Below are 56,874 nucleotides of genomic sequence, written 5' to 3'. Positions count from 1 at the left end.
AGGGTAAACAGTTCCGGGCGCACCAGCCAGGCAATGGCACACAGATCGTGCATTCGCAGCCCCGTATTCATACTGCCGCTACGGTAATGGCTAAATAGCGCGTGCAGCATTTTTCCCGTCTGGTTAAGCTGGGGGAGCGTCGCCAGATAGTCCGGGGCGAGCATGGCCTGGTTAGTGACATCCAGCCCACACATCACAATATCCAGCCCGCTCTGGAAGACTTTCGCGGCAGCCTCGGGATCGATAGCAATATTAAACTCGGCGTTGGGTGTGAAGTTCCCGCGCCCGGCAGAGCCGCCCATAATCACCAGACGGTGAATGTTGAATACGCATTCAGGATAATGGGTCAGCAGCAGCGCAATGTTGGTCAGCGGGCCAATTGCCACCAGCGTCACGGGCTGCGGGGCATGCATCAGCGCATCGCGAATCGCCTGGAAGGCGGGTTTTGCCATCGCCTGGCGGTCGTGTTCGACAAATTCATACCCTTCCATACCGGACTCACCATGCACGGAAGCGGCATCACGCAGCGGCCGCACCAGCGGCATCGATGCTCCCTGCGCCAGTGGAACATCCGCATTCCAGAAGTGCAGCAGTTGCAACGCATTACGGGTGGTTTTTTCCACCGACACATTGCCTGCTACCGTGGTCATCAGTTGCAGATCCAGCTCAGGGGCAAACAGCGCGGCGGCAATGGCGGCGGCATCATCAATGCCGGGATCGGTATCAAGAATGATCGGTAAGCGCATGGTTTCTCCATAAAAAAATGCCAGACGTTAAGTCTGGCATCTTCTCATAATCGTAACCGGAAAGACTTACTCTACTTCACGAACATCCACACGCAGCTCTTTCGGCACTTCGAAAACGATGTTCTCTTCGCGGCCTTCCAGCGGAATAGCTTCCCCACCGCCAAGTTCCTGCAGGCGAGCAATCACGTTTTGCACCAGGATATCCGGCGCCGAGGCTCCGGCCGTCACACCTACGCACTTCGCCTCTTTCACCCACGCTTCCTGGATGTCGGTCGCATCGTCAATCAAATACGCCGCTTTCCCCATTCGCTGTGCCAGTTCAGCCAGACGGTTGGAGTTAGAGGAGTTCTTCGAGCCGACCACCAGCACAACATCAGCCTGTTCCGCCAGCGCGCGAACCGCTTCCTGACGGTTGGTGGTGGCATAACAGATATCGTCTTTGCGCGGTCCGACAATTTTCGGGAAGCGTTGACGCAGAGCATCAATAACGTCAGAAGTGTCGTCAACGGAGAGCGTGGTCTGCGTCATGAAGGATAATTTGCCTTCATTTTTCACATTCAGTTTCAGCACATCTTCCGGTGATTCAACCAGGTACATTCCCCCTTGCGGGTTGCTGTACTGGCCCATCGTGCCTTCGACTTCCGGGTGACCGGCGTGACCAATCAGAATGGATTCTTCGCCACGACGGCTGGCGCGGGCAACTTCCATATGCACTTTCGTGACTAGCGGACAGGTTGCATCAAAAACCGTGAGGTCGCGGCCTTTGGCTTCGTTACGCACAGCCTGAGACACGCCATGAGCGGAGAAAATCAGGATCGCACCATCCGGCACTTCGCTGATCTGCTCGATAAAAATAGCGCCGCGCTCACGCAGGCTATCCACCACATAACGGTTATGTACCACTTCATGACGGACATAAATCGGCGCGCCGTAAATAGCCAGCGCGTTTTCCACAATGCTGATAGCGCGGTCTACGCCAGCGCAAAAACCGCGCGGGTTGGCCAACAGGATCTGCATTTTACGCCTCCAGTGCCGGTTCGACTTCCAGCACTTCAATATCAAAATGAACGGTATGCCCGGCCAGCGGATGGTTGAAATCAACCGTGATCGAGTCACCGTTGATTTCGCGGATCACACCTGGCATCTCACTGCCGTCCATTGCGGTAAAGAGCATGATAGCGCCAATTTCTGGCTCGCCCGCGTCCATAAATTCCCGACGCGAGAAATACTGAATTAAGTCCGGACTTGATACGCCAAAGGCGGCATCCGGCTCCAGAGCAAAGGTGGTTTTATCGCCTTCTTTTAGCCCCAGCAGGTGTTGCTCCAGTCCTTCAGACAGAGAACCGTCGCCCAGGCGAAACAGCGCAGGCTTGCCGTTATTGCGGGTTGACTCTGCGGTGGAGCCATCGTCGAGCTTAAGGGTGAAGTGCACCAGCACCGCACTGTTACTCTGTACTGATTTAGACATGCAGGTTGCTCTTTAAAATTGCTGCCGCCTGTCTGCCCGGTGGCGCTACGCTTACCGGGCCTACAAGGATCGCAGTAAATTGTAGGCCGGATTAGCATAGCGCCATCCGGCATTTTTTTATGCGGCTTTTTTCTCTTTCGACGGCAGGAAGCCTTCGAGAACAATCAATGCCGCCCCGATACAGATAGCTGTATCGGCCAGATTGAAGGTCGCGAAATGCCAGTCGCCGACGTAAAAGTCAATCATATCAACTACGAAGCCGTGCCACAGGCGATCGAACAGGTTGCCCAGCGCACCGCCAATGATTAACGCATACGCGATGTTATTCAGCTTCTGCGTCGCCTTCGAGCGATACATCATCACCATCAGGATGACGCAAATACCGATGGCAATACCGGCAAAGAACCAACGTTGCCAGCCACCGCTGTCGGCTAAGAAGCTAAACGCCGCGCCATAATTACGCGCATAGTGCAGATTAAGCGACGGGAACAGCGACACCGTATCCCCCAGAGCAAAGTTCTGGAGGATCAGGTATTTGCTGCCTAAGTCGATAATCAGCACGGCTACCACCAGCCACAGCCAGCGTAGTCCTGTTGAACAGAGAGGCTTACTCATCAGGCAAACTTACGTTGTTCGCCATCACCGGCGATGTTGCTGACACAGCGTCCGCAGATATCTGCATGTTCCGCCACCTGGCCGACGTCGGTAGTGTAATGCCAGCAGCGCGGGCATTTCTCACCTTCGGCTTTGCTCAGTACGATTTTCAGACCTTTGAGCAGTTCGCTCTGCTGAGCATCAGCTGGAGCCGCTGCAAAATCCGCAACCGTCGCACCAGAGGTCAGCAGTACAAAACGCAACTCTTCACCCAGCGCGGTCAGTTTCGCCGCCAGCTCAGGTTCAGCGTACAGGGTCACTGCCGCTTCCAGAGAACCGCCGACTTTCTTATCCGCACGCGCCTGCTCGATAACCTTGTTCACTTCGCCGCGCACTTTCAGCAGCTCGTCCCAGTAGGCATCGTTCATCGCTTCGGTTTCGCCTAAGCCAAACAGACCTTCGTACCATTCACCGGTAAAGACGTACTTCTCACGATCGCCCGGCAGGTAACCCCAGATTTCATCTGCGGTAAAGGACATGATCGGCGCCATCCAACGAACCAGCGCTTCTGCAATATGGAACAGCGCAGTCTGGCAGCTACGACGCGCCACACTGTCCGCTTTCGCGGTGTACTGACGGTCTTTGATGATGTCGAGATAGAACGAACCCATTTCTACGGAGCAGAAGCGCATCAGGCGCTGTACCACTTCGTGGAAGTCATAAGCTTCATAGGCTTTCAGGATTTCGTCCTGCGCCGCTTGCGCACAACCTACCGCCCACCTGTCCAGCACCACCATATCTTCCGGTTTCACCATGTCTTTAACCGGATCGAACCCGTTCAGGTTCGCCAGCAGGAAGCGCGCGGTGTTACGGATACGACGATAGCTGTCGGCAGCACGTTTCAGGATTTCGTCAGAAACGGCCATTTCACCGGTGTAGTCGGTAGAAGCAACCCACAGACGCAGAATATCCGCGCCCAGTTTGTTCATCACGTCCTGCGGAGAAACGGTGTTACCGATAGATTTGGACATCTTACGGCCCTGACCATCAACGGTGAAACCGTGGGTCAGTACCTGGCGATAAGGTGCTTTGCCTTTCATGGCGGTGGAGATCATCAAAGAAGACATGAACCAGCCACGGTGCTGGTCAGAACCTTCCAGATACATATCTGCCGCATGGCCCGCAAACTCAGGACGCACGTCTACAACGGATGAGTGGGTTGAACCGGAGTCGAACCACACGTCCAGCGTATCCGGAACTTTGACATACTGGTCAGCTTCGTCGCCGAGGATATCTTTCGGATCGAGATCCCACCACGCCTGGATGCCGTCAACTTCAACGCGTTTAGCCACTTCTTCCATCAGTTCGATAGCGCGCGGATGCAGCTCTTCGGTGTCTTTGTGAACAAACAGAGACATCGGCACACCCCACGTACGCTGACGGGAGATACACCAGTCAGGACGGTTGGCAACCATCGATTCAATACGCGCCTGGCCCCAGTCCGGGATCCACTGTACGCCTTTGATCTCTTTCAGCGACTGCGCGCGCAGGCCTTTCTGATCCATGCTGACGAACCACTGCGGGGTCGCACGGAAGATGATCGGTGACTTGTGACGCCAGCAGCATGGGTAGCTGTGCTGCATCTTCTCAACGTGCAGCAGCGCGCCTTTTTCGCTCAGCAGCGCAACGATTTTGTCGTTGGCTTTAAAGACGTTCACACCGTCCAGATCCGGATAGGTACCCGCCAGGTATGCGCCGTCCGGGCCAACCGGGTTAGCGATTTCCAGACCGTATTTCTGGCTGATGACGTAGTCATCCGGACCGTGACCGCCAGCGGTATGGACCGCACCGGTACCCGCATCCAGTGTAACGTGATCGCCAAGGATAGCCGGCACGTCAAAGCCCATAAACGGATGGGTAAAGCGCAGCAGTTCCAGCTCAGCGCCTTTCACGGTGCCGAGAATGGTGTATTCAGCCGCGCCAATACGCTGCATGACGCTTTCAACCAGATCTTTAGCCAGAATCACAGCCTGGCCGTCAATCTGCACCAGCGCATAGTCAAAATCAGGTGCCAGAGAGATTGCGCGGTTCGCCGGTAACGTCCACGGGGTAGTGGTCCAGATAACCAGCGAGATCGGGCCGTTGACGTCAGAAACGCCAAATTTCGCTTTCACCGCATCCTGATCGGCAGCGTGGAACGCCACGTCGATGGACGGAGAGGTTTTGTCATAATACTCAACTTCCGCTTCCGCCAGCGCGGAACGGCAGTCAACGCACCAGTGCACCGGCTTCGCACCTTTGTGCAGGTGACCGTTGCCGATGATTTTACCCAGCGCACGAATGATGTTGGCTTCAGTTTTGAAGTCCATGGTCAGGTACGGATGCGACCAGTCGCCCAGTACGCCAAGACGGATAAAGTCTTTACGCTGACCATCTACCTGGGTCGCTGCGTATTCACGGCACTTAGCGCGGAACTCAGCAGCGGTGAACTTCTCGCCCGGCTTGCCGTATTCCTGCTCAACTTTCAGCTCGATCGGCAGACCGTGGCAGTCCCAGCCCGGAACGTACGGCGAGTCATAGCCCGTGAGTCCTTTGGACTTCACGATAATGTCTTTCAGAATCTTGTTAACCGAGTGACCAATATGAATGCTGCCATTCGCATAAGGAGGGCCATCATGCAGAATGAAGGTTTTTTTGCCTTTTTTGGCCGCACGAATGATGCCGTACAGGTCATCATCAGTCCAACGCGCCAGCATTCCCGGTTCGCGCTTGGCGAGATCGCCGCGCATCGGGAACCCTGTTTCCGGCAAATTCAGGGTTGATTTATAGTCACTCATCAGATTCTCGGTTCCGTATTTAAAACTCGTATAGGCATTAAGCCGGTTTTGTTAGCCCAAAAAATTCACGGGCAGTCAACTCATCACGCGCAATCTGCGCTTTTAGTTCATCCAGCGAGGCAAATCGCTGTTCGCTGCGTATTTTTTTACGCAGTACTACATCTATATGGCGACCATACAGGTCCATTACAACGTCCAATAGATGCACTTCCAACTGCTGGCGTACGCCTGCTACCGTCGGGCGGGTGCCGATGTTGGCGACGCCGGGCAACGGTTTGTCACCCAGTCCCATCACTTCAACCGCATAAACACCTTTCACCGGAGAAACCTGACGACGAAGCGGTAAGTTTGCCGTCGGAAAACCGATGGTGCGCCCTAACTCATCACCGTGAACGACGCGTCCTGAGATAGTAAAAGGATGCCCAAGCAGGCTTTCGGCCAGTTGCAGGTTATCTTCGGCCAGCGCCTGACGTACTGCGGTGCTGCTGATACGCACACCGCCTTCACAGAAGGTTTGGGTACTGGTGATATCAAAACCATACTCAGCGCCCGCTTCCTGTAATAACAAGAAATCACCCGCACGGCTAGCGCCAAAGCGGAAATCATCGCCAACGGCAAGAAATTGTACACCAAGGCGCTTAACCAGCAGATCGCTGATAAAAGTCTGCGCCGTTAATGCGGCAAAACGTCGGTCAAAACGCACGCACAGTACGTAGTCCACACCGCATTCGGCCAGATAACGCAGTTTTTCCCGCAGGCGGGTAAGGCGCGCAGGTGACTTGTCCGTCGCAAACAGTTCCAGCGGCTGCGGCTCAAAAATCATCACCATTACTGGTAAATTGCGTTTGCGCCCTTCTTCCCGTAAGCCCTGCAGCAACGCACGGTGACCACGGTGCACGCCGTCGAAATTACCAATAGTCAGCACACACCCATGCGGGGCCTGACTGAGATTATGTATGCCTCGTATCAGCTTCATGTCTGGCTCAAAACAGTGAAAATCGTGAAAGTATACCCTGTACCGCGGTCAACGTTAACCGGCGATTGTTTCTACGAAACAGAAAGAGGATGGTTTTCATTGTTATGAAACAAATTGACGCCCTTCACCGGCACGCCAATGCAATTTTTCTCGTCGAAAAGCTGTATTCACGCCACGCAAGCTGGTAGAATCCTGTGCCATCACTACGCAACGAGTGCTGGAATTTAAACGGCGCTTATTTGCACAAATCCATTGACAAAAGAAGGCTAAAAGGGCATATTCCTCGGCCTTTGAATTGTCCATATAGAACACATTTGGGAGTTGGACCTTGGCTAATATCAAATCAGCTAAGAAGCGCGCCGTTCAGTCTGAAAAGGCCCGCAAGCACAACGCTAGCCGTCGCTCTATGATGCGTACTTTCATCAAGAAAGTATACGCAGCTATCGAAGCTGGCGACAAAGCTACTGCACTGAAAGCATTTAACGAAATGCAACCAATCGTGGACCGTCAGGCTGCTAAAGGTCTGATCCACAAAAACAAAGCTGCGCGTCATAAAGCAAACCTGACTGCACAGATCAACAAACTGGCTTAATCGCCTGTCTGTTGTCGCTTTGTGAAAAAACCCGCGCAAGCGGGTTTTTTTATGCCTGTCGTTTGTACAACCAGCTTCGAAGGCAACCGTCATCCACTGACCTTGTTCGTACTCCTCTGGGCCGCTTCTCTTTTCAGCCAGCCGCCTTACCGGGCACATGAAAGTCATTTTCTTTCACTGTTTAATTTTTTTAATTTCATTGCTAATCAAATTGTGACCGTCATAGCAAATGACATAATTACTCCCCCAAAAACGAATAAACGCAATCCTGATGTAAGATTTGATAATTGATCACAATGCCCGTGTTAACTATTTTTCACCAAACCAATTAACCACTATTTCTCTCCAAAGGTTTAATTTTTTAGATAAAAAATAACAACTACCCTACTGCTTAGAAAGTAAAAGCTGTTTTTCTGGGCGTATCGCACCAATATCGGAGTTATTATTATGAGTTCTGTTATTGAGGATACCCAGTCTTGCGGGTCAGCATCATTATCTTTACTACAGCGTATTAGCTACGGCTCTTTGGATGTGGCAGGTAATCTGCTGTACTGTTTCGGTTCAACCTACATCTTATATTTCTACACTGACGTTGCGGGTATAAGTCTCGCCGTAGCAGGTGTCATCCTGCTACTGGCGCGTATCGTAGATGGTATAGATGCCCCAATCTGGGGGATCATTATCGATAAAACACGTTCACGTTACGGTAAATGTCGTCCCTGGTTTTTATGGCTGCCGCTGCCTTTTGGTGTATTCAGCGCGCTGTCATTTTGGTCTCCAGATATCAGCATGACAGGAAAAGCCATATATGCAGCAATATCCTATATGATTGCCAGCATTTTATTTACCGGACTTAATACACCGCTCAGTGCAATATTACCTCTGATGACCCTGTCCCCTAAGGAACGGCTGGTATTAAATTCCTGGAGAATGACCGGAGGACAAATCGGGGTTTTATTAATGAATGCCACAGCATTACCCCTGGTTGCATTTTTAGGTAACGGAAATGATCATGCCGGATTTATTTATACGGCGATTCTGTTTGCTGCGATATCCTGTTCGCTAACGCTTTTCGCCTTTAAAAATATCCGCGAAATGGATGCGGATAAAATACAGCAAGAACCCAAACTGCCGATGAAAAAAAGTTTCACGGCGATGAAAGGTAACTGGCCATGGATCCTGATGGTGCTGGCCAATCTGATCTTCTGGATTGCCCTGCAACAGCGGTCCACCACCATTGTTTATTATCTGACCTACAACCTCGATCGCAAAGATCTGGTTCCGCTGATTAACAGTCTGGCGACGATTCAGATCCTGTTTATCATCGCCATCCCTTTCTTTAGCAAATACCTGGCTAAAACCTGGATATGGGTAGGCGGCTTGCTGGTCGCCACGTTCGGCGGCGTCTTGATGTGGCTGGCGGCGGACAACATACCTTTCCTCATCGCGGCCTGGGTGCTCGGCAATATCGGTAGCGGAATCGCCTGCTCAATGCCGTTTGCCATGTTGGGCTTTGCCGTCGACTTCGGTGCCTGGAAAATGGGCATCAAGGCCACCGGCATTCTTATCGCCTTCGGCAGTACTTTCTGCATCAAGATGGGCAGTGGTCTGGGTACCGCTTTCGCCGCCTGGATCATGAACAGTTTTGGCTATGTCCCGAACCATGCCCAAAGCGCTGCGGGTCTGGAAGGCATTACCTGGGCCTTTATCTGGGCGCCCGCCCTGCTCTTCGCACTCGCGGCGATCCCGCTACTTTTCTTCCGTAAGTACGAAGCAATGGAAGAGAGGATTCGCCACGATCTGGAAACCATCACCCAATAACTTTCTTAATCTTTACCCTCAAAATATGGGAGGCACCACCATGCCATTTGTGCAACATGACCCGCGTCGTCTGGTCTGGCAGCAAAACGATCGCTATTTGTGGATTGAACCCTGGGGCGAGAACAGCCTGCGCGTTCGCAGTGGCCGTCATCTTCCGGTTATGCGAAATGAGAACTGGGCGCTCACGGAGCCAGTCACAGAAAGCGCCTGCCACATCGTTTATGACCACAAGCAGGCGACGCTAACCAACGGAAAAATTAGCGCAATCGTCAATCAAAAAGGGCAAATCGCTTTTTATCGCCATCCGCATAAGTGCCTGTTGCAGGAGTTCTGGCGTCTGCGGGGCGAAATCGGCGAGGACGAATCTTCCCACGGCCAGTATGTCAGCGCACTCAACCTTGAGGGACGCGAATTCCGCCCTATTCAGGGCGGGAAATATTCACTTAAAGCCCGCTTCGAAGCTGCCGAAGGGGAAAAAATTTACGGCATGGGCCAATATCAGCAGGCCAATCTGGATCTCAAAGGATGCGTGCTCGAACTGGCCCAGCGTAACTCTCAGGCCTCGGTGCCCTTTATGCTCTCAAGCCTGGGCTACGGATTTTTATGGAACAACCCGGCGGTCGGCCGCGTGACGTTCGCCCATAACGTGACCGAGTGGGAAGCTCAGGTCAGCGAACAGTTGGACTACTGGATCACCGCTGGCGATACCCCGGCAGAAATTAGCCAGGCGTATGCGCTCGCCACGGGCACGCCGCCGATGATGCCGGATTACGCCATGGGCTTCTGGCAGTGCAAGTTACGCTATCGCACCCAGGAGGAGTTGCTCGCCGTCGCCCGCGAGTACAAACGGCGCAATCTCCCCATCTCGGTAATCGTTATCGATTTCTTCCACTGGCCAAATCAGGGGGACTGGATGTTCGACTCGCGCGACTGGCCCGATCCCGATGCCATGATCGCCGAGTTAAAATCGCTGGGTATTGAGCTGATGGTCTCCGTCTGGCCGACGGTGGACAATCGCACCGAGAGCTATCGGGAGATGCGCGAAAACGGCTGGCTGGTACAAACGGAGCGCGGATTGCCAATTAATATGGATTTTCTCGGCAATACCACTTTCTTTGATGCCACCCATCCCGGCGCTCGCGACTACGTCTGGAGTAAAGCAAAACGCAACTATTACGATAAAGGCGTGAAGCTCTTCTGGCTAGATGAAGCCGAGCCGGAGTTCAGCGTTTACGACTACGATAACTATCGCTACCACGCCGGACCGGTGCTGGAAGTGGGCAATATCTACCCGCGAATGTACGCCAAAACCTTTTTTGACGGCATGAAAGCCAATGGCGAAGACCAGGTTATCAACCTGCTGCGCTGCGCCTGGGCTGGAAGTCAGAAATACGGCGCGCTGGTGTGGTCAGGTGATATCCACTCATCGTTTCGTTCTCTGCGCAATCAGTTTGCCGCCGGGATGAATATGGGGATTGCAGGTATCCCATGGTGGACAACAGATATTGGCGGCTTTCATGGCGGCAATATTCACGACCCACGCTTTCATGAGCTACTGATTCGCTGGTTCCAGTGGGGCGTATTTAGCCCGGTGATGCGCCTGCACGGCAACCGCGATCCGCAGATTTTACCGCAGCAGCCTTATCGGGACGGGATTGCCCAGTGCCCTACCGGCGCGCCCAACGAGATCTGGAGCTACGGTGAGGATGTGTGTGATGTGCTAACGGGTTGCCTGACACTGCGTGAGAAGCTCAAGCCCTACATCAAAGCGTTAATGACAGAAACGCATAACTACAATACACCGGTGATGCGTACCCTGTTTTTTGAGTTCCCCGATCAGCTAAAAAGCTGGGAAATCACCGACCAGTACTGTTTCGGCCCCGATCTGTTGGTTGCGCCCGTTATGCATGAAGGTATGCGCGAACGCGACGTTTGGTTGCCAGAAGGGGAAACATGGACGGATTTTGCGACCGGCGAGAGCTATCAGGGAGGACAAACGCTGCGCTATGACGCTCCCCTGAACAGAATTCCGGTATTTATCCGCGAAGGCGGGCAGTATCGTAATATATTGAAACTGTAATTATAGCCCGGCTGCGGTTAGTACACCGCAGCCGGCAACATAAAGGCGTTTAGACCTGTGGCGGCTTGAACAGTGCTGAATAGTTGGCATTGCAAATACGCTGCACCGCCGGATGCTGGATCATCCTCTCCGCGAATATGGCGTGATACTCCTCCATCACATTCTCAACGCGTCCAATTTCAACAATAGAATCATCAGCATAGAAATTGTGTGAATACAGCGTAGGGGCAACGAATATCGCGTTATGCGTTGCGCCAAACGCTTTCATCAGCGCGGCGTCATCAAACTCGCCAAGGATTTCAACGTTCAGTCCTTGTGAGTTAATCCAGTTCAACAGCTTACGTCCAAGCATCGAACGACGACCTGGGATCAGCAATCGACGCTCTTCCAGACAGGCCGGAAACGGTTTCTCAGGCAGCGGCCTGGTGCACCAAAAGCTCACGCTGCATTCGCCAATCCGCACCGAGAACAGCCCTTCCTGCTGCGTTGAGTCGATCGGGCAATCGGAGATAATCATATCCAGCTTATGCTGGCTGAGCTGCTCCAGCAGCATCTCGTGTGTTGATTCAAAACAACGCAGATGGATTTGCTCGTTCTCAACCACAGCAGCATCCAGCACGCTGCTAACCAGTTGCTTCGATAATGCATCCGCCACGCCGACATCAAACAGCAAATTCGACTCTTTGCGATAGTTCACGATATCCAGCATTTCCTGGCTTAAGGTGAACATTTTATCCGCATAACGGAAAACTAATTCGCCTAACTCGCTGGGTTCCAGCCCTCGCCCCTTACGCTTAAACAACTTCCCTTGTAAGCGTTCCTCAAGCGCTTTGATCTGCCCGGTAATAGTTTGCGGTGTCAGATAAAGCGCTTCTGCGGCACCCACCACCGATCCTTCTTTATACACATGCCAGAAGTAATACAGGTGGTTGTAATTTATATGAGACATACTCTCTCCCTGAAATTGTCACCAAAGAGTTATCTGCTCAGGCTGACGTATTCAACCGGGTACGCAGCCAGCTATAACCAATAACTGCCGACAACAGTGAACCAATCAGGATCCCCAGTTTTGCCCAGTTAATCAGCTCCGGATCAACGTTACCAAACGCCAGACTGGCGATGAAAATCGACATTGTAAAGCCGATGCCGCACAGAATACCGACCGCCATAATTTGCTGGAAACTCGTGCCTTCAGGCAGTTGCGCCACCTTGAGACGTAATGCCAGCCAGCAGAACAGACTGATCCCCAGTGGCTTACCGATAAGCAGGCCGGCGATAATTCCCAGCGGCAGGATAGAGGTCAATCCATTCAGCGTCACGCCCTGCAGCGAAACACCTGCGTTAGCGAAGGCAAACAGCGGCAGGATCAGATAAGCCACCCACGGATGCAGGACATGCTCCAGACGCTTTGCCGGTGAGCGCCCATGTTTTTCCTTTAACGGAATGAAGAAACCAACGATCACGCCTGCCAGAGTGGCATGCACGCCGGACTTCAGCACTGCCGTCCATAGCACGACGCCAACCAGAATATAAATACCGGTGCGTCTCACACCGCACAGATTCAATGCCGCCAGGACGAGAATTGCGCACGCGGCGACGCCCAGAGACAACAACGAGAGATCGCTGGTGTAGAACAACGCGATGATCACAATCGCGCCGAGGTCATCGATAATCGCCAGCGCCATCAGGAAGATTTTCAGTGCCAGCGGAACACGACTACCCAACAGTGCCAGTACACCGAGCGCAAAAGCGATATCCGTTGCTGCCGGAATTGCCCATCCTTCACGAGTGATAGGGTCGGCATAGTTGAATGCCAGATACAGCAACGCCGGGACAATCATGCCGCCAATCGCGGCAATAATTGGAAACGCCGCCTGACGCAGGCTGGCAAGCGAGCCCTGCATTAACTCACGCTTCACTTCCAGACCAATCAACAGGAAGAATACCGCCATCAACGCGTCGTTGATCCACAGCAGCATATTTTTGTTGATTTCAAGCGCGCCAACCCGCAGTTGGACAGGTGTTTCCAGAAAGGCGTGGTACCATCCACTGGTAACCCCGATATTTGCCATCAGCATAGCGACTGCGGCTGCGATGATCAGGATGATGCCTCCCGAGGCGTCGCTACTAAAAAAACGATGCAGATGTTTCACTTTTATTCTCTCTATTGGGTGAATACTTCGTAATTACTATCTTACACCCGCAAAAAGCTCGTTAAAATTAGATTATTCATGATGAATGAATCGGCTTTTCCGAGCATTGTCTAATGAGAAAACACAGGATTAGTTAGTCTGCATCTGAGTGATGCCTCGCATTAAACGCGTATCTGAGATGGTCCAGCGTTGCCGTCACATTTGCCGGAGACATACGGTTGAGGTGTGCCAGAAAAGGATGTGTATCGATAAAATGGATAAAACGGGTCGCACTCACAAGCGTGGCGCTGCGTTGCATACTCGTTTTTCGGTTCTCTGTTAAGTTGCATACTGCCAGCGCGTAGTCACGCGTGGTGAATGTTCGCCAAACGTTATTACGGATGCCGCCCCCCATAAACAACCTTGGCGGAATATCTTTTTGCGGCGCTGATTCTCCACGTTCTCTCACAAAAGCAATGTGGCAACGCCCTTGCTGAACATGCTGTATATTCGCCATCATACATCCTCCCAGGATAAAGCATTCCTGATCGAGGTAATGCTGAATATTGAGAGAACGTTCATCCGTGAGCATTTTAACCAACTCGAAATGGCGATAAGCTGGCAAAACGGGTTTAACTAACATCCCCGGATCATTTTTGTGCAATATTGCAGGACCGTAATCCACATCAAAAAGCGTCTCCCGCCGCATCGTTATCACTTCTTTACGTTGCACAATATGCGCCAACGTACCGGGAGGCAGGCGTTCTTCATAGTCAGAATGATACTGATACTCAGCCTCTACGGGATGAGCTGAGTAATTTGTCGTAACGGCAACAATTCGACCGGTATTCTCTTCTGCAGTGACCAACACATACAGAAAACTATCACTACCGTTAAATTTGATCCGAAAAGCGCGCGTGCTCATGGCGATATCAAACGTAGGAAAAGTAAATTCGCGTTCCGCCAGATTTGCATTGCGAGAGAGTTTCTGTAACTCCCGATTCAACCCGGTGCTATCCAGCACGAGTGCGGTGCGAATATCCGCCAGTGTCGCACCTTCCTGAATCAGCGTGGCGAGATAATCCTGACGCGCATCTGTTTTCTGCCTGACAGGAGAAATAAATGTTTTATGACAACGCTGACAGTAAATACGCGGTTCTCCTTGCGCAGAAAAACCGTACTTTTTGAGTGAAATTCCCCCGCAGTGGGGGCAGGATTTTATCAGTCCTTTCCATGCCTGATTAACCGACTGACGAAAGCGGTTGAGTGATCGTTCCGAAATAATGGGGAAGAGAAAACCGCAGGCCCGGCATAGTATATTTTTCCCTTGGTTTTGGTAATCCGGGCTGTTCAACATACCCATATTTTTGCAGCCGGGCGTTTTACAACTATCGACATTAATCCAGGAAAACATATTCACTCCCTGCGAATACGATACGTTCAAGCAAATACTGATTTTATCTCTACAGGTGAAAAACCATTTTCGTAGAGTGTTTTCATGGCACTCATCGTCATTGCGGTATGAGAGAAAAACGACTTATATCCCGCGCACAAATAGTTGTGATTTCTTTTACCTGATATTGACGGCAAAAAACGATGCTTAGGACAACCGCCATAACAGGCAAACTGCCATGAGCAGGAGTCACATTCTTGTGCCATTGTGCGTCGCTTATCCTCGCCAAACTGCCGGTTTTTTTCGCTATTGTTCATCGCGCGCAGCGTCGAATCCTGAATATTCCCCAACTTGTACTGCGGATACACAAAATGATCGCAGTTATACACATCGCCGTTCATTTCCATGGCGAATGCGCTACCGCAGGTTGGCGCAAACACGCATACCTGCGGTGGTAACCCGCACCACGCCGCGAGCGTCTGCTCAAACATCTGTATGCCGATATCACCAATATCGTTACGGACCCAGACATCAAAAATAGCGTTGAGAAAATGGCCAAATTGCAGTGAATCAACCGACCACGGCATCATTCTTGTTTGTCCGCCTTCAGGATGTGCCAGACCAATACCGCCCTCTTCAGCGCTTCTTTCGATGAGCGGAATAAACTGCATATAGCGACTGCCAATGCTTTTCAGATAGTTATAGACTCGCACCGGGTGATGCATATTCGTGTGATTCACCACCGTCAGCGTATTAAATTCTACACCGTGGCGTACCAGACATTTAACGGCCTGTTCAACTTTCCCATGCGTCGGTTTACCTGAACGAGTAACCCGCCATTCATCATGTAACGCGGCATCACCATCAATAGAAACGCCCACCAGGAAGGCGTGTTGCTTAAAAAAAATAGCCCATTCGTCGTCAATCAATATACCGTTAGTCTGGAAGGTATTTATAATCGTTTTACCGCCAGAATAACGCTGCTGCAATGCCAGCGCTCGCCGATAAAATGCCAACCCCATCAGCGTAGGTTCCCCCCCCTGCCACGCAAAAATCACGTCATTCACATCCTGCGCGGCAATATGCTGTTTGATGAATAACTCGAGCATGTCATCTGACATTCTGTAATTCGCTTTTCTATCCGGATAAAGCATCTCCTTTTCCAGATAAAAACAGTATTTACAGTCCAGATTACATACCGAGCCTGTCGGTTTAATCATGACCTGACAACTTTTTGTCTGCATTGTGATAGCTCCATAAATAAAAGAACCTGGCTCAGCACAAAAGCGTTGAACCAGGCGGGCATAGCCCTAAGTGGCATACCTTATGTTTCTTATAATTATTCTGTTAGCCCCAGGTGACTGGCGTTGGCTTGTCACCGCGAGCTTTCATCAGCGAATCGTTGTCAATGTCCTGTTTGTATTTCAGGAACTTGCCATACAGTTGTTTCTCGATTTCAGGTTGTTTCCCAATCTGATTAAGCGTTTCAAAGCGATCTTTTTTCAGGTTGTAGAGGTATTTGGGTTTATTTTCACGATCGATAATCATCTTCCAGTCGCCATCACGGATCGCCCATTCGTCAGTAGGATCATCCTGGAACGGCATATCAATGCCAAAGATGAGTGGTTTCTGACGTGCTAACGTTTTCTGTTCAAGTAATGGAACCAGAGACTGCCCATCGTAGGTACGATCTGTTGGCAGTTTAAAATTCATCATGTTTGCTAACGTCGGCACCCAGTCAAGACCATAAACTGGCGTATCCGTTACCATCCCCTGCGGAATATGTTTACCGTACTTGATGATTGCCGGAACACGGATACCGCCTTCCCAAAGGTTATCTTTACGGCCGCGAAGCCCATCCGTTTCACCCGCCAGGTTCAGTTCATATACTTTGCGAGCCTCGCGGGTCACTGGGCCGTTATCACTGGTGAAAATGACAATGGTGTTATCTTCTTCACCCATTGCCTTGATCTTATCCATTACTTTACCGACCTGAGCATCCATATAGCTGATGTTCGCGTAGTATTCGCCTGTTCCTCGCCACGGCTTATCCGCCCAGTCGCCATAAAACAGATCCGGATGCTGTTTCTGGTAAGCGCTCATATATTGCGAATACATGTCGAGGTAATTTTTCGGTGAGGCCAGCGGACTGTGAACTTCCGTGAACGCGACATATAAGAAGAACGGTTTGTCGTCTTTCTTGTTATCCAGCCAGTTGACGACTTCAGAACTGACAAGCTCGCCGCTCATGGTGTCCGCACGACCAATATGCTGTCCATTACGGATCCAGCCAGTGGGATGCACCATGCCATAGCGGGGACGTTCTTTTGCGTTATCAAGCGTAGCATCCGTGACGAATCCCGCCGGGTTTACCAGGGTGTAGTCAAACCCCATGTCCTTCGCCTGCGGTTGATCGGTGCGATCGCCCCCGGCATTTAGGTGCAATTTCCCCATCATCGCCGTGTCATACCCCTGTTGCTTTAACAGGTTGGCAATCGTCAGTTCATTCCGTCCCAACGCGACATCTTTGCCTTCAGGGATCCAGGAACGGATCCCTGTACGGAATGGCATACGTCCCGTTAATAAACCCGCACGAGAAGGAGAGCACAGCGGCGCGGGCGCATAGTAGTCGGTAAATTTCACCCCTTCCTGTGCCAGCTTGTCGATATTAGGCGTTTTGACGATTTGATGGCCATAAGTCGCGAGATCGCCATAGCCCAAATCATCAGCCATAATAATCACTAAATTAGGCTGTTTCGCTGAAGCTGCATATGTTGTTTGTAATGCGCTCCCGGCACATAATGCCAGCCCAACCAAACTCGCCACGACTGTTTTTTTCATTTCCGATCCTTTGGTTTTATTTAAAATGAATACCCAATCATATAAATCATCTGATCCCCGTAACCGTCATAACCCAGTTTGTTTTCAAAATAGCGATAAGTCACTGTAGCTTTCCATCGTGGATAAAATTTCCACGCCAGTGTTAATCCGCCATTTAATCCATTCCGGCCAAATTGCTGTTCCGCATAAGCATCATTTCTATCAAGCTCAATTTCATTCCAGTCAGATAAAACAAATTTCTCACCAAATAAAGTAAAATTGTAAGCCGCAGTCCAGCCAATAACGTAGCCATTCCAGCCGCTGGTTTGTCCGTATCGTTGTGATACATAATCACCAGATTGGTTATGCAAACCTATATAGGGTTTTAAAAACCCCCAATCTCCGCTCCAGCCGAGATAACCCAGACCATAAAACATATCCAGATCGTCGCCCCAGGAGTTATCCCACTGGCCATAAATCTTGCCAAAGAAGGTATAATCAGAATCAAAGAGACGCACATGGGTCATCGCCGACACCGTATGATTTCGACCGGCTACAGCATGATTTAACACATTACTTTCAATAAATGAGTAAAATTCGGCTTCTCGAAAATTGACACCAAAATCCGCTGTTGCTTTCCAAACCTCGCCACGATGTACATTGACAAATCCGCTATTCCAGTCGGCATAACCGGCATTAATAGACCCAAAAGAATTTTTATACTCCAGAGCTTGTGCTGCATGGCTAAAAAGAGAAGGCACTATAAGTATAAGACAAGCTAATAGTCCATTTTTTATCCGAGGCATTGAATGTATTCCCCATAATTATAATTAATCCATCAATAAATATTGTGTTACCGCGGTGACAAATAATAATGAAATAGAATGACAGGATAGTGATGTAAATCTCACATCAAGGAAGGTGAATCGTTATTACTGGTAGTGTGTCAGAATATGTTGTTTGAGAGGAGATAAGTAATTATTTCGCCAGAAATATGACTGTAGTTGCCTTTTAAATTAGGTTGGCCGTGATTATTTATTGATGTTAAAACAATCACATCAACCTGGTATGCGGCTGTGAATAGCCAAAAAAGATGTTAGTTCTAAAACCGTAGCACTGCTCCACACATCATACTATTCCAACAAAGTTGGATAATATATCCGATGCCGGTAAGGGTCTGGATATCCATCTGCCAGGTAAAAAAAAGGCCATCTCATCGCTGAAATGGCCTTTTCTCTACTTTTATTTTAGCGCGTCAAATCGTCAAAGAATTTCTTCACGCCGTCGAAGAAGCTTTTGGAACGCGGGCTGTTTTGTTCACCCGTCGGGCCACCAAAGCTATCCTGCAAATCTTTCAGCAGTTGCTTCTGCTTGTCATTCAGGCCAACCGGAGTTTCCACTACCACGCGGCACAGCAGGTCTCCCTGAGCGCCACCGCGTACAGACTTGACGCCCTTTCCACGCATGCGGAAAAGTTTGCCAGTTTGCGTTTCGCCCGGAATTTTTAGCTTCACGCGACCATCCAGCGTCGGGACTTCAATCTCGCCACCCAGGGCTGCCATTGCAAAGTTAATCGGCACTTCGCAGTACAGGTTATTGCCTTCACGCTCGAAGATTGGGTGCTGTTTAACCTGCACCTGCACGTACAGATCACCTGCTGGCGCGCCATGCTCACCGGCTTCGCCTTCACCAGACAAACGGATACGGTCGCCGGTATCAACCCCTGCCGGGATTTTAACGGACAGCGTTTTGCTCTTCTCAACGCGACCATGCCCGTGGCATTTGTTGCACGGATCTTTGATCAACGTACCGCGGCCCTGACAGTGCGGACAGGTCTGCTGTACGGCAAAAAAGCCCTGACGCATCTGTACCTGACCAGAACCGTGACAGGTTGGACAGGTTTGCGGCTGAGTGCCTGCCTTCGCGCCGCTGCCGTGGCAAACGTCACACTCTTCCAGAGTCGGAATACGGATCTCTTTGGTGACGCCACGCACGGCTTCTTCCAGAGTGAGATCCATGTTGTAACGTAAATCAGCACCACGTGAGGCGCGCTGACGACCACGACCGCCGCCAAAGATATCGCCAAACACGTCACCAAAGATATCGCTGAAGTCAGCCCCGCCGCCAAAACCGCCGCCGCCGCCCATGCCGCCTTGCTCAAACGCAGCATGACCGTACTGATCGTAGGCCGCACGTTTTTGCGCATCGGTCAGGATCTCGTACGCTTCTTTGATCTCTTTAAACTTGGCTTCGGCCTCTTTATCACCCTGGTTGCGATCCGGGTGATATTTCATGGCCAGGCGCTTGTAGGCCTTTTTGATTTCACGCTCTTCCGCTGATTTGGAAACGCCTAAAATCTCGTAATAGTCTTGCTTAGCCATCTCTTTTTATCTGCCCCTAACATGCGTGCACGGGCGGAGAGGAAACCTCTTCGCCCGTGCCAGTAATTACCCGTTCAAAGGGCGATTATTTTTTGTCTTTCACTTCTTCAAACTCGGCGTCGACAACGTCGTCATCTTTCGCGTTATTTGCAGAAGCATCAGCGCCTGCTGCACCAGCCTGTTGCTGTGCGTGCTGCTGCTGAGCGATTTCCATCAGTTTCTGGGAAACCTGTGCCAGCGCCTGCATTTTCGCTTCGATATCCGCTTTGTCTTCACCTTTCAGAGACGTTTCCAGCGCGGTCAGTGCAGACTCGATGGCTGTTTTGTCGTCAGCCGGCAGTTTGTCGCCTGCCTCTTCAACCTGCTTGCGAGTGCTGTGCAGCAGATGGTCACCCTGGTTACGGGTCTGAACCAGCTCTTCAAACTTACGGTCAGATTCTGCGTTCGCTTCTGCTTCGCGAACCATTTTCTGAATCTCTTCTTCGTTCAGACCAGAAGAAGCCTTGATGGTGATCTTCTGCTCTTTACCGCTGTTTTTGTCTTTCGCGGAAACGTGCAGGATACCGTCGGCATCGATGTCAAAAGTAACTTCGATCTGCGGCATACCGCGCGGAGCCGGGCTGATGCCATCCAGGTTAAACTGACCCAGATCTTTGTTATCAGCAGCACGTTTACGTTCACCCTGCAGCACGTGGATGGTTACCGCAGACTGGTTGTCTTCAGCGGTAGAGAACACCTGGCTGTGCTTGGTCGGGATAGTGGTGTTTTTCGCGATCAGCGGAGTCATTACGCCACCCATGGTTTCGATACCCAGAGACAGCGGGGTAACGTCCAGCAGCAGCACGTCTTTAACATCACCGGTCAATACACCACCCTGAACAGCAGCACCGATTGCTACGGCTTCGTCCGGGTTAACGTCTTTACGCGGTTCTTTACCGAAGAACTCAGCGACTTTCTTCTGCACCATCGGCATACGCGTCTGACCACCAACGAGGATAACGTCGTTGATATCAGATACGGACAGGCCAGCATCCTGCAGAGCAACTTTCAGCGGCTCGATAGAACGGTTAACCAGGTCTTCAACCAGGCTTTCCAGTTTCGCACGGGTCACTTTGATGTTCATGTGTTTCGGACCGGTCGCGTCTGCAGTGATGTACGGCAGGTTCACGTCGGTCTGCTGAGCGGAAGACAGCTCAATCTTCGCTTTCTCAGCGGCTTCTTTCAGACGCTGCATCGCCAGCGGGTCATTACGCAGGTCGATACCCTGATCTTTCTTAAACTCGTCAACCAGGTAGTTGATCATACGGCTGTCGAAGTCTTCACCACCCAGGTGGGTATCACCGTTGGTTGCCAGAACTTCGAAGGTTTTTTCGCCGTCAACTTCGTCGATTTCGATAATAGAGATATCGAAAGTACCACCACCGAGGTCATATACCGCGATAGTACGGTTGCCGACTTCTTTATCCAGACCGTAAGCCAGCGCAGCTGCGGTTGGTTCGTTGATGATACGTTTTACTTCCAGACCTGCGATACGACCGGCGTCTTTAGTTGCCTGACGCTGAGCATCGTTAAAGTATGCAGGTACGGTGATAACTGCTTCAGTTACCGGCTCACCCAGGTAATCTTCAGCCGTTTTCTTCATTTTTTTCAGCACTTCAGCAGAAATCTGCGGCGGTGCCAGTTTCTGACCTTTTACGTCAATCCATGCATCACCGTTGTCAGCACCGATGATTTTGTACGGCATGATGGCTTCATCACGCTGTACTTCTTCGTCCTGGAAGCGGCGGCCAATCAGGCGTTTAATCGCAAACAGGGTGTTTTGCGGGTTTGTCACTGCCTGACGTTTAGCCGGCTGACCAACCAGAGTTTCACCATCCTGGGTATAAGCAATGATAGAAGGCGTGGTGCGATCGCCCTCGGCGTTCTCCAGCACACGTGCAGTAGTGCCATCCATAATCGCTACACAAGAGTTGGTAGTACCCAGGTCGATACCAATAATTTTACCCATCTAAACGTCTCCACTAAAAATTCGGTCATCATGTGGTTGTGAATCTGTAATAAGGGCGAAACGTGCGGTTTCAACTACCCTGAATCGTTTTTTTTCAGACTCACCACTGCGGTTGCTTACAAGATGGGGTCGTAACCCACGTCATCAAGGGGGGCATGAAAATTTTTTTTTAGCGCAGTGGCGATAAAATCGTAGAGAAAAGGCAGAAAGCTGAAAAAATGAATAGTCGCCAATTAAAATTAATTCATAAAACCAATGAAAATCGTAAAGTTATTCACGAAAAAATTGTAATAAAAAGAAAAGATTACGAGCATGAATCATGATTCTGACAGCGGTAAGATGGTCTGAAACGACACACTTTTACAGCCGTCAAAGAGAAATTCCATGAAATCCGTATTAACCCTTTCCGCCAGCCTGCTTATGGGCCTGCTACTGAGCAGCGCCGCACACGCTAATGATCATAAAGTCCTCGGCGTGATCGCCATGCCCCGTAATGAAACCAACGATCTGACGCTGAAACTTCCCGTTTGCCGCGTGGTGAAACGCATTCAACTTACGGCCGATCATGGTGATTTACAGCTCAGTGGTGCATCGGTTTATTTCAAGGCTGCCCGCATGTCCAGCCAGAGTCTGAACGTGCCTTCCTCCATCAAAGAAGGGCAAACGACCAATTGGATCAACATCAATAGCGACAACGACAATAAGCGCTGCGTGAAAAAAATTACCTTTTCCGGTCATACGGTGAACTCTTCTGATATGGCGACGCTGAAAATCATCGGCGACGACTAATCCCTTCTGCACAAGTAGAATTCAGTATGAATGTCACCTATTTGAATGACGACGATCTCGACTTTCTTCAGCATTGCAGCGAGGAGCAGCTCGCCAATATTACCCGCCTGCTTACGCATAATGAAAAGGGGAAAGCCCGTCTGTCGAGCGTACTCAACCACAACGATTTATTTAAATCGATGGAAGGACATCCGGAACAGCACCGCCGCAACTGGCAACTAATCGCAGGCGAGCTTCAACATTACGGCGGTGACAGTATTGCCAACAAATTGCGCGGACACGGGAAATTATACCGGGCGATTTTGCTGGATGTCTCAAAGCGGCTAAAGCTCAAAGCAGATAAAGAGATGTCTACGTTCGAAATTGAACAATATCTGCTGGAACATTTTTTACGCAACGCCTGGCAAAAAATGGATGCTGAGCACAAGCAAGAATTTCTTCAGGCGGTCGATGCAAAAGTCTCTGAGCTGGAAGAACTGTTGCCGCTATTAATGAAAGACCGCAATCTGGCAAAAGGGGTGTCTCACCTGCTCTCCGGCCAGTTAACCAAAATTCTGCGAACCCACGCCGCTGTCAGCGTAATCGGGCACGGATTACTGCGCGGAGCCGGACTTGGCGGCCCGGTAGGTGCGGCCTTAAACGGGGTTAAAGCGGTGAGCGGCAGCGCCTATCGCGTGACGATCCCAGCGGTACTCCACATCGCCTGCCTGCGCAGAATGCTCAACCACACATAAGCGTGATGCCCATCACAGGGAAAATAATTCATTTTCCCTTCGTGAGATCATAGACAGTGCCCTCTCCCCTGATTATTATGCCGCGCCCCGAAGACAGTGATCGTTATTTGGGGAAACTATTTCACCATTCAATCAATGATGATTTTGAGGAATTATGGGCAACACTAAGTTGGCTAATCCGGCACCGCTGGGCCTGATGGGCTTTGGCATGACCACCATTCTGCTTAACCTGCACAACGCGGGTTTCTTCGCTTTAGACGTTATTATTCTGGCGATGGGCATTTTCTACGGCGGTATCGCGCAAATTTTTGCCGGTCTTCTGGAATATAAAAAAGGCAACACCTTCGGTTTAACCGCCTTTACCTCCTACGGTTCGTTCTGGCTGACGCTGGTTGCGATTCTGCTGATGCCGAAAATGGGCCTCGCGGATGCAACCAATGGTCAGTTCCTGGGCGCTTACCTGGGTCTGTGGGGCGTGTTCACTCTGTTCATGTTCTTCGGTACGCTGAAAGCCGCGCGCATGCTGCAGTTCGTGTTCCTGAGCCTGACCGTGCTGTTCGCCCTGCTGGCCGTTGGCAACATTGCAGGTAACGAAGCAATCATTCACGTAGCGGGTTGGGTTGGCTTAGTGTGTGGCGCAAGCGCCATTTACCTGGCGATGGGTGAAGTGCTGAACGAACAGTTTGGCCGTACCATCCTGCCGATTGGTGAAGCACACTAATCTGACAATATCCCCCCTTACGGGGGGATATTCCTTACAAACGCTGTAACTCTCCCTGTACGCTCGTATCGCGATGATAAATATCCTGTCGCAGCCAAATCCCCAGACCTAACCCCACCAGCGATAACGCCAGCACATACCAGGCTGGAGCCATTGGCGACACGCTCATTAACATCGTCACGGCGATTGGCGTCAGACCACCAAAAATGGCATATGAGACGTTATAGGAAAAGGAAATACCGGTAAAACGGACTTCCGCCGGAAACGCCCGCACCATAACATAAGGCACTGCGCCGACCACGCCAACGCATAATCCCACCAGCCCGTATAACAGGAACAAGTGCTGAGGATGGCTGCCGGTCAGGTGATAGAAAAACCAGCTCGAACAGGCCAGCAGCAGGCTGCCGACAGTAAAGGTTTTGCTGGCGCCGACCCGGTCGACAATAAACCCGGCCAGCAGACAGCCGACGCACAGCATAATGGTAGCGACACTGTTGGCCTGTAACGTTAGCGCGGGAGCGAAGCCATACTGCTTTTGCAACCAGACGGGCGACATCAGGATCACCACCACAATCCCGGCCGATAACAGCCAGGTCAGCAGCATTGAAATAACCACCGCTTTTTTATGCTTACTCACCACCGACTTCACCGGTAGCTCTTGCGCAAGTGCTTTTCGCTGCTGCATTTCGAGGAAGATGGGCGTTTCCTGCAGCCAGCGGCGCAGGTACATCGCCACCAGCCCAAAAACGCCCCCCAGCAGGAACGGGATACGCCAGCCGTAGTCATGCACCGCCTGTTGCGTAAAACTGGTGTTCACCAGCGTCGCCACCACCGATCCCAGCAGAATTCCCACCGTTAGCCCGGCGGTCAGCGTGCCACAGGCAATGCCGATGCGGCGCTCCGGTACGTGCTCCGCCACGAACACCCACGCGCCCGGCACTTCTCCGCCGATGGCAGCGCCTTGCAAAATGCGCATCAGCAGTAACAGCAGCGGTGCGAGGATCCCCATTGAGGCGTAGGTAGGCAAAAGACCAATCGCCAGCGTCGGTATCGCCATCAGCAAAATGCTCAGGGTGAACATTTTCTTACGCCCGACCAGATCGCCAAAGTGCGCCATGATGATGCCACCCAGCGGACGCGCCAGATATCCGGCGGCAAAGATGCCGAAGGTTTGCACCTGACGTAGCCACTCAGGAATGTCTGCCGGAAAGAAGAGTTCACCAACAACAGCGGCAAAGAAGACGAAGATAATGAAATCATAAAACTCAAGCGCACCGCCGAGGGCAGCAAGCGTAAGAGTTTTATAATCCTGGCGATTCAGCGGTCGAGTGTGTTGTGACATAGCAAACCATCAGTCAGTGGAGTTATTGAATCTGTCTGTCGACATATGTAAAGCAAAAATTACTATATCGTAAACAATTCAATACTCCACTGTGATTGGCACTTATGTCATGATCGGGCTACTTTCAGGCGTTTGTATCGCGAATTGCGCTTTTAGGACGAAAAGATGCTACAACAGCCGGTGCAGTTTCCACATACGGCCCATCCAGCAACTGTATACAATACGGTACACTTGCAAAAATACCCGGTACGATAACCTTACCGTCGGCATCTTTCACGCCTTCCAGCGTTTCTTTGATTGATTTCGGTTGCCCCGGCAGATTCAGGATCAGCGCCTGTTTACGAATCACGCCGACCTGACGAGAGAGGATCGCCGTTGGCACAAAGTGCAGACTTATCTGGCGCATCTGTTCGCCAAAGCCTGGCATCTGGCGGTCGGCTACGGCAAACGTGGCATCAGGCGTCACGTCGCGACGGGCCGGCCCCGTTCCGCCGGTAGTCAGCACCAGATGACAGCTCATTTCATCCACCAGCTCGCATAAGGTCTGTTCGATGATCGCCTGTTCATCCGGGATCAGTCGCGTTTGCAGCTCAAAAGGGGTGGTAAGGGCAGATGCCAGCCACTCTTCCAGGGCCGGGATACCTTTATCCTGGTAAACGCCGCTGGAAGCACGGTCAGAAATGGAAACCAGGCCAATGCGTAAAGTATTCATAATTATTCCGTTTAAACAGTCTCGTTAAACAGAATGATACACTGCGAAAGGAAGGACAGACAGGTTTCAGAAGAGGTAGCGTGACCCATATCAGGGCCACGCCGAAATGATTACAGCAGATCGCCGATCATTTTTTCCAGTTTGCCCTGGTCTACAGCAAACTTACGGATACCGTCCGCCAGTTTGTCTACAGCCATCGGATCCTGGTTGTGCTGCCACAGGAACTCAGCTTCGGTGATGCGTGCAGGACGCGCTTTCACTTCGCCAGAGAAGGACAGTTTACGTTCGATAGCGCCTTCGCTTTCCGCCAGCTCTTTCAGCAGTGCCGGAGCAATCGTAAGACGATCGCAGCCTGCCAGCTCAATGATTTCGCCGATGTTACGGAAGCTCGCGCCCATGACTACGGTTTCGTAACCGTGCTGTTTGTAGTACTCGTAGATTTCCGTTACGGAAACCACACCCGGATCTTCTGCCGGTGCGTACTCTTTCTTGTCAGTATTGGCTTTGTACCAGTCAAGAATACGGCCAACGAACGGAGAAATCAGGTATACGCCAGCTTCAGCACATGCACGCGCCTGCGCGAAGGAGAACAGCAGGGTCAGGTTACAGTTGATACCTTCTTTTTCCAGCTGCTCAGCGGCACGGATACCCTGCCAGGTAGAAGCCAGTTTGATCAGAATACGATCGTTGCTGATGCCAGCATCGTTGTACAGTTTGATCAGACGTTTTGCTTTCGCGATAGACGCGTCGGTGTCGTAGGACAGGCGAGCATCAACTTCAGTAGAGATACGACCCGGGACCAGTTTCAGGATCTCCAGACCGATATTGACGGCCAGTTTGTCGGTCGCGTCGACGACCTGTTGAGCGCGGTCGTTGCTCTGCTGCTTAGCCCAGGCTACAGCGTCATCAATCAGCTTGCGGTATTCTGGGATCTGCGCTGCGTTAAGAATGAGAGAAGGGTTAGTTGTGGCATCCTGAGGCTGATACAGCTTCATTGCCGCGATGTCTCCGGTGTCGGCCACTACTGTGGTGAACTGACGAAGGGAGGTCAATTTGTCCGTCATGATAGCGATTCTCTTTAAACAGCTTGTTAGGGGGATGTAACCGATCTTCCCTGATGATAGCACGACGCACTCTCAGCGCAACCGCCGGGATTGTCCGACCAGCCGCTCAGCCCTGATTACGCATCTTAAAGCCCCTGATGCGCAATTAAGGGTTATCCCCATTGTTATGGTAAACTCCCGCAATCACTCTCCTGACAAGGTATATACTGTTCGATAATTGGTAGCGCTTACATGGGAATATTCGCGCGTACCGGCATCAACAAGAGGGATGTTAATGCCTGATTTTTTCTTGTTTATTAATGAAATACTCTGGGGTTCGGTGATGATCTACCTCCTGCTTGGTGCAGGATGTTGGTTCACCTGGCGTACCGGGTTCGTGCAGTTCCGCTACATTCGCCAGTTTGGCACAAGTCTTAAAAACAGCATTAGCCCGCAGCCGGGTGGCTTAACCTCGTTTCAGGCATTGTGCACCAGTCTTGCCGCACGTATTGGTAGCGGGAACCTGGCCGGCGTAGCGTTGGCGATCGCCGCTGGCGGCACAGGGGCCGTCTTCTGGATGTGGGTCTCAGCGATCATTGGCATGGCAACGTCATTCGCCGAGTGCTCACTCGCGCAACTGTATAAAGAACGCGATAGCAAAGGACAGTTCCGCGGTGGCCCTGCGTGGTATATGGCACGTGGGCTGGGCATGCGCTGGATGGGCGTACTCTTTGCCATCTTTTTACTTATTGCCTATGGACTGATTTTTAACAGCGTTCAGGCAAACTCTGTCTCCCGCGCATTGGCATTTGCGTTCGACATCCCTCCCCTCGCTTCCGGCATCGCTTTGGCGATACTGTCATTCCTGGTGATCATTGGCGGTATTAATGGTGTTGCCCGTCTGATGCAATGGTTTGTGCCGATCATGGCGCTGCTGTGGGTTGGATGTAGCATCATCATCTGCCTGTGGCATATCGGGCAGCTTCCCGACATTATCGTCACCATTATAAAAAGCGCCTTTGGCTGGCAGGAAGCCGCGGCGGGTGCGGCCGGATATACGCTAAGCCAGGCTATTGCCAACGGTTTTCAGCGCGGCATGTTTTCTAACGAAGCCGGAATGGGATCTACGCCGAATGCAGCCGCGTCAGCAGCCTCCTGGCCACCGCATCCTGCGGCACAAGGCATTGTGCAAATGATCGGTGTGTTAGGCGACACTCTCGTTGTCTGTACGGCCAGCGCCATGATTATTCTGTTGGCGGGCAATGGCGCCGGCTATGTGCCCATGGAAGGCATCCAGTTGCTGCAGAAGGCCATGGTCTCACTGACCGGCGAATGGGGGGCTGGGTTTGTCGCATTTATTGTGATTCTGTTTGCCTTTAGCTCAATTGTCGCCAACTACATCTATGCGGAAAACAATCTCGTCTTCCTGAAACTGGACAATATGCGTGTCATCTGGCTATTGCGCATCGCCACCGTTAGCACCGTTATCGGCGGAACATTAGTCAGCTTCCCGTTGGTCTGGCAGTTGGCCGATATCATTATGGCTTGTATGGCCATCACTAACCTGACGGCAATTCTGCTGCTTTCTCCGGTTGTCCATACCATCGCCAGCGACTATCTGCGCCAGCGCAAACTCGGTGTGCGCCCGGAATTTGATCCGCACCGTTATCCTGATATCAGACAACAGCTTGCACCGGATACATGGGATGAAACGCCGCGCAGCTAGCGCGGCAATCACAACCATCGATCAATTCTGTCGTTTTTTTTGCTAAAGTCGCAGTAAATCTCCTGCAAGGACTGGATATGCTGATTCTGATTTCACCTGCAAAAACGCTCGACTACCAAAGCCCGCTGGCTACCACACGCCATACGCTGCCTGAACTGCTGGACCACTCCCAGCAGTTAATCCACGTGGCGCGTCAACTCTCTGCGCCGCAGATCGGCAAGCTGATGGGAATTAGCGACAAGCTGGCGGATCTGAACGCCACGCGTTTCCACGACTGGCAGCCTGACTTCACGCCGGACAATGCGCGCCAGGCCATTCTGGCATTTAAGGGCGACGTGTATACCGGACTGCAGGCTGAAACCTTCAGCGAGGCGGATTTCGACTTCGCTCAGCAGCATTTACGCATGCTGTCCGGGCTGTATGGTGTTCTGCGCCCGCTGGATTTGATGCAACCCTACCGTCTGGAGATGGGCATTCGTCTGGCCAATGCGAAGGGTAAAGATCTCTATCAGTTCTGGGGAGATACCATCACCGATAAACTTAACGAAGCGCTGGGAGCACAAGGTGACAGCGTGGTGATAAACCTCGCTTCGGATGAGTATTTTAAATCCGTGAAGCCGAAAAAGCTGAACGCAGAACTGATTAAACCGGTATTCCTTGATGAGAAGAACGGCAAATTCAAAGTCATCAGCTTCTATGCCAAAAAAGCCCGCGGCCTGATGAGCCGCTACATCATTGAAAACCGCTTAACGCAGCCAGAACAGTTGACCGCTTTTAACAGCGAAGGCTATTTCTTTGATGAAGAAGCGTCAGGAAACGGCGAACTGGTGTTTAAACGCCACGAGCAATAATTTACATGCCGGATGACGGCTAACGCCTTATCCGGCCTGCAGGTTTTGTAGGCCCGCTAAGCAAAGCGCCAGCGGGCATCAGCATTAACCGCGAGTCATCATCAGCTTACGCAGTTGCGCAAAATCAGCGGGCAGATGATGCGAAAGCAGCGGCAAGTCTGCACGTTCAGCCAGCTCTTTTGGTAGATCCAGCGTGACATTCAGAATCTGTTCAACGCTTTCTTTAAATTTCGCCGGATGCGCGGTGCCAAGGAACAGGCCATATTCGCCCGGATTCAACTGGTCACGCAGTGCACGATACGCCACCGCCGCATGCGGCTCTGAGGTGTAACCAATCTTCTGCAGTTCGCGCATGGTGTCCTGCGTCGTTGCATCATCAACGGCGGCATAACCCAGCTCATTCAGACGCCAAATTTTACGGCGGAACAGTTCTTCCACGCGCGGCCAGTTGTTCGGCTGGCTGACATCCATGGCATTCGATAACGTCGCCTGAGTCGCTTTCGGCGCCCACTCACCTTCAGCAAGGAAACGCGGAACCGTATCGTTGACGTTAGTTGCCGCAATAAAGCGCTTCACCGGTAAGCCCAGTGATTTCGCCAGCAGCCCGGCGGTCAAATCGCCAAAGTTACCGCTGGGAACGGAAATAACCAGCTGATTCCGCGCCTCTTGCGGCAGTTGAGCCACGGCTTCAAAGTAGTAGCAGATTTGCGCCAGCAGGCGACTGATGTTGATGGAGTTTGCGGAATTCAGCCCCAGAGCAGTCTTCAGCTCTTCATCATCAAACGCCTGTTTCACCAGCGCCTGGCAGGCATCAAAATCACCGTCGATGGCGACAGTTTCAATATTGCCGCCCAGCGTACAGAACAGTTTTTCCTGTAATGGGCTGATCTTGCCATTTGGGTAGAGGATCACCACACGCACATTTTTCAGGCCATAAAAAGCATGTGCAACTGCGGCCCCGGTGTCTCCGGATGTCGCAGTCAGGATTGTCACCGGTTTGTCGCCGCTGATGTGCGTTAGCATTTGCGCCATAAAGCGCCCGCCAAAGTCTTTAAACGCCAGTGTCGGACCATGGAACAGCTCCAGACAGCCGATATCACCTTCGACCTGAGCGACCGGTGCCGGGAAGGCAAACGCCGCACGCACGCGCTCCTCCAGGATCTCTTGTGGGATCTCCGTGCCAATAAATGCGGAAAGGATCTTAGCGCTGCGGCTGACGAAGTCCTGGTTCAGCATCTCATCCACTTCTGTCAGATTAAATTCCGGCAGCTCGTGTGGAAAAAACAATCCCTGATTCTTGCCAAGCCCTTGCGTGACGGCCTGCGCAAAGTTGACCTGTTCGTTGTGATCTTTCAGATTATAGAGTTTCATTGATTATCCCAGTACCCGTGCGCCCGCCGTGTCCAGCCGGCAAATATGAACAAAGCCTTCCTGATTTTGCAGGTAATTTTTACCCAGCCAGTCTGCTACGCGCTGTGCCGTATCCGGCTTATCGCATAAGGCGAACAGCGTCGGCCCCGAGCCGGAGATGCCGCTGGCCAGCGCGCCGATTTCCGCTACCGCCTGACGCGCCTGGCTAAAGCCAGGCAGCAAGCGGGTACGGTACGGCTCAGCAATGACGTCCTTCATCAGCTTCGCGGCAAGCCCAGGCTGACGGGAATAGCAGGCATGGATAAATCCAGCCAGATGTCGCCCGTGGGCAATACAGTCCTGACGACGATATTGCGCAGGTAAAATCGCCCGCGCTTCCGCTGTGGAAACTTTAATACCTGGATATGCCAGCACCCACAGCCACTCATCAAAGCCTGGCACCTGCTGGCTGATAATGCCGTTTTCTTCGATCATTAGCTGCATGCCGCCCAAAAAGCACGGGGCGACATTATCGTAGTGAATACTGCCGGAGATACGCCCTTCCAGTTCACCCATAATCGCCAACAGTCGCGTATCGTTGAGCGGTTTACCGCAGTACTCATTCATCGCGACCAGCGCCGCCACAACGGAACAGGCGCTGGAGCCTAACCCGGAGCCAATCGGCATATTTTTTTCCAGCGTCATCGCCACCGGAACGTTTTTACCCAACTCCTGACAGAAACGCTCCCAGCACTGGTAGACGATATTTTCTCGCGGCTCAGACGGCAGCTTGTTAGCAAAACGCCCGAGATTGTTCAGGCTGAACTGGTCAGCCGTCTCAACCGAGACCACGTCACCCAACAGTGAACCATCTACGGGGGTTACCGCCGCGCCAAGCACATCGAACCCGACGCTCATATTGGCACTGGAAGCCGGGGCATAAACTCTCACCATGTCAGACTCCTAACTTCCATGAAAGGGTGCGTAACAGGTCGGCGAATACGCCCGCAGCCGTCACGTCGTTACCCGCACCATATCCACGCAGCACCAGCGGTAGCGGCTGATAATAGTGGCTGTAAAACGCCAGCGCGTTTTCACCGTTTTTCACTTTGAACAGCGGATCGTTGCCGTCTACTGCCTCTATTTTCACGCGACAGACGCCGTCTTCTTCAATATTGCCAACATAGCGCAATACTTTACCCTCATCACGGGCTTTCGCCACGCGCGCGGCAAACTCGTCATCCAGCTGCGGCAATTTCGTCATAAACGCGGAAACATCACCGGAATCATCAAACTCTTTTGGCAGGACCGGCTCAATAACAATGTCAGAAAGCTCCAGCTCACGACCGGTTTCACGGGCGAGGATCAGCAGCTTACGCGCTACGTCCATACCGGAAAGATCGTCACGCGGGTCAGGTTCGGTGTAACCCATCTCACGCGCCATGCTGGTGGCTTGCGAGAAGCTCATTCCTTCATCCAGCTTGCCGAAAATAAACGACAGCGAGCCGGAAAGAATACCGGAGAAACGCTGCAATTCATCACCTGCGCTGAGTAGATTTTGCAGGTTTTCAATAACCGGCAAGCCCGCGCCCACGTTGGTATCGTAGAGGAATTTACGGCGGGACTTCGCCGCTGCAAAACGCAGCTGATGGTAGTAATCCATCGACGAGGTGTTGGCCTTTTTGTTCGGCGTAACCACATGGAAGCCTTCGCGCAGGAAATCAGCATATTGATCCGCCACCGCCTGGCTTGACGTACAGTCGACGATCACCGGATTAAGCAGATGATATTCTTTTACCAGACGAATTAAGCGCCCAAGGTTGAATGGCTCTTTCGCGCTTTCCAGCTCCGCCTGCCAGTTTTCCAGATTCAAACCATGGACGTTGGTCAGCAGAGCCTTCGAATTCGCCACGCCGCACACGCGCAGATCGATATGCTTCTTTTTAAGCCAGCTTTGCTGGCGCTTGAGCTGCTCAAGCAGTGCTGAACCCACCCCGCCTACGCCAATGACAAAGACTTCAATCACCTGGTCGGTGTTGAACAGCATCTGATGGGTGACGCGTACGCCAGTGGTTGCATCGTCGTTATTCACCACCACCGAAATAGAACGCTCAGACGAGCCTTGCGCGATGGCCACGATATTGATGTTGGCGCGGGCCAGCGCAGCAAAGAATTTCGCCGAGATGCCGCGCAGCGTGCGCATGCCATCACCAACCACTGAGATGATCGCCAGACGCTCAGTCACCGCCAGCGGCTCCAGCAGGCCTTCTTTCAGTTCGAGATAGAATTCATCCTGCATCGCGCGTTGCGCACGCGCGCAGTCGCCCTGCGGAACGCAGAAGCTGATGCTGTATTCAGAAGAGGATTGCGTGATCAGCACCACCGAGATACCCGCACGCGACATCGCGGCAAAAACGCGCGCCGCCATGCCCACCATGCCTTTCATTCCCGGGCCGGAGACGCTAAACATCGCCATGTTATTAAGGTTAGAAATACCTTTCACCGGCAAATCGTCTTCATCACTGCTGGCGCCGATCAACGTGCCCGGCGCTTGTGGATTGCCGGTATTTTTAATCAGGCACGGGATCTGGAACTGAGCAATTGGGGTAATGGTGCGCGGATGCAGAACTTTGGCGCCGAAGTAAGAAAGCTCCATCGCTTCCTGATAAGACATCGACTTCAGCAATCGGGCGTCGGGTACCTGGCGCGGATCGCAAGTATATACGCCGTCAACATCGGTCCAGATCTCACAACAGTCCGCGCGTAAACAGGCGGCCAGTACGGCGGCAGAGTAGTCGGAGCCATTGCGCCCCAACACCACCAACTCACCTTTTTCATTCCCGGCAGTAAAGCCTGCCATCAAAATCATGTGGTCCGCAGGAATACGACTGGCGGCAATGCGGCGCGTAGATTCGGCGATATCAACGGTAGATTCGAGGTAATGGCCTACCGCCAGCAATTTCTCGACCGGATCGATAACGGTAACGTGGTGCCCGCGCGCCTCCAGCAGGCCAGCCATGATAGCGATCGACATTTTTTCGCCACGGCAAATAAGCGCGGCATTGATGCTGTCCGGGCACTGTCCCAGCAGGCTGATACCGTGCAGGACATGTTTAATTTGGGCAAATTCTTGTTCAACGAAGGCTTTGAGCGGAGCCAGCGGAAAACCCGGCTGCGCGGCGGCGAGACCAACCAAAAGCTCTGAGAAAATACGTTCGGCGTCACTGATATTGGCTAAAGCGTCCTGGCCACCGATGGTCTTCTCAATCATCGCCACCAGATGGTTGGTAATTTTTGCGGGGGCAGAGAGCACGGTCGCGACCTGCCCCTGCCTGGCATTGCTTTCCAGAATATCGGCAACTCGCAGAAAGCGCTCTGCATTTGCCACTGATGTACCGCCGAACTTCAACACTCGCATGGTTTACCTCGTTGCCTTTGGTCGAAAAAAAAGCCCGCACTGTTTAGGTGCGGGCTTTTTCTTGTGTTTCCTGTACGCGTCAGCCCGCACCGTTACCTGTGGTAATGGTGATGGTTGTTGTAATGGTGATGCTGATGCGTTTCATGATGTTGTGTGCTCTGTAATTATTTATGACCTGTCTTGTATTCTTTTAGGGTTAAAGTATCTGCTGACCTAAGTCAATAAATTTTTAAATTGATCACATTCCGAAACTTGTTCACGAGCGACTGCTTGCCCTTTTATTTTCAACCAATACAGCGTGCGCACCCCACTTGAAGTCAGAATCAAACACTAAAAAATAAAACAAAGAAGAAATTTTATTTTGTAATATTTTTTTCGATATCATGTAAAAAACGGTGCAACATTGCCGTGTCTCGCTGCTCTAACAGACCCATTCGCTGTTGCAGCCAGTCCGTCAGCTTAATGTCGTCAGAAACGTTCAGCGTGGCTAATAAACGCAAAACACGTTCGCGCAATGCCTGTAGCTGATGCTCATCCGTCACCTCAATGTTTCTGGCCGGTTGTTGTATTAAACCTGCTAATTGATAGCAATACACCATCACCGCCTGCCCCAAATTGAGTGATGGATAGTCAGCCACCATAGGTACACCGGTGAGTACATCCGCCAGAGCCAATTCTTCGTTGGTCAACCCCGAATCTTCACGACCAAAAACCAGCGCGGCGTGATCCATCCACGTTGATTTTTCCTGCAACAGGGGAACCAATTCGACCGGCGTGGCGTAATAATGAAACTTCGCCCGGCTGCGCGCCGTGGTGGCGACGGTAAAATCCACGTCGTGAAGCGCCTCCGCTAATGTTGGAAAAACGTTAATATTATCAATAATATCACCCGAGCCATGCGCAACCCATCGCGTCGCAGGCGCCAGATGAGCCTCGCTATCAACGATCCGCATTTGTGTGAATCCCATGGTTTTCATAGCACGAGCTGCCGCGCCAATATTTTCGGCTCTGGCGGGAGCAACCAGAATAATTGTTAAACGCATTTTGATACTCTTTTTGACCGGCCTGCAGATAATTATGTGATGTGCATCAACATATTACGCAGCGCGAATTTACATATTTTTAACAGAAATCACTGAAAAAGCATTTTACATTCAGTAAAAAATGCTAAACTATTTCCTGCATGTACTATTGCTTTTTATGTTAACAGAAGTTGCATATCCTTCTGTTTATCCATGATAATTTGATTTAGAATGGTTCTCATAGATTGGATTCATTACATTTATTAATTAGCGCGTGCAACTAGTTGTAATATTGCAATTTTGTGATGAAAGCTATCATTTAGATACGTTGATTTCATCAAACTGTTAACGTGCTACAATTGAACTTGATATATGTCAACGAAGCGTAGTTTTATTGGGTGTCCGGTACGTCTTAGCCTGTTATGTTGCTGTTAAAATGGTTAGGATGACAGCCGTTTTTGACACTGTCGGGTCCAGAGGGAAAGTGCCCACGACCAAGCTAATGATGTTGTTGACGTTGATGGAAAGTGCATCAAGAACGCAATTACGTACTTTAGTCATGTTACGCCGATCATGTTAATTTACGACATGCATCAGGCAGGTCAGGGACTTTTGTACTTCCTGTTTCGATTTAGTTGGCAATTTAGGTAGCAAACATGCAGACCCCGCACATTCTTATCGTTGAAGACGAGTTAGTAACACGTAACACGTTGAAAAGCATTTTCGAAGCGGAAGGCTATGATGTATTCGAGGCGACAGATGGCGCGGAAATGCATCAGATCCTCTCTGAATATGACATCAACCTTGTGATTATGGATATCAATCTGCCAGGTAAAAATGGTCTTCTGTTAGCGCGTGAACTTCGCGAACAAGCTAACGTTGCACTGATGTTCCTGACGGGCCGTGATAACGAAGTCGATAAAATTCTCGGCCTCGAAATCGGCGCTGACGATTACATCACCAAGCCGTTTAACCCACGCGAACTGACTATCCGTGCTCGTAACCTGCTGTCCCGCACCATGAATCTGGGCACAGTGAGCGAAGAGCGTCGTAGCGTCGAAAGCTACAAGTTCAATGGTTGGGAGCTGGACATCAATAGCCGCTCTCTGATTGGCCCTGACGGCGAGCAGTATAAACTGCCACGTAGCGAATTCCGTGCCATGCTTCACTTCTGCGAGAATCCGGGCAAGATCCAGTCTCGCGCAGAACTGCTGAAAAAAATGACCGGCCGCGAACTGAAGCCGCATGACCGTACCGTTGACGTAACAATCCGCCGTATTCGTAAGCATTTCGAATCCACGCCGGATACACCAGAAATCATCGCTACCATTCACGGTGAAGGCTACCGTTTCTGCGGCGATCTGCAGGATTAATGTCATCCTGACTGGTATAAAAACGGCGCTTTATGCGCCGTTTTTCATTCTACTACGCCCCTATTTCCACAACCGTAATTCATCGTCCTCAGTTGCGTTCTCCTTTTTGGGCTTTGGCTGTGCAAGCCGGTGCCAGTCAAGATGACGCGTCAGGAACATCACCCCACAAAGCGCCAGTAACAGCACGCCCGTTCCCAGCAGTAACGCGCTGTCCTGCGAACGCAACAGTACCCACATCACGCCATCCAGTCCCAGCAATGCTGCGGTAAAAAACAGACTGTTACGCCATCCCTGTAGTATCGCCTGTAAATACACGCCGTTCATCAGCGCGCCTACCAGGCTTGCCGTAATCCACGCCGCAGTAAAACCCACATGCTCCGACAGCGCCAACAACAGCAAATAGAACATCACCAGTGATAATCCCACCAACAGATATTGCATCGGGTGCAGACGCAGACTGGTCATACTCTCGAGCACAAAGAAAGACATGAAAGTCAGTGTAATCAATAAAATGGCATACTTTGTCGCCCGATCTGTCAGTTGATACTGATCCGCAGGCGTAGCCACAGCAACGCTAAACGCAGGCATGCCCTGCCAGCCAATCTTCTCATCGCCGAAGCGTTCTCCCAGATTATTCGCGAACCAGCTACTTTGCCATTGCGCCTTAAACCCTGACTCACTGATTTCACGCTTAGCCGGAAGAAAATCGCCGAGAAAGTTAGGGTGTGGCCAGTTGCTGGTCACAGTCATTTCGCTATTACGACCAACCGGGACGACAGAAAAATCACCGGTTCCACTCAGATTAAGCGACAACACGACACTGAGATTTTTTTCCGCCCAGCCGGCATCCGGTAGCGGAATGTGGATCCCCTGAGCACGGCCATCCAGCCCAGTACCGGGTTCGACCGCCAGCGATGTTCCATTAATCTGCGAAGCCTTCACGACGCCAATCCCGCGCGCGTCGCCCACGCCAACCACAATAAACGGTTTACCGACGCTGACATTGGGATGGTTTAAATCGCTCAGCCGTTCGGCGTTAAACTCAGCCTTCACCGATAAATCGTTGTGCCAGACCTGTCCTTCATAAATACCTATCTTCCGCGCTTCAACGTTCTGGTTACCCTCAACAACCAGCGATTCCGGCAACCAGAAGTGGATGTAGCTGCGCTTTCGCTGGATCTGTTTGTCACCTTCCAGCTCGGTATACAGTTCCGTCACCGGGACGGCAATCAGCGGGCCTACCACCTTTTGCGGCCCACTGGTGCTCTGTCGAATAGCATCTTCTACCTCACTACGGTAGTCCGACCGCTCAACAATAATCTGCCTGATCATCGTCAGTGGAATTAACAGCAGCAGCATAGCGCCACCTAAGGTGACTATTTTCCAAAACAGGGGGGATTTAAACATAGCGTTCTCCTTTGCGATATCAGCAAGGTAGAACAGCTATGTGCGGGGAATTTGAAGTTATGTGAAGTGACGGTGAAGTGTAAACGAGGCCTGCGCCCCGCCTTCTGGTCGGTTGCATAACGTCACGTCACCTCGATGCAATCGCGCAACCTCACTGACAAACGCCAGCCCCAGCCCACTACTCTTATGCCCATTCTCACGGGGCAGCGAGTAGAAGCGTTCAAAAATACGCGGCAACGCAAAGTCAGGTATGCCACTACCGTTATCACTGACCTGTATTGTGACGCGGTCCTCCTGCGAATGCGCGCTCAATACAATTGTCCCGTTCTCCAGCGTAAAATCGATGGCGTTATCCAGCAGATTACCCAACGCTTGCTCCAACAGTGCGGCATCGGCGGCAACCGTCAGCGATGAAGGTACAACGGTAAGCGTGATATTTTTTGCCGCCAGCTGCACACTACGCGCCTCTTTAAGCTGGGTAAAAAGCGCACCTACCGCCACCGGCGTCAACGTAATGTCCTGTCGATTCTCCAGTCGTGCCTGGCGTAGCAAAGTTTCGACCAGCGCCTGCATGCGCGCATTCTGCGTCAGAATATTATCGGTGAAACGCGCAACCACGTTCGGCGGCGGCCCTTCGCGCAAAATCTCAGCCGCACCGCGGATCGCCGCCAACGGGCTTTTTAACTCATGCGTCAACGCATAGACGTACTGCTCAATATAATTCTTGCCCTCCAGCTTCAGACGCATACTTTCCAGCGCCTGCGCCAACTTGCGTAGCTCACTGCTACCAAGATCAGGAAGCGCAACGGGGCGATCCTCAGTGACAGAATCAGCATAGCGTGCCAGCCGCGCGATAGACCGGTTTATCCACCATACCATCCCAAAGCCAATCACTAAGGCGATCCCCAGTAACACGGCGCTGGCCCACAGCATCCGCCGCTCACTGCGTTTAATCACTGGCGTCATTGCCGCATTCGGTTTACCAACGCTCAGCACCCCGATAATACGTCCGCCGTCAACAATCGGTGCGGCAACATACATCACCGAACTTTCCGGATCGGCCGTGTTCTGTGGCGTACTTCGTGCGCCATACTGCCCACGCAGCGTTAACCATACGTCGTTCCAGCGAGAATAATCTTCGCCGACGGCCTGGTTGGCGGAATCAAATACCACCTTGCCCTGCACGTCCGTCATGTAGACGTGATACTCATTGCGCACTTTGTTAATGCCACTGATATTGGCGCGAAAAGGACGATCGTGCAGTTGCGAAAAGGCCTGTGCCAGCCTGCCATGGGAAGGAGAGCCAGACAGCAAATCATCACGCGCCAGCGCGGCCAGCAGCGTAGCGGTATCAATCAGCGTCCCTTCCGTCGCACGACGAACGCCGGGCTTAATCTCCTGTACAAAGATAGACAGAACGAACCAGGCGGCGACGGCAACAATCAGAAAATAGCCGAGCAGCAAACGCATGCCAATGCGCATCAGACGCTCCTCAGGCTGTATCCCATACCGCGATGCGTATTGATGGGGGAAAGCTCGGGGTTGATGGCCCGCAGCTTGGCGCGCAACGTTTTGATGTGGGTATCAACCGTTCGGTCAAAGGTATCCTGGGCATCGGCCCAGACTAAATCCATTAACTGTTGGCGTGAGTAGACGCGTCCCGGCGACAACAGTAATGTCTTCAGCAACAAGAATTCATAGCGCGTCAGATTTAACGGCATCCCAAACCAGGTAATCTGTGCGGCAAGCTCATTGAGCTCAAAATCCCCACAGCGCGTCGCCGGTGAAGGCGTGGAGAATTTTCTCACCCGCCGCAGCAATGTACGCACGCGGGCGCACACTTCACGCGGAGAGAAGGGTTTCGCCACATAATCATCCGCACCAATTTCCAGCCCCAGCAGGCGATCGACTTCATCGCTACGCGCAGTCAGAAAGAGGATCGGTAATGCCGGATGGCGTTCCAGCAATCGTCGGCACAGTTCAAAACCGCTGATATCCGGGAGTCCGACATCCAGAATGATCGCATCCGGACATCTCTGGCGTGATTTTTCCAGCACGGGCAATCCACGCTCAAAAGCTTCAACGCTAAAACCTTCCTGCTGCAGCATGTAGATAAGCGTATCCGCAATCCCCTGCTCGTCCTCAACCAACCAGATCAGCGCCTGTTGCATTTTGCCTGCCTGTTATCGCTGCCACGGCATGATAGGTACCGCGCTGATAGCATTTTTGGGCGATCCATCAACCACCTTATCTGAATAGGCCAGATAGGCCAGCGCATTACGTTTTGCATCATAAAAACGCACGACCTGTAAGGATTTAAACACCAGCGATGTACGTTTCTTAAAGACCACCTCGCCCTGGGCTTTGCCGTTTTTAATTCTGTCGCTCAGCTCCACCGGCCCCACCTGCTGACAGGAGATAGCCGCGTCGGAAGTATCTTCAGCCAAACCCAGTCCACCTTTAATTCCACCAGTTTTGGCGCGGCTAACGTAGCAGGTCACATTGGTGACATCAGGATCATCAAATGCCTCGACCACAATTTTATGATCCGGTCCAAACATTTTGAACACGGTATCGACAGATCCAATCTGCTCCGCATGGGCAACCTGCGCCATCATCAGCAGAATTGAGGAAATGACTAAGCTCTTATATTTCATATTGTTACCATTTTTAAAAGTTACTCTGTGCAATTATTCGACATTCTAAGATAAAACGTATATAGATCACAGGATTACAATAATCACGCTTTCGTATGTCCGAAAAAAGCATTTATGAGCAAAAAAAACACTGAATGCTAAAACAGCAAAAAATGCTATTATCCTCATACCTGACGTCAGGTACTCGTTGTTGAAAGGATGAGGATATTTTATGGATCAGGCTGGCATTATTCGCGACCTCTTAATCTGGCTGGAAGGCCATCTGGATCAGCCTTTGTCGCTTGACAATGTGGCGGCAAAAGCAGGCTATTCCAAGTGGCATCTGCAGAGAATGTTCAAGGACGTGACGGGCCATGCTATTGGCGCCTATATCCGCGCCCGCCGTTTATCGAAGTCCGCAGTGGCACTACGCCTGACTGCGCGTCCGATTCTGGACATCGCCCTGCAGTATCGCTTTGACTCTCAACAAACCTTTACCCGCGCGTTCAAGAAACAGTTTTCTCAGACGCCTGCGCTGTATCGTCGTTCGCCGGAATGGAGCGCTTTCGGTATTCGCCCGCCGATGCGACTGGGTGAATTTGCTATGCCTGCGCATGAGTTTGTCACGCTTGAAGATACGCAACTGCTTGGCACTACGCAAAGCTATTCCTGCTCGCTGGAACAGATTTCAGATTTCCGTCATGAAATGCGGATCCAGTTCTGGCGCGACTTCCTTGCTCAGGCTCCTGCGATCCCGCAGGTTCTGTATGGACTCAATGAAACGCGCCCCAGCATTGAGAAAGATGACGAACAGGAAGTGTTTTATACCACCGCGCTCACACCAGAGCAGGCCAACGGATACGTGCAGTCGGCGCAACCCATCCTGTTACAGGGCGGCGAATATGTGATGTTTACCTATGAGGGTCTGGGGACGGGCGTGCAGGAGTTTATCCTGACGGTTTACGGCACCTGCATGCCGATGCTGAACCTGACGCGCCGTAAAGGGCAGGATATCGAGCGATACTACCCGGCAGAAGATGCCAAAGCGGGAGATCGCCCTATTAACCTGCGCTGCGAATTCCTGATTCCGATTCGCCGCTAGCGCTGCAGTTCATCCAACGCAGGGGCGTCCAGATGAGAGATGTCCCCTGCCGTTTCAACTACCCATCCCGGTGCCAGCCATAAACTTTCCTGGTAATCGACACGAGAAATAGAGCAGTTGCGCAGACGCAGGCGACGTTCAGCCCATGCCGGTAATCCCAGAATCGTACTCACCAGGCAACCCAGCGCGATACCATGACTGACCAGCAGCGGTCGACTCCCCGGCGGCAGTTCCAGACAGGATGCCAGCGCCGCGTTAACGCGATCGCTCAGTTCCTGCATCGATTCCCCTTCAGGAATACGGCCATCCACCGTACCGTTCACCAACTGACGACGCCAGCCCTCTTCCTCCGGCGTCAGCGTATCAATATGACGTTGCTCCAGCACGCCCATATTCAGTTCACGCAGACGTGAGTCATAGGTGATATCACAGCCGCAGGCCTGGGCGATGATTTCTGCGGTGCGTCGTGTACGACCTAAATCGCTACTGATGACATGCGTAATACCAAACGAGCGGGCGCGTTCACCCACCTGCATGGCTTGCTGCTCACCTTTAGCGGTCAGTGGGCTGTCTGACTGGCCTTGAATACGTCGCTCGGCGTTCCACTGCGTTTCGCCATGGCGAACAAGGTATACCTGTAACATGCTTTTTTTCCGTTATACTGCGATGCGATGAATTTTCAAACTGAGCTTAATTATGCACAAGGTTATCTCTGCGACCACCAATCCTGCCAAAATTCAGGCAATTCTGCGGGCATTTGAAGAGATTTTCGGGGAAGGATCCTGCCATATTGAACCCGTCGCCGTCGAGAGTGGCGTGCCGGAACAACCTTTCGGAAACCAGGAAACGCGCACTGGCGCACGAAATCGCGTTGATAACGCGCGTCGTCTGCACCCGCAGGCTGATTTCTGGGTCGCTATTGAAGCGGGAATTGACGATGACGCCACCTTCAGTTGGGTGGTAATTGATAACGGCGTCCAGCGCGGCGAAGCCCGTTCAGCCACGTTGCCATTGCCTGCTGTCATTCTCGACAGAGTCCGCAAAGGTGAAGCACTCGGCCCGGTGATGTCGGACTATACAGGTATTGATGAAATTGGCCGTAAAGAGGGTGCAATCGGCGTCTTTACCGCGGGTAAGCTGACGCGCTCGAGCGTTTACCACCAGGCGGTGATTCTGGCTCTCAGCCCGTTTCATAACGCGGTGTATTTATAGCATTGTGCCGGATGTTCAATCGTAGGCCGGATAAGGCAAAGCCGCATCCGGCGGATCAATTTTTCCCGAGCAACACCTGTTCCAGCCACTGACGCAGATCCACCGGTGCGGATTTGAGGCTATTCGACCCTCGCGTAATAGTAGCAATCCCCGCCCCGAGCTCGTTTTTAAGCTCACGCTGGCTCATCTCACCGCGCAGCAGCTCTTCAATGATACGCACACGCGTGCCCAACGCTTCACGCTCATCCGGCGTTAACATCAAATTGAGCAGTGGCAGGTGTAAATCTTGTTCGTAGGCGTGTTTAAGCAGATCGACAAAACGTAACCACTCCTGGTGACGTTGTTCTGCCATCTCTGCTGAATAGGGTGATTGCTGAGTCATAAGTTATCGCCATCGTTGCGGGGGGAAGCGTGCTTGCTTCCCCCTTTGTACTCTTTAACGAGTACGATAGCATAACACAATCGACACGATCAGTAACGACGTTGCCATTCTGCGTCGCTCATCAACTCCGGTTTATCGCCGAGAAAATAGCGATAGTACGCATCGTATGCCAGCACGTTCTTCACATATCCTCGCGTTTCCGAGAACGGAATACTTTCGACAAACGCCACGGCATCAATACGACCTGCGCTATTGCCAAGCCAGGTGCGAACGCGTCCCGGGCCGGCGTTATAGGCTGCTGACGCAAAGATGCGGTTATTGCCAAATTGCTGATACACGTACTGCAAATAGCTGGTTCCGATGTTGATGTTGGTATCAGGATCCAATAGCTGGCTCGGACTGCTGTAACCTGGAATCGAGAACATTTTCACCGTATGCGTCGCCGTACCCGGCATAATCTGCATCAGCCCACTGGCGCCTACCGGCGATTTAACTTTCGGGTTCCAGGCGCTTTCCTGACGCGCTATCGCCATCGCATAGCTTGGCGGAATATCTTTGCCGCTGGTGTAACGGGTAAAAAGATCTTTATAGGCCAACGGGAAGCGCTCTTCCAGATGATCCCACAGCTTTCCGGCGATCGTCGCCTGAACGCTTAGATCCCACCAGTGATTGTTGAACGCGTAACGCGCCAGTTGTGCCTGTTCAGACTTCGTGCGGCTGGTAACCAGATTCGCCCACTCACTGCGTGCGGTATTGTCCATGTTCCAGTACATCAGTTCACGAACACGCGCCATTTCTGGTCCCTGAGTTAGCGCAGAGTCAACGTTGTCCGGTGCTTTATCCACTTTCAGCGCGTACTCTTCTCCCAGGCGCTGTGCCGCCACCATCGGATAGAAACCGCGCTGCTGCATGAGTTGGTGCAGGATCTCTTTCGCTTCATCATTGCGTCCGCGCTCCAGCAGCAGATCCGCCTGCCAGTAGCGCCATTCATCTTTTTCTTTGGCTTCCATTGGCAAACGCGCCAGCCAGGTATTCAGGCCACGACGATCACCGGTTCCCAGCGACATGCGCACCCGGCGCTCCACAAGCGAGGTGGAGTTGGAGCGCATAATCGCATCATCACGCCATTTGGCCTGCTCGTCGGTAACGTCATTGCCCATCAGACGCCAGGCGACAATGTCGCGCAGCTCCTGGGTTTGCTCGTCATTAAGCTGTTGCGCCTGCACCAGGGAAGGGATCATCAGGCGGGCGTTTTCCACATCCTGACGCGCCACGCTGGCAAAGGCGACCGCCGCCATCTGCCGGGTGAAATCCGTTGCGCCAGTGGTGCGAGCAAAGGTCATTACCGAATTCGGATCGTTGGCCAGCGCGATGATCGCAGAGGCAATGGTTTGGTATTGCGCGGGCATCTGTCCGGCCAGCGCCGTCACCAGACCGGTATTCCCGGCTTTCATCGCCAGACGAATACGCTCCAGATACGCCAGCGGATCCTGAGTACCGGAAGCGCGCCATACGCCAAATAATTTGTCACAAGCGTTCGGCTGGCTTTTGCCGGTTAACCACAGTTCTTTTGCACCCTGCCAGGCCTCTTCAGTTTGTCCGGTGCTCCATTTCGCATAGTAGTAGTTACATTGCGCTTCGGTGGTGCCAGGCTTATCCGGGCTGAACGCCAGCAGTCCACGCCAGTCTTCGCGGCGCGCCAGTTCGTTCACGAAACGCGATTGCAGAGTACGCGCTGGCGGCAGCGTCGGGTTGGCGCGCACAAAATTGGTGACGGTAATGGTGGGCTGATTCATCAGATCGTCAGTGATCTGGCGATATTCCAGATAAGGATACAGAGGATAGTTCTTCAGCCCGGGCATCATCTGCTCTACGACGTCCATTTGTCGGTTATCCCAGGCTTGCTTAATTTGCGCATAGCGATTGCGCTGCTCATCCAGGGAATCGGCTCGCGCCACTTGACTGACCGTCAGCAGACATACGCTGGCCGCCAGCAGGCGCCAGGTAAATTGTTTGGCTTTGTCCACAAGCTCTTCCTCTTGTCGTTTACGTCTGTGCAGCATCATGCCGCTTAATTCATTCATGCTAACCAGACATTGCAGAATGTGCCACGTCACGGACACTTTTTTACTTTTGTTGCGAGTGAGATCTGCTGGCTGGGATTGGGCAATGAAAAAGGCTACACTTCGCCTTTGATAACTATTTACCAATAATTAGCCCTAAATAATTCAAGTTGCAGCAAGGCGGCGAGGGAGTGAATCCCCTGAGCGTACAAAAGTACGTGACTGGGGTGAACGACACAGCCAACGCATCTGCGGCTTGAAGTATGACGGGATAAACATTAGAGGCGAGTCCAACGTGGCCCAATTCGTTTATACCATGCATCGTGTCGGCAAAGTCGTTCCGCCGAAACGTCATATTCTTAAAAACATCTCACTGAGCTTCTTCCCTGGCGCCAAAATCGGTGTACTCGGTCTGAACGGCGCGGGTAAATCTACCCTGCTGCGCATCATGGCCGGCATTGATACCGATATCGAAGGCGAAGCTCGCCCACAGCCTGGCATTAAAATCGGTTACCTGCCGCAGGAACCGAAACTAAACCCGGAACATACCGTTCGCGAATCCGTTGAAGAAGCGGTTGCCGAAGTGGTTAACGCGCTGAAAGGTCTGGATGAAGTGTACGCCAAGTACGCCGAACCGGACGCTGACTTCGATAAGCTGGCCGCGCAACAGGGCAAGTTTGAAGAGATCATTCAGGCGCACGACGGTCATAACCTGAACGTGCAGCTTGAGCGTGCCGCTGATGCCCTGCGTCTGCCGGACTGGGATGCCAAAATTGAGAAGCTTTCCGGTGGTGAACGCCGCCGCGTCGCGCTGTGCCGCCTGCTGCTGGAAAAACCAGACATGCTGCTGCTCGACGAACCGACTAACCACCTGGACGCCGAATCCGTGGCGTGGCTGGAACGCTTCCTGCATGACTTCGAAGGCACCGTGGTGGCCATTACCCACGACCGGTACTTCCTCGACAACGTAGCGGGTTGGATTCTGGAGCTTGACCGCGGTGAAGGTATTCCGTGGGAAGGCAACTACTCCTCCTGGCTGGAGCAGAAAGATCAGCGTCTGGCCCAGGAGGCCTCTCAGGAAGCGGCTCGCCGTAAATCCATTGAGAAAGAGCTGGAGTGGGTACGCCAGGGCGCGAAAGGCCGTCAGTCTAAGGGCAAAGCCCGTCTGGCGCGCTTTGAAGAACTCAACAATACCGAATACCAGAAACGTAACGAAACCAACGAACTGTTTATTCCACCAGGACCTCGTCTGGGCGATAAAGTCGTTGAAGTCACCAATCTGCGTAAATCCTACGGCGATCGCGTACTGATTGACGACCTGAGCTTCTCGGTACCGAAAGGCGCTATCGTCGGCATTATCGGTCCGAATGGCGCGGGTAAATCGACCCTGTTCCGCATGATGTCCGGTCAGGAACAGCCTGATAGCGGCACCATTGAGCTGGGTGAAACCGTGAAGCTGGCGTCTGTTGACCAGTTCCGTGATGCCATGGACAACAGCAAAACCGTGTGGGAAGAAGTGTCCGGCGGGCTGGATATCATGAAGATCGGCAACACCGAGATGCCAAGCCGCGCCTACGTAGGCCGCTTTAACTTCAAAGGGGTGGATCAGGGCAAACGCGTCGGCGAGCTGTCCGGTGGTGAGCGTGGCCGTCTGCACCTGGCGAAGCTGCTGCAGGTTGGCGGTAATATGCTGCTGCTCGATGAACCAACCAACGACCTGGATATCGAAACCCTGCGCGCGCTGGAAAACGCCCTGCTGGAGTTCCCGGGCTGCGCGATGGTTATCTCGCACGACCGTTGGTTCCTTGACCGTATCGCGACCCACATTCTGGATTACCAGGATGAGGGTAAGGTTGAGTTCTTCGAAGGTAACTTTACCGAATACGAAGAGTACAAGAAACGCACGCTGGGCGCGGATGCACTGGAGCCGAAGCGTATTAAGTACAAGCGTATTGCTAAGTAATTACCGTTAAGCGCCGGATGGCGGCGTGACGCCTTATCTGGTCTACGAGGTTAGTGCGACTTGTAGGCCGGATAAGCGCAGCGCCATCCGGCATGTAAACTATCTCTGTTCGCCCATCAACTCTTTCACCAGCTCCACGCAGCGCAGGAAGCGACCATCGTAGTCCGGCTCCTGAACGTGCACAAAATCGATGTTGTTTTCCTGTAACATCTCCACCAGCAGCGTCTGAAACGCTTTTCTGTCAACCGAGCTGCCAAGGCTGCGCAAACCATCTGCCACCCACGGGGTGTTGTTTTCCAGCAGGATAACCAGGTCAAAACGATACTCGTCAATCAGCGCCTGCACAAACGGGTGTTCACGCCCTTCGTACTTTTTGCAGAAGGCCTGAGTGGTCACGAAATCGGTGTCGATGAACGCCACTTTATTGGCATACTTAACAGCAAAATCAATGTATTGCGCTTGTCCCAGCGCAATTTTATCGTAGTCCGAGTACTGCAACGCCATCTCATCGCCGCCCAAATGGGAGAAGACGTAATCACGCCCATATTCCCACGCACTGGTGGTGTTAAAGATGTTGGCGAGCTTGTTCACCAGCGTCGATTTACCGCTCGACTCCCCGCCGAGGATCGCCACGGTGCGCACGAAAAACGGCTTCACTTCGGTGGGAATATACTCCCAGTAGCGAAACGGGTTCTCACGGATTTGCCCGCCGCTGATGCTCATAAACGTCCGCTTGGGATCCACCAGCACGGTTTCGATCCCCAGATGTTCGAGATACTGCGGGGCATCTGATTCTTCAGAGGTGTAGATCCAGTTTGGCTGGATCCCTTTCTCCTGCATGAACGTTTTTATTCCGTTGCTCCACACGTCCCAACCATGTGGATACGGCTCCATGCCCTCTTCGTTGAAGGCATGAATACGGATATTTTTCTGATATTTAAAGGTTTGCAGCAGCCAGCGTAGACGATCGGGCACCGTAGGCTGTTGCGACATAGCACTGTCTTCAAACAGGCTACGATCGCGCGTGTCGTCATAGCCCATGATGATATGCAGTTCATCAACCTGACTACAGGCGCGCTGGATAAGATAGATATGGCCGGTATGCAGCGGATAAAACTTACCGAATACCACACCGATATTTTTCTGCTGGCGCGGAAACTCCAGCCCGAGAAAACGGTGCAACGCCTCCAGCTTTTGCGCGCTGGGGCTTTTAATTTTGGCATTCAGAAGCTGGCTCAGATATCCCTTGGTCATGCCACTGGCATCCGCCACCTGTTGCAGGGTACAGCCCTTTTGCTTAATGGCGGTTTTCAGATAATCAAATGACACAAGAGCCTCCTGCTGTAAAAATAAACGTAATACCCAATGCCGTCGGAAAGACGGCGGGTATTTGATTATAGGTCGTCAAACACGCTTAACGCATCTGCAAGCTTCTTAACGCCAAAGACCTGCATCCCTTCCGGCACTTTTTTCGGAACGTTAGCGGCAGGAACAATCGCCCGGCGAAAGCCGTGCTTCGCAGCTTCCGAAATACGCTCCTGCCCGCTGGGTACCGGACGGATTTCGCCTGCCAACCCCACTTCGCCAAAGACCACTAAATCCTGTGGCAGCGGTCTGTCGCGCAGGCTGGAGACCATTGCCAACAGCAGTGCCAGGTCGGCGCTGGTTTCGGTAACCTTTACGCCGCCGACCACGTTGACGAACACGTCCTGATCCGCCATCTGTAAGCCGCCATGACGATGTAACACCGCCAGCAGAATCGCCAAACGGTTTTGTTCCAGACCGACCGCCACGCGACGCGGATTCGCCATCATTGAGTGATCGACCAGCGCCTGAATCTCTACCAACAGTGGGCGCGTGCCTTCCCAAACCACCATCACCGAACTACCGGAAGTGACTTCATCGCCACGGCTTAAGAAGATTGCAGACGGGTTGCTGACTTCGCGCAGCCCCTGCTCGGTCATGGCAAAGACGCCCAGCTCATTCACCGCGCCAAAGCGGTTTTTGTGGCTACGCAGAGTGCGGAAACGAGAATCAGCGTCACCGTCGAGCAACACCGAGCAGTCAATACAGTGCTCCAGCACCTTCGGCCCGGCCAATGAGCCATCTTTGGTGACGTGGCCGACCATCACAATCGCTACGCCGCGCGTTTTGGCAAAACGCGTCAGGTAAGCCGCAGTTTCACGCACCTGCGCCACGCTGCCCGGCGAAGACTGAATGTCCGCCATATGCATCACCTGAATGGAGTCGATCACCATCAGTTTCGGCTGTTCTTCTTCAGCAATCAGGCAAATTTGTTCGATACTGGTTTCCGACAGCATGTTCAGGTTCGCCGTCGGCAGGCCAAGTCGATGCGCGCGCATCGCCACCTGTTGCAGCGACTCTTCGCCAGTGACGTACAGGGTTTTCATCTGCTCAGCGAGCCTGCACAGCGTTTGTAGCAGCAGCGTTGATTTCCCCGCGCCGGGGTTACCGCCAATCAGAATAGCGCTGCCAGGCACCACACCGCCGCCGAGCACGCGGTCAAACTCTTTAAATCCGGTAGAAAAACGCGGCAGTTCCTCAAGGCTGATGTCAGAAAGCTTCTGCACTTTTGCGACGCCCGCATTTCCGGCGTAGCCGCTGAGTCGCTCGTTGCGCGCCACCGTTGGCGACGCGGCAAGGCGCACCTCGGTTATGGTGTTCCAGGCCTGACAGGCGCTGCATTGCCCCTGCCAGCGCGGGTAATCGGCCCCGCATTCATTACAAACAAAGGCGCGTTTAGGAGCTTTTGCCACGTTTTACCTCATTATTTCTGATTCATGCTGCCAGAGAGAATGCAGAACACGCCCATCAGGTCAGCGTGACGGATAGTAATCTCCGTCTTTTCATTCACTTTGGGTTTCGCATGATACGCAATGCCCAGCCCGGCCGTTTTGATCATCGGCAGATCGTTGGCACCGTCGCCGATCGCCACCGTCTGCGCCATCGGGATCTCATATTCTTGCGCCAGGCGGGTCAGAGTACTGGCTTTGTACTGCGCATCGACGATATCGCCGATCACGTTGCCAGTGAATTTACCGTCCATGATCTCCAGCTCATTCGCTACAGCTGCCGTCAGGCGCAGCTTGTTACGCAGATAATCGGCAAAGAAAGTAAACCCGCCAGAAGCGATAGCCACTTTCCAGCCAAGCGTTTCCAGTTTTAACACCAGTTGCGTCAGGCCTGGCATCAGCGGCAATGTTTCGCGCACCTGGTGCAGAATATTGGCATCAGCACCCTTCAGCGTCGCCACGCGGCTGCGCAGGCTGGCGGTAAAATCCAGCTCGCCGCGCATCGCGCGTTCGGTGACTTCAGCAACCATTTCGCCGGTTCCGGCCAGTTTAGCAATTTCATCAATGCATTCGATCTGGATAGCCGTTGAATCCATATCCATCACCAGTAAACCCGGCGTGCGCAGATGCGGAATTTTACCTAATGGGGCAACATCCAGTTTGGCGTCATGCGCCAGTTTTGTCGCTCTCGGCGTTAACGAGCCCGCCAGACGAATCACCTGATAATCCTCAACGCACCAGGCGGCTACGATCACCATCGCCGCACCCAGTTTGCTCTGGTATTGCGTTAAACGTTGTTTATCCAGCCCACGACCATACAGCAGCCAGCCACTGCGGCCCGCGTGGTAATCCAGCGGCATGACTTCATCACCGCTTAAAGAAAGGGGCAGACCTGGCCACAGAGAGACATCTTCAGGTAGATCGCACCAGGTAATGTTAGGCATTAAAGCTCCTGTAAAATCGTTCGGGTCGGAATCATCCAGCGGAAAATAACGCATGAGGCTACCCTGTAACCAGCGCTTCTGGCAACATTAAGCCTCAAATTTTCAGCAGGTGGAATATGGCTCGCGCAAAACTGAAATTCCGACTTCATCGTGCAGTGATTGTATTGTTCTGTCTCGCGTTGCTTGTCGCCCTGATGCAGGGTGCATCCTGGTTTAGTCAAAGCCACCAGCAGCAACGTAATCCGCAGTTGGAAGAACTGGCGCGTACACTGACCCGCCAGGTCACCTTAAACATCGCGCCGCTGATGCGCACCGAAACACCGGATGAAAAGCGCATCAAAGCCGTACTCACGCAGTTAACGGAAAGTAGCCGTATTCTGGATGCGGGCGTGTACGATGAACAGGGCGATCTGATTACCCGCACTGGTGAGAGTGTCGATGTCCGTGACCGGCTGGCGCTCGATGGCAAAAAAGCCGGGGGCTATTTTAATCAGCAAATCGTTGAGCCCATTCAGGGGAGAAACGGCCCGCTGGGTTATCTGCGCCTGACACTCGACACCCACACGCTTGCCACCGAAGCGAAGCAGGTAGACAACACCACCAACATCTTACGCCTGATGCTGCTTCTGTCACTGGCTATTGGTGTAGTCCTCACACGTACATTATTGCAAGGCAAGCGTACCCGCTGGCAGCAATCCCCTTTCCTGCTGACCGCCAACAAACCGGTGCAGGAAGAAGACAACGAGAAAAAAGAGTAATTCAAAGAAAGGAAATCGACCATGACCACACTACGCCTGCTTATCTCAGACTCTTACGATCCGTGGTTTAACCTGGCGGTTGAAGAGTGCATTTTTCGCCAGATGCCCGCCACGCAGCGCGTCCTGTTCTTGTGGCGTAACGCCGATACGGTGGTGATTGGCCGGGCGCAAAACCCGTGGAAAGAGTGTAATACCCGCCGGATGGAGGAAGACAACGTGCGGCTCGCCCGTCGCAGCAGCGGCGGCGGCGCGGTGTTCCATGACTTAGGTAATACCTGCTTTACCTTTATGGCCGGTAAACCGGAATACGACAAAACCATCTCCACGGCAATAGTCCTCAATGCGCTGAATACGCTGGGCGTAGAAGCTGATGCCTCCGGGCGTAACGATCTGGTGGTGAAAACGCCGGATGGCGATCGTAAAGTCTCTGGTTCTGCTTATCGTGAAACGAAAGACCGCGGATTCCACCACGGCACGCTATTGCTGAATGCCGATCTCAGCCGCCTGGCAAACTATCTCAATCCCGATAAAAAGAAACTTGCCGCTAAAGGCATCACTTCGGTTCGCTCGCGCGTGGCGAATTTGACCGAGCTGTTACCGGGCATCACTCATCAACAGGTCTGTCAGGCCATCACGGAAGCCTTTTTCGCCCACTACGGCGAACGCGTAGAAGCCGAGGTAATCTCCCCAGACAAAGCGCCGGATCTGCCGAACTTCGCCGAAACCTTTGCCCGCCAGAGCAGTTGGGAGTGGAACTTTGGTCAGGCGCCGGCCTTCTCGCACCTGTTGGATGAGCGTTTCACCTGGGGCGGCGTTGAGCTGCATTTCGACGTTGAAAAAGGCGTGATTACCCGCACCCAGGTCTACACCGATAGCCTCAATCCCGCGCCGCTGGAAGCGCTGGCGGGTCGTCTGCAAGGATGCTTGTATCGTGCGGATATGCTGCAACAAGAGTGCGAGGCGCTTCTGGTTGATTTCCCGGAGCAAGAAAAAGAGTTACGCGAGCTGTCGGCATGGATTGCCGGAGCGGTGCGTTAAGCACTGGCCTGAAATTGCCGGATGGCGGCTGCGCCTTATCCGGCCTACATACTGCTGTAGGCCCGGTAAGCATAGCGCCACCGGGCACAAACAACTTACTCTTTATCGCCCAGCAGAACGGATTCCAGTGCGATTTTGATCATGTCGTTGAAGGTCGTCTGACGTTCAGCGGCAGTGGTCTGCTCGTGAGTACGGATATGGTCGGATACAGTGCAGATGGTCAGCGCTTTCGCACCAAATTCAGCCGCAACGCCGTAGATGCCCGCTGCTTCCATTTCCACGCCCAGCACGCCGTATTTTTCCATCACGTCGAACATTTCACCGTCCGGAGAGTAGAACAGATCAGCGGAGAACAGGTTACCCACGCGCGCGTCTACGCCCAGCGCTTTTGCTGCATCAACGGCGTTACGCACCATGTCGAAGTCAGCGATAGCAGCGAAATCATGATCTTTAAAGCGGATACGGTTAACTTTGGAGTCGGTGCAGGCCCCCATACCGATAACCACGTCACGCAGTTTGACGTCCATACGCACGGCGCCACAGGAGCCTACGCGAATGATTTTCTTCACGCCGAAATCGGTGATCAGCTCTTTGGTATAGATGGAGCAGGACGGGATACCCATACCGTGGCCCATTACGGAAATCTTACGGCCTTTGTAGGTACCGGTGAAGCCTAACATGCCGCGAACGTTGTTCACTTCACGAACATCTTCGAGGAAAGTTTCAGCAATATGTTTCGCACGCAGCGGGTCGCCCGGCATCAATACGACGTCAGCGAAATCACCCATTTCTGCATTAATATGTGGAGTTGCCATTTTTTATCCTTATTTCGTTGTTATTGCCTGATGGCGGCTACACCTATCAGGCCTACAAAACGTATGCAAAACAGTGAAATACCCTAAGGATTTCGCGTTGTAGGAAGGCGACGAATTCGTGAATCCCCGGGAGCATAGATTAACTATGTGACCGGGGTGAGCGAATGAAGTCAACGCATCTACAGCGCGAAAGACAACGGGTATTACAGCATGTTTTTACCGTAGTCCATCGGCGACGTACCAAAGTAGCTCGCCAGCGTCTGGCCGATATCCGCGAAGGTTTCACGGTGACCTAAAGAACCTGGTTTCACTTTCGGGCCGTAAACCAGTACCGGAATGTGTTCACGGGTGTGGTCAGTCCCGGTCCAGCTCGGGTCGCAGCCGTGGTCAGCGGTCAGGATCAGAATGTCATCTTCCCCCACCAGCTCCATCAGCTCAGGCAGACGGCGGTCGAACAGTTCCAGACCTGCGGCATAACCGGCGATATCGCGACGGTGACCCCAGGAAGAGTCGAAATCAACGAAGTTGGTGAAGACGATGGTCTTATCACCGGCTTCTTTCATCTCTTTGATGGTGGCGTCAAACAGCGCGTCCAGACCGGTGGCTTTCACTTTTTTGGTGATGCCGCAGTTCGCATAGATATCCGCGATTTTACCCACGGAAACCACGTGGCCGTCTTTCTCGTCGACCAGTTTCTGCAGCACGGTCGGTGCTGGCGGCTCAACGGCCAGATCGTGACGGTTACCGGTACGCTGGAAGTTACCGGCTTTATCACCGATAAACGGACGCGCGATAACACGACCGATGTTGTAACCACCTTCGGTCAGTTCCTCACGAGCGATTTCGCACAGTTCGTAGAGTTTATCCAGGCCAAAAGTCTCTTCGTGACAGGCAATCTGGAACACGGAGTCAGCGGAGGTATAGAAAATCGGCTTGCCGGTTTTCATATGCTCTTCACCCAACTGATCCAGAATCACGGTACCGGAAGAGTGGCAGTTACCGAGGTAGCCCGGCAGGTTGGCACGTTTTACCAGTTTATCCAGCAGTTCCTGCGGGAAGCTGTTTTCATGATCGGAGAAGTAACCCCAGTCAAACAGAACCGGTACACCGGCGATTTCCCAGTGGCCAGACGGTGTGTCTTTCCCGGAAGAGAGTTCATGCGCCCAGGCGTAAGCACCAATCACTTCCGCATTACCGTCCATGCCGGCAGCAATTTTACCAGTAGAACCTTCGTGAGCTTTCACCAGGCCCAGACGGGTCAGGTTAGGCAGATTCAGTGGGCCTTTGCGACCATTGTCAGCTTCACCTTTCGCACAGGCTTCTGCAATGTGTCCCATAGTGTCTGAGCCTACGTCGCCAAAGCGATCCGCATCTTCAGTCGCACCAATACCAAAGGAGTCCAGCACCATAATAAATGCACGTTTCATCTTGTTCTCCATACATCTGCGCCGCAAAAAAGCGATCAGATCAGTATACAGTTATTCGGTTATACGACGATAGACTGTCGGTGTAATTTCTGGCGCTTTATCGTCAAGGCTAATTGCCGCTTTGACCGCTTTCGCCGCTTCCTGCCAGCTGGCTTCGTCTTTGGCGTGGATCACCGCCAGCGGACGCTGTCCGTCTACGCTGTCGCCCAGACGCGCCATGTCGCTAAAGCCAACGCTGTAATCAATGGTGTCCGAGGCCTGACGACGACCGCCGCCCATGGAAACGACCGCCATCCCCAGCGCACGGGTATCCATCGCGCTGACAAAACCTTCGGTATCAGCATATACCGCTTTGCTGAGCATTGCCGTCGGCAGGTACTTCGCATAATTTTCGACGAAATCGGTCGGGCCTTTCTGCGCCGCAACCATGCGACCAAAAATCTCTGCCGCTTTACCGTTATCCAGCACCGCCTGCAATTTCGCACGGGCTTCGGCGTCATCTTTCGCCAGCTTGCCGGAGATCAGCATTTCCACGCACAGCGCCATAGTGACGTCTAACAGACGTGGATTGCGGTATTCACTGGTCAGGAACTGCACAGCCTCGCGAACTTCTACCGCGTTACCTGCGCTGGAGGCCAACACCTGGTTCATATCAGTTAACAGCGCGGTGGTACGTACACCCGCACCGTTTGCCACGCCGACAATCGCTTCGGCAAGGGCTTCAGAGAGCTCGTAGGTCGGCATAAAGGCACCGCTGCCCACTTTCACATCCATCACCAGCGCATCCAGCCCTTCCGCCAGCTTTTTCGCCAGGATGGAACCGGTAATCAGCGGGATGGAATCCACCGTCGCAGTAATATCGCGGGTGGCATAAAAACGTTTATCCGCCGGTGCGAGCGAGCTGGTTTGCCCAATAATCGCCACACCCACGTCTTTAATAATTTCACGGAAACGGGCGTCGTCCGGGAAGATGTCAAATCCTGGAATCGCTTCCAGTTTATCGAGCGTACCGCCGGTATGCCCCAGGCCACGCCCGGAGATCATCGGAATATAGCCGCCGCACGCAGCAACCATCGGGCCTAACATCAGTGACGTTACGTCACCTACGCCGCCGGTAGAGTGTTTATCCACAATCGGGCCGTTCAGTTGCAAGCTTTTCCAGTCCAGCACGGTTCCTGAATCACGCATTGCCATGGTCAGCGAAACACGCTCAGGCATTGTCATATCGTGGAAAAAAATGGTCATCGCCAGGGCGGCGATTTGCCCTTCAGAGATGGTATTGTCGCGAATGCCATTGATAAAAAAACGAATTTCTTCATCGCTCAGCGCATGACCATCACGTTTTTTACGAATAATTTCTTGTGCGAGAAACACGGTAACCCCCG

50 protein-coding genes, 1 pseudogene and 1 other annotated feature are annotated in these 56,874 nt (G+C 52.4%); of the genes and pseudogenes, 14 read left to right on the top strand and 37 right to left on the bottom strand.

From position 1 onward, the window contains the following. The 7 genes and pseudogenes from rihC to JTI85_RS21260 all read right to left on the bottom strand — a co-directional run. The coding region (rihC, locus tag JTI85_RS04640) for a ribonucleoside hydrolase RihC (protein WP_255575101.1) at positions 1-746 on the bottom strand (746 nt) is incomplete at its 3' end. 66 nt (positions 747-812) lie between these two features. Continuing rightward, positions 813-1,763, bottom strand: a complete 951-nt coding sequence (gene ispH, locus JTI85_RS04635) for a 4-hydroxy-3-methylbut-2-enyl diphosphate reductase (protein ID WP_032948486.1) — start codon at positions 1,761-1,763, stop codon at positions 813-815. 1 nt (position 1,764) lies between these two features. Further along, a complete protein-coding gene (gene fkpB / locus JTI85_RS04630) occupies positions 1,765-2,214 on the bottom strand; it encodes an FKBP-type peptidyl-prolyl cis-trans isomerase (protein WP_003018929.1) in 450 nt (149 codons plus the stop codon). Positions 2,215-2,331: 117 nt separating this feature from the next. Beyond that, positions 2,332-2,829 carry a signal peptidase II gene (lspA, locus tag JTI85_RS04625; RefSeq protein ID WP_048212740.1) on the bottom strand — a complete coding sequence of 166 codons (498 nt, stop codon included), beginning with the start codon at positions 2,827-2,829 and terminating at the stop codon, positions 2,332-2,334. Further along, positions 2,829-5,645 (bottom strand): isoleucine--tRNA ligase, encoded by a 2,817-nt coding sequence (ileS, locus tag JTI85_RS04620; protein ID WP_048212741.1) that lies wholly within the window; start codon positions 5,643-5,645, stop codon positions 2,829-2,831. The genes lspA and ileS overlap by 1 nt, the downstream gene beginning before the upstream one ends. Positions 5,646-5,682: 37 nt before the next feature. Next, positions 5,683-6,621 (bottom strand): bifunctional riboflavin kinase/FAD synthetase, encoded by a 939-nt coding sequence (ribF, locus tag JTI85_RS04615; protein WP_003829725.1) that lies wholly within the window; start codon positions 6,619-6,621, stop codon positions 5,683-5,685. A 7-nt stretch (positions 6,622-6,628) separates the two neighbouring features. After that, positions 6,629-6,832 (bottom strand): annotated as a pseudogene (locus JTI85_RS21260) (DUF2575 domain-containing protein). Between the two features lie 117 nt (positions 6,833-6,949). Here JTI85_RS21260 and rpsT point away from each other — a divergent pair. The 3 genes from rpsT to JTI85_RS04600 all read left to right on the top strand — a co-directional run bounded on the left by rpsT (position 6,950) and on the right by JTI85_RS04600 (position 11,114). After that, positions 6,950-7,213, top strand: coding sequence for a 30S ribosomal protein S20 (rpsT, locus tag JTI85_RS04610; protein WP_003018940.1), 264 nt, complete (start codon positions 6,950-6,952; stop codon positions 7,211-7,213). A gap of 447 nt (positions 7,214-7,660) precedes the next feature. Beyond that, positions 7,661-9,034: an MFS transporter gene (locus JTI85_RS04605; RefSeq protein ID WP_219352184.1), complete on the top strand. Its 1,374-nt coding sequence runs from the start codon at positions 7,661-7,663 to the stop codon at positions 9,032-9,034. 40 nt (positions 9,035-9,074) lie between these two features. Continuing rightward, positions 9,075-11,114, top strand: a complete 2,040-nt coding sequence (locus JTI85_RS04600) for a TIM-barrel domain-containing protein (protein WP_219352182.1) — start codon at positions 9,075-9,077, stop codon at positions 11,112-11,114. Positions 11,115-11,163: 49 nt separating this feature from the next. Here JTI85_RS04600 and nhaR read toward each other — a convergent pair whose 3' ends face one another. From nhaR to dnaK, 8 genes are all read right to left on the bottom strand, one after another. Continuing rightward, a complete protein-coding gene (nhaR, locus tag JTI85_RS04595; protein ID WP_048212744.1) occupies positions 11,164-12,063 on the bottom strand; it encodes a transcriptional activator NhaR in 900 nt (299 codons plus the stop codon). Between the two features lie 37 nt (positions 12,064-12,100). Beyond that, positions 12,101-13,267, bottom strand: a complete 1,167-nt coding sequence (nhaA, locus tag JTI85_RS04590; RefSeq protein WP_219352181.1) for a Na+/H+ antiporter NhaA — start codon at positions 13,265-13,267, stop codon at positions 12,101-12,103. A gap of 133 nt (positions 13,268-13,400) precedes the next feature. Further along, complete coding sequence (locus tag JTI85_RS04585) at positions 13,401-14,660, bottom strand: hypothetical protein (RefSeq protein WP_061067208.1); 1,260 nt, start codon at positions 14,658-14,660, stop codon at positions 13,401-13,403. Positions 14,661-14,686: 26 nt separating this feature from the next. Next, positions 14,687-15,883 carry an anaerobic sulfatase maturase gene (locus tag JTI85_RS04580; protein WP_048212747.1) on the bottom strand — a complete coding sequence of 399 codons (1,197 nt, stop codon included), beginning with the start codon at positions 15,881-15,883 and terminating at the stop codon, positions 14,687-14,689. 103 nt (positions 15,884-15,986) lie between these two features. Continuing rightward, positions 15,987-17,480 (bottom strand): sulfatase, encoded by a 1,494-nt coding sequence (locus JTI85_RS04575; RefSeq protein ID WP_061067207.1) that lies wholly within the window; start codon positions 17,478-17,480, stop codon positions 15,987-15,989. A 20-nt stretch (positions 17,481-17,500) separates the two neighbouring features. Then, on the bottom strand, positions 17,501-18,265 hold the full coding sequence (locus JTI85_RS04570; RefSeq protein ID WP_048212749.1) for an outer membrane protein OmpK: 765 nt from the start codon (positions 18,263-18,265) through the stop codon (positions 17,501-17,503). A 441-nt stretch (positions 18,266-18,706) separates the two neighbouring features. Next, the gene (gene dnaJ / locus JTI85_RS04565; RefSeq protein ID WP_003837322.1) at positions 18,707-19,840 is read right to left on the bottom strand and encodes a molecular chaperone DnaJ; all 1,134 of its coding nucleotides are present in this window, start codon (positions 19,838-19,840) and stop codon (positions 18,707-18,709) included. Positions 19,841-19,925: 85 nt separating this feature from the next. Next, complete coding sequence (gene dnaK / locus JTI85_RS04560) at positions 19,926-21,848, bottom strand: molecular chaperone DnaK (protein WP_003018959.1); 1,923 nt, start codon at positions 21,846-21,848, stop codon at positions 19,926-19,928. Positions 21,849-22,232: 384 nt separating this feature from the next. Between dnaK and JTI85_RS04555 the strand changes: the two genes are divergently transcribed. The 3 genes from JTI85_RS04555 (at position 22,233) to satP (ending at position 24,092) form a co-directional block, all read left to right on the top strand. Beyond that, the gene (locus JTI85_RS04555; protein ID WP_003018965.1) at positions 22,233-22,637 is read left to right on the top strand and encodes a DUF2541 family protein; all 405 of its coding nucleotides are present in this window, start codon (positions 22,233-22,235) and stop codon (positions 22,635-22,637) included. Between the two features lie 26 nt (positions 22,638-22,663). Then, positions 22,664-23,371 (top strand): acidic protein MsyB, encoded by a 708-nt coding sequence (msyB, locus tag JTI85_RS04550; protein ID WP_219352179.1) that lies wholly within the window; start codon positions 22,664-22,666, stop codon positions 23,369-23,371. Between the two features lie 154 nt (positions 23,372-23,525). Continuing rightward, the gene (satP, locus tag JTI85_RS04545) at positions 23,526-24,092 is read left to right on the top strand and encodes an acetate uptake transporter (protein WP_003018969.1); all 567 of its coding nucleotides are present in this window, start codon (positions 23,526-23,528) and stop codon (positions 24,090-24,092) included. 34 nt (positions 24,093-24,126) lie between these two features. On the opposite strand, the gene JTI85_RS04540 is transcribed toward satP, so the two are convergent. The 3 genes from JTI85_RS04540 to tal form a co-directional block, all read right to left on the bottom strand. After that, positions 24,127-25,434 (bottom strand): MFS transporter, encoded by a 1,308-nt coding sequence (locus tag JTI85_RS04540; RefSeq protein ID WP_137364961.1) that lies wholly within the window; start codon positions 25,432-25,434, stop codon positions 24,127-24,129. A 124-nt stretch (positions 25,435-25,558) separates the two neighbouring features. Beyond that, complete coding sequence (mog, locus tag JTI85_RS04535; RefSeq protein ID WP_199970115.1) at positions 25,559-26,146, bottom strand: molybdopterin adenylyltransferase; 588 nt, start codon at positions 26,144-26,146, stop codon at positions 25,559-25,561. 110 nt (positions 26,147-26,256) lie between these two features. Beyond that, positions 26,257-27,210, bottom strand: a complete 954-nt coding sequence (gene tal / locus JTI85_RS04530) for a transaldolase (RefSeq protein WP_005124064.1) — start codon at positions 27,208-27,210, stop codon at positions 26,257-26,259. A 274-nt stretch (positions 27,211-27,484) separates the two neighbouring features. On the opposite strand from tal, the gene JTI85_RS04525 reads away from it, so the two are divergent. Together JTI85_RS04525 and yaaA are read left to right on the top strand one after the other, a co-directional pair. Next, positions 27,485-28,915: a sodium:alanine symporter family protein gene (locus tag JTI85_RS04525; protein WP_199982386.1), complete on the top strand. Its 1,431-nt coding sequence runs from the start codon at positions 27,485-27,487 to the stop codon at positions 28,913-28,915. 77 nt (positions 28,916-28,992) lie between these two features. Continuing rightward, complete coding sequence (gene yaaA, locus JTI85_RS04520) at positions 28,993-29,766, top strand: peroxide stress protein YaaA (protein WP_048212754.1); 774 nt, start codon at positions 28,993-28,995, stop codon at positions 29,764-29,766. 84 nt (positions 29,767-29,850) lie between these two features. Here the strand turns inward: yaaA and thrC are convergent, their stop codons facing one another. From thrC to yjjY, 6 genes are all read right to left on the bottom strand, one after another. Then, positions 29,851-31,137 (bottom strand): threonine synthase, encoded by a 1,287-nt coding sequence (gene thrC, locus JTI85_RS04515; protein WP_219352177.1) that lies wholly within the window; start codon positions 31,135-31,137, stop codon positions 29,851-29,853. 3 nt (positions 31,138-31,140) lie between these two features. Then, positions 31,141-32,070: a homoserine kinase gene (gene thrB, locus JTI85_RS04510; RefSeq protein WP_048212756.1), complete on the bottom strand. Its 930-nt coding sequence runs from the start codon at positions 32,068-32,070 to the stop codon at positions 31,141-31,143. Position 32,071: 1 nt separating this feature from the next. Next, a complete protein-coding gene (gene thrA, locus JTI85_RS04505; RefSeq protein WP_219352175.1) occupies positions 32,072-34,534 on the bottom strand; it encodes a bifunctional aspartate kinase/homoserine dehydrogenase I in 2,463 nt (820 codons plus the stop codon). 23 nt (positions 34,535-34,557) lie between these two features. Next, positions 34,558-34,684 (bottom strand) — a sequence feature (Thr leader region). Next, on the bottom strand, positions 34,614-34,679 hold the full coding sequence (gene thrL / locus JTI85_RS04500; RefSeq protein ID WP_032337689.1) for a thr operon leader peptide: 66 nt from the start codon (positions 34,677-34,679) through the stop codon (positions 34,614-34,616). It overlaps the preceding feature by 66 nt. Positions 34,685-34,890: 206 nt before the next feature. Further along, the gene (locus JTI85_RS04495; protein WP_048212758.1) at positions 34,891-35,577 is read right to left on the bottom strand and encodes a tRNA/rRNA methyltransferase; all 687 of its coding nucleotides are present in this window, start codon (positions 35,575-35,577) and stop codon (positions 34,891-34,893) included. Between the two features lie 399 nt (positions 35,578-35,976). After that, on the bottom strand, positions 35,977-36,117 hold the full coding sequence (gene yjjY / locus JTI85_RS04490; RefSeq protein WP_001541509.1) for a protein YjjY: 141 nt from the start codon (positions 36,115-36,117) through the stop codon (positions 35,977-35,979). A 95-nt stretch (positions 36,118-36,212) separates the two neighbouring features. On the opposite strand from yjjY, the gene arcA reads away from it, so the two are divergent. Then, positions 36,213-36,929 (top strand): two-component system response regulator ArcA, encoded by a 717-nt coding sequence (gene arcA / locus JTI85_RS04485; RefSeq protein ID WP_001194359.1) that lies wholly within the window; start codon positions 36,213-36,215, stop codon positions 36,927-36,929. 60 nt (positions 36,930-36,989) lie between these two features. Here arcA and creD read toward each other — a convergent pair whose 3' ends face one another. From creD to creA, 4 genes are read right to left on the bottom strand one after another with little or no spacing between them, the layout of a single operon-like run. Further along, positions 36,990-38,336 carry a cell envelope integrity protein CreD gene (gene creD / locus JTI85_RS04480; RefSeq protein ID WP_061067200.1) on the bottom strand — a complete coding sequence of 449 codons (1,347 nt, stop codon included), beginning with the start codon at positions 38,334-38,336 and terminating at the stop codon, positions 36,990-36,992. Positions 38,337-38,393: 57 nt separating this feature from the next. Further along, positions 38,394-39,818, bottom strand: a complete 1,425-nt coding sequence (gene creC, locus JTI85_RS04475) for a two-component system sensor histidine kinase CreC (RefSeq protein ID WP_199982384.1) — start codon at positions 39,816-39,818, stop codon at positions 38,394-38,396. Next, the gene (gene creB / locus JTI85_RS04470; RefSeq protein WP_048212761.1) at positions 39,818-40,507 is read right to left on the bottom strand and encodes a two-component system response regulator CreB; all 690 of its coding nucleotides are present in this window, start codon (positions 40,505-40,507) and stop codon (positions 39,818-39,820) included. The genes creC and creB overlap by 1 nt, the downstream gene beginning before the upstream one ends. Before the next feature lie 12 nt (positions 40,508-40,519). Beyond that, on the bottom strand, positions 40,520-40,993 hold the full coding sequence (gene creA / locus JTI85_RS04465; protein WP_048212762.1) for a protein CreA: 474 nt from the start codon (positions 40,991-40,993) through the stop codon (positions 40,520-40,522). 211 nt (positions 40,994-41,204) lie between these two features. On the opposite strand from creA, the gene robA reads away from it, so the two are divergent. Continuing rightward, positions 41,205-42,074: an MDR efflux pump AcrAB transcriptional activator RobA gene (gene robA, locus JTI85_RS04460; protein ID WP_115601016.1), complete on the top strand. Its 870-nt coding sequence runs from the start codon at positions 41,205-41,207 to the stop codon at positions 42,072-42,074. On the opposite strand, the gene gpmB is transcribed toward robA, so the two are convergent. Then, positions 42,071-42,718, bottom strand: coding sequence for a 2,3-diphosphoglycerate-dependent phosphoglycerate mutase GpmB (gene gpmB / locus JTI85_RS04455; RefSeq protein ID WP_005123948.1), 648 nt, complete (start codon positions 42,716-42,718; stop codon positions 42,071-42,073). The two genes, robA and gpmB, sit on opposite strands and share 4 nt — an antisense overlap. Positions 42,719-42,770: 52 nt before the next feature. Between gpmB and yjjX the strand changes: the two genes are divergently transcribed. Next, a complete protein-coding gene (gene yjjX / locus JTI85_RS04450) occupies positions 42,771-43,286 on the top strand; it encodes an inosine/xanthosine triphosphatase (protein ID WP_199982383.1) in 516 nt (171 codons plus the stop codon). 55 nt (positions 43,287-43,341) lie between these two features. Here the strand turns inward: yjjX and trpR are convergent, their stop codons facing one another. Together trpR and sltY are read right to left on the bottom strand one after the other, a co-directional pair. Continuing rightward, positions 43,342-43,668 (bottom strand): trp operon repressor, encoded by a 327-nt coding sequence (gene trpR, locus JTI85_RS04445; protein WP_003837292.1) that lies wholly within the window; start codon positions 43,666-43,668, stop codon positions 43,342-43,344. Between the two features lie 89 nt (positions 43,669-43,757). Further along, complete coding sequence (gene sltY / locus JTI85_RS04440) at positions 43,758-45,695, bottom strand: murein transglycosylase (RefSeq protein WP_199982429.1); 1,938 nt, start codon at positions 45,693-45,695, stop codon at positions 43,758-43,760. 331 nt (positions 45,696-46,026) lie between these two features. On the opposite strand from sltY, the gene ettA reads away from it, so the two are divergent. After that, positions 46,027-47,694, top strand: a complete 1,668-nt coding sequence (gene ettA, locus JTI85_RS04435; protein ID WP_061067197.1) for an energy-dependent translational throttle protein EttA — start codon at positions 46,027-46,029, stop codon at positions 47,692-47,694. 99 nt (positions 47,695-47,793) lie between these two features. Here ettA and nadR read toward each other — a convergent pair whose 3' ends face one another. The 3 genes from nadR to serB all read right to left on the bottom strand — a co-directional run bounded on the left by nadR (position 47,794) and on the right by serB (position 51,451). Then, the gene (gene nadR, locus JTI85_RS04430; protein WP_048212766.1) at positions 47,794-49,023 is read right to left on the bottom strand and encodes a multifunctional transcriptional regulator/nicotinamide-nucleotide adenylyltransferase/ribosylnicotinamide kinase NadR; all 1,230 of its coding nucleotides are present in this window, start codon (positions 49,021-49,023) and stop codon (positions 47,794-47,796) included. 65 nt (positions 49,024-49,088) lie between these two features. Next, the gene (gene radA, locus JTI85_RS04425) at positions 49,089-50,471 is read right to left on the bottom strand and encodes a DNA repair protein RadA (RefSeq protein WP_001728171.1); all 1,383 of its coding nucleotides are present in this window, start codon (positions 50,469-50,471) and stop codon (positions 49,089-49,091) included. A gap of 11 nt (positions 50,472-50,482) precedes the next feature. Next, complete coding sequence (gene serB, locus JTI85_RS04420) at positions 50,483-51,451, bottom strand: phosphoserine phosphatase (RefSeq protein ID WP_101741335.1); 969 nt, start codon at positions 51,449-51,451, stop codon at positions 50,483-50,485. A gap of 116 nt (positions 51,452-51,567) precedes the next feature. Here serB and JTI85_RS04415 point away from each other — a divergent pair, with 116 nt between their 5' ends. Next, on the top strand, positions 51,568-52,209 hold the full coding sequence (locus JTI85_RS04415; protein ID WP_219352174.1) for a YtjB family periplasmic protein: 642 nt from the start codon (positions 51,568-51,570) through the stop codon (positions 52,207-52,209). A 21-nt stretch (positions 52,210-52,230) separates the two neighbouring features. After that, on the top strand, positions 52,231-53,247 hold the full coding sequence (lplA, locus tag JTI85_RS04410) for a lipoate--protein ligase LplA (protein ID WP_048212769.1): 1,017 nt from the start codon (positions 52,231-52,233) through the stop codon (positions 53,245-53,247). A 95-nt stretch (positions 53,248-53,342) separates the two neighbouring features. On the opposite strand, the gene deoD is transcribed toward lplA, so the two are convergent. From deoD to deoA, 3 genes are all read right to left on the bottom strand, one after another. Next, positions 53,343-54,062, bottom strand: a complete 720-nt coding sequence (gene deoD, locus JTI85_RS04405; RefSeq protein ID WP_000224864.1) for a purine-nucleoside phosphorylase — start codon at positions 54,060-54,062, stop codon at positions 53,343-53,345. Between the two features lie 203 nt (positions 54,063-54,265). After that, positions 54,266-55,489: a phosphopentomutase gene (gene deoB / locus JTI85_RS04400; protein ID WP_003019037.1), complete on the bottom strand. Its 1,224-nt coding sequence runs from the start codon at positions 55,487-55,489 to the stop codon at positions 54,266-54,268. A gap of 51 nt (positions 55,490-55,540) precedes the next feature. Further along, positions 55,541-56,863: a thymidine phosphorylase gene (gene deoA, locus JTI85_RS04395; RefSeq protein WP_199986256.1), complete on the bottom strand. Its 1,323-nt coding sequence runs from the start codon at positions 56,861-56,863 to the stop codon at positions 55,541-55,543. Positions 56,864-56,874: the final 11 nt, after the last annotated feature.

Source organism: Citrobacter sp. Colony219 (genome assembly GCF_019382635.1).
Classification (GTDB): domain Bacteria; phylum Pseudomonadota; class Gammaproteobacteria; order Enterobacterales; family Enterobacteriaceae; genus Citrobacter; species Citrobacter youngae.
The sequence above is the reverse complement of the archived record's forward strand: the minus strand, read 5'-3'. Positions and strand labels throughout refer to the sequence as shown.

Excerpts from the sequence above, each read along its gene's own strand:
- nhaR (WP_048212744.1), bottom strand. The coding sequence starts at position 12,063 with ATGTCTCATATAAATTACAACCACCTGTATTACTTCTGGCATGTGTAT.
- yaaA (WP_048212754.1), top strand. The coding sequence starts at position 28,993 with ATGCTGATTCTGATTTCACCTGCAAAAACGCTCGACTACCAAAGCCCG.
- JTI85_RS04495 (WP_048212758.1), bottom strand. The coding sequence starts at position 35,577 with ATGCGTTTAACAATTATTCTGGTTGCTCCCGCCAGAGCCGAAAATATT.
- ispH (WP_032948486.1), bottom strand. The coding sequence starts at position 1,763 with ATGCAGATCCTGTTGGCCAACCCGCGCGGTTTTTGCGCTGGCGTAGAC.
- JTI85_RS04580 (WP_048212747.1), bottom strand. The coding sequence starts at position 15,883 with ATGCAGACAAAAAGTTGTCAGGTCATGATTAAACCGACAGGCTCGGTA.
- tal (WP_005124064.1), bottom strand. The coding sequence starts at position 27,210 with ATGACGGACAAATTGACCTCCCTTCGTCAGTTCACCACAGTAGTGGCC.
- dnaJ (WP_003837322.1), bottom strand. The coding sequence starts at position 19,840 with ATGGCTAAGCAAGACTATTACGAGATTTTAGGCGTTTCCAAATCAGCG.
- satP (WP_003018969.1), top strand. The coding sequence starts at position 23,526 with ATGGGCAACACTAAGTTGGCTAATCCGGCACCGCTGGGCCTGATGGGC.
- JTI85_RS04575 (WP_061067207.1), bottom strand. The coding sequence starts at position 17,480 with ATGAAAAAAACAGTCGTGGCGAGTTTGGTTGGGCTGGCATTATGTGCC.
- thrC (WP_219352177.1), bottom strand. The coding sequence starts at position 31,137 with ATGAAACTCTATAATCTGAAAGATCACAACGAACAGGTCAACTTTGCG.
- JTI85_RS04605 (WP_219352184.1), top strand. The coding sequence starts at position 7,661 with ATGAGTTCTGTTATTGAGGATACCCAGTCTTGCGGGTCAGCATCATTA.
- fkpB (WP_003018929.1), bottom strand. The coding sequence starts at position 2,214 with ATGTCTAAATCAGTACAGAGTAACAGTGCGGTGCTGGTGCACTTCACC.
- ileS (WP_048212741.1), bottom strand. The coding sequence starts at position 5,645 with ATGAGTGACTATAAATCAACCCTGAATTTGCCGGAAACAGGGTTCCCG.
- serB (WP_101741335.1), bottom strand. The coding sequence starts at position 51,451 with ATGCCTAACATTACCTGGTGCGATCTACCTGAAGATGTCTCTCTGTGG.
- deoD (WP_000224864.1), bottom strand. The coding sequence starts at position 54,062 with ATGGCAACTCCACATATTAATGCAGAAATGGGTGATTTCGCTGACGTC.
- lspA (WP_048212740.1), bottom strand. The coding sequence starts at position 2,829 with ATGAGTAAGCCTCTCTGTTCAACAGGACTACGCTGGCTGTGGCTGGTG.
- JTI85_RS04570 (WP_048212749.1), bottom strand. The coding sequence starts at position 18,265 with ATGCCTCGGATAAAAAATGGACTATTAGCTTGTCTTATACTTATAGTG.
- JTI85_RS04555 (WP_003018965.1), top strand. The coding sequence starts at position 22,233 with ATGAAATCCGTATTAACCCTTTCCGCCAGCCTGCTTATGGGCCTGCTA.
- trpR (WP_003837292.1), bottom strand. The coding sequence starts at position 43,668 with ATGACTCAGCAATCACCCTATTCAGCAGAGATGGCAGAACAACGTCAC.
- JTI85_RS04585 (WP_061067208.1), bottom strand. The coding sequence starts at position 14,660 with ATGTTTTCCTGGATTAATGTCGATAGTTGTAAAACGCCCGGCTGCAAA.
- creD (WP_061067200.1), bottom strand. The coding sequence starts at position 38,336 with ATGTTTAAATCCCCCCTGTTTTGGAAAATAGTCACCTTAGGTGGCGCT.
- JTI85_RS04540 (WP_137364961.1), bottom strand. The coding sequence starts at position 25,434 with ATGTCACAACACACTCGACCGCTGAATCGCCAGGATTATAAAACTCTT.
- arcA (WP_001194359.1), top strand. The coding sequence starts at position 36,213 with ATGCAGACCCCGCACATTCTTATCGTTGAAGACGAGTTAGTAACACGT.
- yjjX (WP_199982383.1), top strand. The coding sequence starts at position 42,771 with ATGCACAAGGTTATCTCTGCGACCACCAATCCTGCCAAAATTCAGGCA.
- creA (WP_048212762.1), bottom strand. The coding sequence starts at position 40,993 with ATGAAATATAAGAGCTTAGTCATTTCCTCAATTCTGCTGATGATGGCG.
- JTI85_RS04600 (WP_219352182.1), top strand. The coding sequence starts at position 9,075 with ATGCCATTTGTGCAACATGACCCGCGTCGTCTGGTCTGGCAGCAAAAC.
- JTI85_RS04525 (WP_199982386.1), top strand. The coding sequence starts at position 27,485 with ATGCCTGATTTTTTCTTGTTTATTAATGAAATACTCTGGGGTTCGGTG.
- dnaK (WP_003018959.1), bottom strand. The coding sequence starts at position 21,848 with ATGGGTAAAATTATTGGTATCGACCTGGGTACTACCAACTCTTGTGTA.
- thrA (WP_219352175.1), bottom strand. The coding sequence starts at position 34,534 with ATGCGAGTGTTGAAGTTCGGCGGTACATCAGTGGCAAATGCAGAGCGC.
- msyB (WP_219352179.1), top strand. The coding sequence starts at position 22,664 with ATGAATGTCACCTATTTGAATGACGACGATCTCGACTTTCTTCAGCAT.
- creB (WP_048212761.1), bottom strand. The coding sequence starts at position 40,507 with ATGCAACAGGCGCTGATCTGGTTGGTTGAGGACGAGCAGGGGATTGCG.
- thrB (WP_048212756.1), bottom strand. The coding sequence starts at position 32,070 with ATGGTGAGAGTTTATGCCCCGGCTTCCAGTGCCAATATGAGCGTCGGG.
- mog (WP_199970115.1), bottom strand. The coding sequence starts at position 26,146 with ATGAATACTTTACGCATTGGCCTGGTTTCCATTTCTGACCGTGCTTCC.
- JTI85_RS04415 (WP_219352174.1), top strand. The coding sequence starts at position 51,568 with ATGGCTCGCGCAAAACTGAAATTCCGACTTCATCGTGCAGTGATTGTA.
- yjjY (WP_001541509.1), bottom strand. The coding sequence starts at position 36,117 with ATGACTAAAGTACGTAATTGCGTTCTTGATGCACTTTCCATCAACGTC.
- robA (WP_115601016.1), top strand. The coding sequence starts at position 41,205 with ATGGATCAGGCTGGCATTATTCGCGACCTCTTAATCTGGCTGGAAGGC.
- ribF (WP_003829725.1), bottom strand. The coding sequence starts at position 6,621 with ATGAAGCTGATACGAGGCATACATAATCTCAGTCAGGCCCCGCATGGG.
- lplA (WP_048212769.1), top strand. The coding sequence starts at position 52,231 with ATGACCACACTACGCCTGCTTATCTCAGACTCTTACGATCCGTGGTTT.
- deoB (WP_003019037.1), bottom strand. The coding sequence starts at position 55,489 with ATGAAACGTGCATTTATTATGGTGCTGGACTCCTTTGGTATTGGTGCG.
- creC (WP_199982384.1), bottom strand. The coding sequence starts at position 39,818 with ATGCGCATTGGCATGCGTTTGCTGCTCGGCTATTTTCTGATTGTTGCC.
- gpmB (WP_005123948.1), bottom strand. The coding sequence starts at position 42,718 with ATGTTACAGGTATACCTTGTTCGCCATGGCGAAACGCAGTGGAACGCC.